At 34.3% G+C, this 57,671-nt stretch carries 64 protein-coding genes, 2 pseudogenes and 1 riboswitch (2 of these 67 cut by a window edge); of the genes and pseudogenes, 54 read left to right on the forward strand and 12 right to left on the reverse strand.

Annotated features, from left to right (window positions below):
- Window positions 1-150, forward strand: partial view of an ABC transporter ATP-binding protein gene (locus BHX94_RS06530; RefSeq protein ID WP_111745402.1) — the end only. 885 nt of this gene lie to the left of the window's left edge; the window shows 150 of its 1,035 coding nt (coding positions 886-1,035); its start codon lies off the left edge, out of view; its stop codon occupies window positions 148-150.
- Window positions 151-566: 416 nt separating this feature from the next.
- Here the strand turns inward: BHX94_RS06530 and BHX94_RS06535 are convergent, their stop codons facing one another.
- Window positions 567-1,019 carry a hypothetical protein gene (locus tag BHX94_RS06535; protein WP_111745403.1) on the reverse strand — a complete coding sequence of 151 codons (453 nt, stop codon included), beginning with the start codon at window positions 1,017-1,019 and terminating at the stop codon, window positions 567-569.
- A gap of 96 nt (window positions 1,020-1,115) precedes the next feature.
- On the opposite strand from BHX94_RS06535, the pseudogene BHX94_RS06540 reads away from it, so the two are divergent.
- Window positions 1,116-1,244: pseudogene (locus BHX94_RS06540) on the forward strand (ribokinase); the annotation flags it as partial.
- 156 nt (window positions 1,245-1,400) lie between these two features.
- Here BHX94_RS06540 and BHX94_RS06545 read toward each other — a convergent pair.
- Window positions 1,401-1,829, reverse strand: coding sequence for a hypothetical protein (locus BHX94_RS06545; protein ID WP_111745404.1), 429 nt, complete (start codon window positions 1,827-1,829; stop codon window positions 1,401-1,403).
- 141 nt (window positions 1,830-1,970) lie between these two features.
- On the opposite strand from BHX94_RS06545, the gene BHX94_RS06550 reads away from it, so the two are divergent.
- Together BHX94_RS06550 and BHX94_RS06555 are read left to right on the forward strand one after the other, a co-directional pair.
- Window positions 1,971-2,867: a carbohydrate kinase family protein gene (locus tag BHX94_RS06550; protein ID WP_199798143.1), complete on the forward strand. Its 897-nt coding sequence runs from the start codon at window positions 1,971-1,973 to the stop codon at window positions 2,865-2,867.
- A gap of 112 nt (window positions 2,868-2,979) precedes the next feature.
- The gene (locus BHX94_RS06555) at window positions 2,980-3,750 is read left to right on the forward strand and encodes a LysM peptidoglycan-binding domain-containing protein (protein WP_111745405.1); all 771 of its coding nucleotides are present in this window, start codon (window positions 2,980-2,982) and stop codon (window positions 3,748-3,750) included.
- A 19-nt stretch (window positions 3,751-3,769) separates the two neighbouring features.
- Here the strand turns inward: BHX94_RS06555 and BHX94_RS06560 are convergent, their stop codons facing one another.
- Entirely contained in the window at window positions 3,770-5,839 is a 2,070-nt protein-coding gene (locus BHX94_RS06560) for a RecQ family ATP-dependent DNA helicase (protein WP_111745406.1), read from the reverse strand.
- Between the two features lie 205 nt (window positions 5,840-6,044).
- On the opposite strand from BHX94_RS06560, the gene BHX94_RS06565 reads away from it, so the two are divergent.
- The 5 genes from BHX94_RS06565 (at window position 6,045) to BHX94_RS06585 (ending at window position 9,889) form a co-directional block, all read left to right on the forward strand.
- Window positions 6,045-6,833, forward strand: coding sequence for a hypothetical protein (locus BHX94_RS06565; RefSeq protein ID WP_111745407.1), 789 nt, complete (start codon window positions 6,045-6,047; stop codon window positions 6,831-6,833).
- A gap of 77 nt (window positions 6,834-6,910) precedes the next feature.
- Window positions 6,911-7,060, forward strand: coding sequence for a hypothetical protein (locus BHX94_RS12825; RefSeq protein ID WP_157742209.1), 150 nt, complete (start codon window positions 6,911-6,913; stop codon window positions 7,058-7,060).
- A gap of 713 nt (window positions 7,061-7,773) precedes the next feature.
- Window positions 7,774-8,568 carry a GNAT family N-acetyltransferase gene (locus BHX94_RS06575; protein ID WP_111745409.1) on the forward strand — a complete coding sequence of 265 codons (795 nt, stop codon included), beginning with the start codon at window positions 7,774-7,776 and terminating at the stop codon, window positions 8,566-8,568.
- Window positions 8,569-8,858: 290 nt separating this feature from the next.
- Entirely contained in the window at window positions 8,859-9,368 is a 510-nt protein-coding gene (locus tag BHX94_RS06580; RefSeq protein ID WP_111745410.1) for a DUF805 domain-containing protein, read from the forward strand.
- A gap of 38 nt (window positions 9,369-9,406) precedes the next feature.
- Window positions 9,407-9,889, forward strand: a complete 483-nt coding sequence (locus BHX94_RS06585; RefSeq protein ID WP_111745411.1) for a DUF805 domain-containing protein — start codon at window positions 9,407-9,409, stop codon at window positions 9,887-9,889.
- Window positions 9,890-9,986: 97 nt separating this feature from the next.
- Here the strand turns inward: BHX94_RS06585 and BHX94_RS12830 are convergent, their stop codons facing one another.
- Window positions 9,987-10,151 carry a hypothetical protein gene (locus BHX94_RS12830; protein ID WP_170120783.1) on the reverse strand — a complete coding sequence of 55 codons (165 nt, stop codon included), beginning with the start codon at window positions 10,149-10,151 and terminating at the stop codon, window positions 9,987-9,989.
- Window positions 10,152-10,201: 50 nt separating this feature from the next.
- Window positions 10,202-10,906: a GntR family transcriptional regulator gene (locus BHX94_RS06590; RefSeq protein ID WP_111745412.1), complete on the reverse strand. Its 705-nt coding sequence runs from the start codon at window positions 10,904-10,906 to the stop codon at window positions 10,202-10,204.
- A gap of 124 nt (window positions 10,907-11,030) precedes the next feature.
- Here BHX94_RS06590 and BHX94_RS06595 point away from each other — a divergent pair, with 124 nt between their 5' ends.
- Both BHX94_RS06595 and BHX94_RS06600 read left to right on the forward strand, forming a co-directional pair.
- Window positions 11,031-12,470 (forward strand): 6-phospho-beta-glucosidase, encoded by a 1,440-nt coding sequence (locus BHX94_RS06595; RefSeq protein WP_111745413.1) that lies wholly within the window; start codon window positions 11,031-11,033, stop codon window positions 12,468-12,470.
- 62 nt (window positions 12,471-12,532) lie between these two features.
- Window positions 12,533-13,348, forward strand: coding sequence for a Cof-type HAD-IIB family hydrolase (locus tag BHX94_RS06600; protein ID WP_111745414.1), 816 nt, complete (start codon window positions 12,533-12,535; stop codon window positions 13,346-13,348).
- 198 nt (window positions 13,349-13,546) lie between these two features.
- Here BHX94_RS06600 and BHX94_RS12685 read toward each other — a convergent pair whose 3' ends face one another.
- Window positions 13,547-13,756 (reverse strand): hypothetical protein, encoded by a 210-nt coding sequence (locus tag BHX94_RS12685; protein WP_146606908.1) that lies wholly within the window; start codon window positions 13,754-13,756, stop codon window positions 13,547-13,549.
- A gap of 288 nt (window positions 13,757-14,044) precedes the next feature.
- On the opposite strand from BHX94_RS12685, the gene BHX94_RS06610 reads away from it, so the two are divergent.
- The gene (locus tag BHX94_RS06610; protein ID WP_111745416.1) at window positions 14,045-14,515 is read left to right on the forward strand and encodes a DUF805 domain-containing protein; all 471 of its coding nucleotides are present in this window, start codon (window positions 14,045-14,047) and stop codon (window positions 14,513-14,515) included.
- Between the two features lie 81 nt (window positions 14,516-14,596).
- Here the strand turns inward: BHX94_RS06610 and BHX94_RS06615 are convergent, their stop codons facing one another.
- Window positions 14,597-15,022: a 6-pyruvoyl trahydropterin synthase family protein gene (locus BHX94_RS06615; RefSeq protein ID WP_111745417.1), complete on the reverse strand. Its 426-nt coding sequence runs from the start codon at window positions 15,020-15,022 to the stop codon at window positions 14,597-14,599.
- Between the two features lie 221 nt (window positions 15,023-15,243).
- Between BHX94_RS06615 and BHX94_RS06620 the strand changes: the two genes are divergently transcribed.
- The 3 genes from BHX94_RS06620 to BHX94_RS06635 all read left to right on the forward strand — a co-directional run bounded on the left by BHX94_RS06620 (window position 15,244) and on the right by BHX94_RS06635 (window position 19,646).
- Complete coding sequence (locus BHX94_RS06620) at window positions 15,244-16,623, forward strand: MFS transporter (RefSeq protein WP_111745418.1); 1,380 nt, start codon at window positions 15,244-15,246, stop codon at window positions 16,621-16,623.
- 181 nt (window positions 16,624-16,804) lie between these two features.
- Window positions 16,805-18,295, forward strand: a complete 1,491-nt coding sequence (gene mqo, locus BHX94_RS06625; RefSeq protein ID WP_111745419.1) for a malate dehydrogenase (quinone) — start codon at window positions 16,805-16,807, stop codon at window positions 18,293-18,295.
- Between the two features lie 391 nt (window positions 18,296-18,686).
- A complete protein-coding gene (locus tag BHX94_RS06635; RefSeq protein WP_111745421.1) occupies window positions 18,687-19,646 on the forward strand; it encodes a bile acid:sodium symporter family protein in 960 nt (319 codons plus the stop codon).
- Here BHX94_RS06635 and BHX94_RS06640 read toward each other — a convergent pair.
- Window positions 19,632-20,096: a GNAT family N-acetyltransferase gene (locus tag BHX94_RS06640; protein ID WP_111745422.1), complete on the reverse strand. Its 465-nt coding sequence runs from the start codon at window positions 20,094-20,096 to the stop codon at window positions 19,632-19,634. The two genes, BHX94_RS06635 and BHX94_RS06640, sit on opposite strands and share 15 nt — an antisense overlap.
- Window positions 20,097-20,262: 166 nt before the next feature.
- Between BHX94_RS06640 and BHX94_RS06645 the strand changes: the two are divergent.
- The 3 genes and pseudogenes from BHX94_RS06645 to BHX94_RS06655 all read left to right on the forward strand — a co-directional run.
- Window positions 20,263-20,703, forward strand: a pseudogene (locus BHX94_RS06645) (zinc-binding dehydrogenase); the annotation flags it as partial.
- Window positions 20,704-20,874: 171 nt separating this feature from the next.
- Window positions 20,875-21,777, forward strand: coding sequence for a nuclease-related domain-containing protein (locus BHX94_RS06650; protein WP_170120784.1), 903 nt, complete (start codon window positions 20,875-20,877; stop codon window positions 21,775-21,777).
- A gap of 412 nt (window positions 21,778-22,189) precedes the next feature.
- Window positions 22,190-22,747, forward strand: coding sequence for a CAP domain-containing protein (locus tag BHX94_RS06655; protein ID WP_111745424.1), 558 nt, complete (start codon window positions 22,190-22,192; stop codon window positions 22,745-22,747).
- 55 nt (window positions 22,748-22,802) lie between these two features.
- On the opposite strand, the gene BHX94_RS06660 is transcribed toward BHX94_RS06655, so the two are convergent.
- Window positions 22,803-24,281, reverse strand: coding sequence for an aldehyde dehydrogenase family protein (locus BHX94_RS06660; protein ID WP_111745425.1), 1,479 nt, complete (start codon window positions 24,279-24,281; stop codon window positions 22,803-22,805).
- A gap of 382 nt (window positions 24,282-24,663) precedes the next feature.
- Between BHX94_RS06660 and BHX94_RS06665 the strand changes: the two genes are divergently transcribed.
- The 12 genes from BHX94_RS06665 (at window position 24,664) to BHX94_RS06720 (ending at window position 31,618) form a co-directional block, all read left to right on the forward strand.
- Window positions 24,664-25,137, forward strand: coding sequence for a C40 family peptidase (locus tag BHX94_RS06665; protein ID WP_111745426.1), 474 nt, complete (start codon window positions 24,664-24,666; stop codon window positions 25,135-25,137).
- A 92-nt stretch (window positions 25,138-25,229) separates the two neighbouring features.
- The gene (locus tag BHX94_RS06670; RefSeq protein ID WP_111745427.1) at window positions 25,230-25,496 is read left to right on the forward strand and encodes a hypothetical protein; all 267 of its coding nucleotides are present in this window, start codon (window positions 25,230-25,232) and stop codon (window positions 25,494-25,496) included.
- Window positions 25,497-25,500: 4 nt separating this feature from the next.
- Window positions 25,501-26,004, forward strand: a complete 504-nt coding sequence (locus tag BHX94_RS06675; protein ID WP_111745428.1) for a GNAT family N-acetyltransferase — start codon at window positions 25,501-25,503, stop codon at window positions 26,002-26,004.
- A 425-nt stretch (window positions 26,005-26,429) separates the two neighbouring features.
- Window positions 26,430-27,137 carry a C40 family peptidase gene (locus BHX94_RS12940; RefSeq protein WP_199798144.1) on the forward strand — a complete coding sequence of 236 codons (708 nt, stop codon included), beginning with the start codon at window positions 26,430-26,432 and terminating at the stop codon, window positions 27,135-27,137.
- A gap of 157 nt (window positions 27,138-27,294) precedes the next feature.
- Window positions 27,295-27,723 (forward strand): hypothetical protein, encoded by a 429-nt coding sequence (locus BHX94_RS06685; RefSeq protein ID WP_111745429.1) that lies wholly within the window; start codon window positions 27,295-27,297, stop codon window positions 27,721-27,723.
- Between the two features lie 20 nt (window positions 27,724-27,743).
- Window positions 27,744-27,953: a helix-turn-helix transcriptional regulator gene (locus BHX94_RS06690; protein WP_379875110.1), complete on the forward strand. Its 210-nt coding sequence runs from the start codon at window positions 27,744-27,746 to the stop codon at window positions 27,951-27,953.
- Window position 27,954: 1 nt separating this feature from the next.
- Window positions 27,955-28,215 carry a hypothetical protein gene (locus tag BHX94_RS06695; protein WP_111745431.1) on the forward strand — a complete coding sequence of 87 codons (261 nt, stop codon included), beginning with the start codon at window positions 27,955-27,957 and terminating at the stop codon, window positions 28,213-28,215.
- Between the two features lie 340 nt (window positions 28,216-28,555).
- On the forward strand, window positions 28,556-29,017 hold the full coding sequence (locus BHX94_RS06700) for a GNAT family N-acetyltransferase (protein WP_096077219.1): 462 nt from the start codon (window positions 28,556-28,558) through the stop codon (window positions 29,015-29,017).
- A 1-nt stretch (window position 29,018) separates the two neighbouring features.
- Window positions 29,019-29,534 carry a methylated-DNA--[protein]-cysteine S-methyltransferase gene (locus tag BHX94_RS06705; RefSeq protein ID WP_111745432.1) on the forward strand — a complete coding sequence of 172 codons (516 nt, stop codon included), beginning with the start codon at window positions 29,019-29,021 and terminating at the stop codon, window positions 29,532-29,534.
- 14 nt (window positions 29,535-29,548) lie between these two features.
- Window positions 29,549-29,890, forward strand: a complete 342-nt coding sequence (locus BHX94_RS06710) for a zinc ribbon domain-containing protein YjdM (protein ID WP_275068268.1) — start codon at window positions 29,549-29,551, stop codon at window positions 29,888-29,890.
- Window positions 29,883-31,025, forward strand: coding sequence for a DUF418 domain-containing protein (locus tag BHX94_RS06715; protein ID WP_096077216.1), 1,143 nt, complete (start codon window positions 29,883-29,885; stop codon window positions 31,023-31,025). Before BHX94_RS06710 ends, BHX94_RS06715 begins: the two co-directional genes overlap by 8 nt.
- Window positions 31,026-31,114: 89 nt before the next feature.
- Complete coding sequence (locus BHX94_RS06720; protein ID WP_096077215.1) at window positions 31,115-31,618, forward strand: hypothetical protein; 504 nt, start codon at window positions 31,115-31,117, stop codon at window positions 31,616-31,618.
- Window positions 31,619-31,895: 277 nt separating this feature from the next.
- On the opposite strand, the gene BHX94_RS06725 is transcribed toward BHX94_RS06720, so the two are convergent.
- Window positions 31,896-32,270, reverse strand: coding sequence for a hypothetical protein (locus tag BHX94_RS06725; RefSeq protein WP_111745434.1), 375 nt, complete (start codon window positions 32,268-32,270; stop codon window positions 31,896-31,898).
- Window positions 32,271-32,498: 228 nt separating this feature from the next.
- Between BHX94_RS06725 and BHX94_RS06730 the strand changes: the two genes are divergently transcribed.
- From BHX94_RS06730 to BHX94_RS06835, 22 genes are all read left to right on the forward strand, one after another.
- Window positions 32,499-33,938 (forward strand): DHA2 family efflux MFS transporter permease subunit, encoded by a 1,440-nt coding sequence (locus tag BHX94_RS06730; RefSeq protein WP_111745435.1) that lies wholly within the window; start codon window positions 32,499-32,501, stop codon window positions 33,936-33,938.
- 83 nt (window positions 33,939-34,021) lie between these two features.
- The gene (locus BHX94_RS06735; RefSeq protein WP_111745436.1) at window positions 34,022-35,122 is read left to right on the forward strand and encodes a YkvI family membrane protein; all 1,101 of its coding nucleotides are present in this window, start codon (window positions 34,022-34,024) and stop codon (window positions 35,120-35,122) included.
- Between the two features lie 134 nt (window positions 35,123-35,256).
- A complete protein-coding gene (locus BHX94_RS06740; protein WP_111745571.1) occupies window positions 35,257-36,240 on the forward strand; it encodes an alpha/beta hydrolase in 984 nt (327 codons plus the stop codon).
- Window positions 36,241-36,306: 66 nt separating this feature from the next.
- Window positions 36,307-37,224, forward strand: coding sequence for an NAD-dependent epimerase/dehydratase family protein (locus tag BHX94_RS06745; RefSeq protein ID WP_111745437.1), 918 nt, complete (start codon window positions 36,307-36,309; stop codon window positions 37,222-37,224).
- Between the two features lie 224 nt (window positions 37,225-37,448).
- Window positions 37,449-38,066, forward strand: a complete 618-nt coding sequence (locus BHX94_RS06750) for a DUF47 domain-containing protein (RefSeq protein ID WP_111745438.1) — start codon at window positions 37,449-37,451, stop codon at window positions 38,064-38,066.
- Window positions 38,067-38,077: 11 nt separating this feature from the next.
- Window positions 38,078-39,088: an inorganic phosphate transporter gene (locus tag BHX94_RS06755; protein ID WP_111745439.1), complete on the forward strand. Its 1,011-nt coding sequence runs from the start codon at window positions 38,078-38,080 to the stop codon at window positions 39,086-39,088.
- A gap of 65 nt (window positions 39,089-39,153) precedes the next feature.
- On the forward strand, window positions 39,154-39,687 hold the full coding sequence (locus BHX94_RS06760) for an alpha/beta hydrolase (RefSeq protein WP_170120785.1): 534 nt from the start codon (window positions 39,154-39,156) through the stop codon (window positions 39,685-39,687).
- A gap of 140 nt (window positions 39,688-39,827) precedes the next feature.
- Complete coding sequence (locus tag BHX94_RS06765) at window positions 39,828-40,517, forward strand: GntR family transcriptional regulator (protein ID WP_111745441.1); 690 nt, start codon at window positions 39,828-39,830, stop codon at window positions 40,515-40,517.
- Window positions 40,518-42,065 (forward strand): gluconokinase, encoded by a 1,548-nt coding sequence (gntK, locus tag BHX94_RS06770; RefSeq protein WP_111745442.1) that lies wholly within the window; start codon window positions 40,518-40,520, stop codon window positions 42,063-42,065.
- Window positions 42,062-43,429 carry a gluconate:H+ symporter gene (locus tag BHX94_RS06775; RefSeq protein WP_111745443.1) on the forward strand — a complete coding sequence of 456 codons (1,368 nt, stop codon included), beginning with the start codon at window positions 42,062-42,064 and terminating at the stop codon, window positions 43,427-43,429. The genes gntK and BHX94_RS06775 overlap by 4 nt, the downstream gene beginning before the upstream one ends.
- 173 nt (window positions 43,430-43,602) lie before the next feature.
- Complete coding sequence (locus tag BHX94_RS06780) at window positions 43,603-44,244, forward strand: Bax inhibitor-1/YccA family protein (protein WP_111745444.1); 642 nt, start codon at window positions 43,603-43,605, stop codon at window positions 44,242-44,244.
- A 113-nt stretch (window positions 44,245-44,357) separates the two neighbouring features.
- The gene (locus BHX94_RS06785; protein ID WP_111745445.1) at window positions 44,358-45,071 is read left to right on the forward strand and encodes a YebC/PmpR family DNA-binding transcriptional regulator; all 714 of its coding nucleotides are present in this window, start codon (window positions 44,358-44,360) and stop codon (window positions 45,069-45,071) included.
- A 66-nt stretch (window positions 45,072-45,137) separates the two neighbouring features.
- Entirely contained in the window at window positions 45,138-45,356 is a 219-nt protein-coding gene (locus tag BHX94_RS06790; protein WP_111745446.1) for a hypothetical protein, read from the forward strand.
- Window positions 45,357-45,409: 53 nt separating this feature from the next.
- Complete coding sequence (locus BHX94_RS06795) at window positions 45,410-45,787, forward strand: GNAT family N-acetyltransferase (RefSeq protein WP_111745447.1); 378 nt, start codon at window positions 45,410-45,412, stop codon at window positions 45,785-45,787.
- Window positions 45,788-45,924: 137 nt separating this feature from the next.
- On the forward strand, window positions 45,925-46,704 hold the full coding sequence (locus tag BHX94_RS06800; protein ID WP_111745448.1) for an SDR family NAD(P)-dependent oxidoreductase: 780 nt from the start codon (window positions 45,925-45,927) through the stop codon (window positions 46,702-46,704).
- A gap of 147 nt (window positions 46,705-46,851) precedes the next feature.
- Window positions 46,852-47,232, forward strand: a complete 381-nt coding sequence (locus BHX94_RS06805; RefSeq protein WP_096077201.1) for a GntR family transcriptional regulator — start codon at window positions 46,852-46,854, stop codon at window positions 47,230-47,232.
- Window positions 47,219-48,121: an ABC transporter ATP-binding protein gene (locus BHX94_RS06810; protein ID WP_111745449.1), complete on the forward strand. Its 903-nt coding sequence runs from the start codon at window positions 47,219-47,221 to the stop codon at window positions 48,119-48,121. The genes BHX94_RS06805 and BHX94_RS06810 overlap by 14 nt, the downstream gene beginning before the upstream one ends.
- Entirely contained in the window at window positions 48,093-50,000 is a 1,908-nt protein-coding gene (locus tag BHX94_RS06815; protein WP_111745450.1) for a hypothetical protein, read from the forward strand. The genes BHX94_RS06810 and BHX94_RS06815 overlap by 29 nt, the downstream gene beginning before the upstream one ends.
- A gap of 50 nt (window positions 50,001-50,050) precedes the next feature.
- A complete protein-coding gene (locus tag BHX94_RS06820) occupies window positions 50,051-51,538 on the forward strand; it encodes a phospholipase D family protein (protein ID WP_111745451.1) in 1,488 nt (495 codons plus the stop codon).
- Between the two features lie 249 nt (window positions 51,539-51,787).
- Window positions 51,788-51,894: riboswitch (SAM riboswitch) on the forward strand.
- A 70-nt stretch (window positions 51,895-51,964) separates the two neighbouring features.
- On the forward strand, window positions 51,965-52,981 hold the full coding sequence (locus BHX94_RS06825) for a methionine ABC transporter ATP-binding protein (RefSeq protein WP_111745572.1): 1,017 nt from the start codon (window positions 51,965-51,967) through the stop codon (window positions 52,979-52,981).
- Window positions 52,971-53,636 carry a methionine ABC transporter permease gene (locus BHX94_RS06830; RefSeq protein ID WP_096077196.1) on the forward strand — a complete coding sequence of 222 codons (666 nt, stop codon included), beginning with the start codon at window positions 52,971-52,973 and terminating at the stop codon, window positions 53,634-53,636. Before BHX94_RS06825 ends, BHX94_RS06830 begins: the two co-directional genes overlap by 11 nt.
- A 17-nt stretch (window positions 53,637-53,653) precedes the next feature.
- The gene (locus tag BHX94_RS06835) at window positions 53,654-54,493 is read left to right on the forward strand and encodes a MetQ/NlpA family ABC transporter substrate-binding protein (RefSeq protein WP_111745452.1); all 840 of its coding nucleotides are present in this window, start codon (window positions 53,654-53,656) and stop codon (window positions 54,491-54,493) included.
- Window positions 54,494-54,627: 134 nt separating this feature from the next.
- Here BHX94_RS06835 and BHX94_RS06840 read toward each other — a convergent pair whose 3' ends face one another.
- Window positions 54,628-56,001: an N-acetylglucosaminidase gene (locus BHX94_RS06840; RefSeq protein ID WP_111745453.1), complete on the reverse strand. Its 1,374-nt coding sequence runs from the start codon at window positions 55,999-56,001 to the stop codon at window positions 54,628-54,630.
- Window positions 56,002-56,076: 75 nt separating this feature from the next.
- Entirely contained in the window at window positions 56,077-56,622 is a 546-nt protein-coding gene (locus BHX94_RS06845; RefSeq protein ID WP_111745454.1) for a TetR/AcrR family transcriptional regulator, read from the reverse strand.
- A gap of 144 nt (window positions 56,623-56,766) precedes the next feature.
- Between BHX94_RS06845 and BHX94_RS06850 the strand changes: the two genes are divergently transcribed.
- Together BHX94_RS06850 and BHX94_RS06855 are read left to right on the forward strand one after the other, a co-directional pair.
- The gene (locus tag BHX94_RS06850) at window positions 56,767-57,417 is read left to right on the forward strand and encodes an HlyD family secretion protein (RefSeq protein WP_111745455.1); all 651 of its coding nucleotides are present in this window, start codon (window positions 56,767-56,769) and stop codon (window positions 57,415-57,417) included.
- Window positions 57,418-57,429: 12 nt separating this feature from the next.
- Window positions 57,430-57,671 carry the start of a DHA2 family efflux MFS transporter permease subunit gene (locus tag BHX94_RS06855; RefSeq protein ID WP_111745456.1) on the forward strand. The gene runs 1,534 nt beyond the window's last position, so the window shows 242 of its 1,776 coding nt (coding positions 1-242); its start codon is at window positions 57,430-57,432; its stop codon lies off the right edge, out of view.

The raw sequence follows: 57,671 nt of genomic DNA on the forward strand, positions 1-57,671 counted from the left end.
ACGATTGTGAACTTTGATATTAGCGGTGAACAATGTATTGCTAAATTTAATGAACAGCTTCCATTGAACATAGGAGATGTCATTAATATTAGTATTAAGCGGGATAAAGTTAAATATTTCGATTCAGAACATGGAAATGTTATCGAATAGCTACCGAACAAAGTTAATTTGTTCGGTTTTTTAATTAAACAATACGTGACGTATTGATAAGGCCACTGAAAATCTCACGATTTTTTAATCTTCAATAAAAAATTATGAAAAAATCCCAATATATATTTAAAAATTTCAAATTTATTTTCTTCTTTTCTATAGCCATGGGTAACAGAAGGATTAAGCTTTGAAACTAAATCAATTTTCTAAGCTCATTATCTTTTGGCACCACAATATCATGTAGTTTACTATATTCACTTAATATCATCTCATCTTATTTTCTCAACAAAGGAATTACCCATCAATTTACGTAAAAAAGAAGGTATGAAATTAATCATACCTTCCTAGAACAGCCATTTAATTTTTAAGCGAAGATTGAGACTTTTTCAGTGGCCTCATTTAAATTGTGCTGTTTTTTATCTTCTTATAATCTCAATGTTCTTTACTTGTAATGGATCAATCCTGACAATCTGTTTTAGGAATGGATGTCTCGCTTCAATATTAATTTCTTTGCTATTCCAATTTGATTCAATACTTTTACCTTTAATGACAGTACCATCTATTAAAGTTATGATACATTTTATATGGTTGTACGTAGTGATGTATTCATGATGATAACTGATATAACCGTGATCGACGGAGATATTATCATAGACTTGTTCGAAATCTTTTTTCATTGCTGCAATTCTAGGGATTTGTTTTATCTCATCTGGATTGAATAAATAACCAAACTCATTGTAGAGTATTTGGTCATATGCATCCATGAGTTCTCGAATAATCTCGCCTGAATCATAATCTATTTCTAAGAGATCTACTTTATATTTTCTTAGTGTTGCTTTGTCTTCTTCCTTTAATATCACCGTATCCATTCAATCACCTCATTTTTGATAGTATAGCAAATAAATTGTATATGGAACGTGTCATTTTTAAAGTATTTCGTTATGATAATTTTAAGAGGTGAGTATATGATATATGTTATCGGAAGTATGTCTGTAGATTTAGTTGTGCAGGCAAACAGGTTACCAAAGAGAGGTGAAACGATCTTAGGAGAATCCTTCTTTATGACTGAAGGAGGAAAAGGTGCGAATCAGGCAGCTGGTCTTTCTGTTGGAGGATTAGGAGCACAAGGTGGCATGCCGTTTAGATATGATATTAAGGATAAATAAAAAAACACCGGTGAAAGTAATCGATTAACTTTCACTGGTGTTTTAAAGTTTACCGTAAAAAGACTTAATTTATGATACATCATTCTATATGATCTTTCCTTCTTTCATTTCACGACGAAACTCATAATAGCGTAGCCATTTGAACAGGACATACAATATAAAGATAATGATTGTCGTGTAATGCATTCCGCTACCTGGAATATTTGGTGGTGAGAAATGCACTACAATATATCCAAGAGATAATATGATTGCCAGGACTGCACTATATGTGAGGCAGTCTTTTAAATACCACTGAGCAACGAGCCAGTCTTTAGCATTATTGGTTTCTAGATATCTTTTAATTTGTGTAATCGTATCTGCATAGCAAATTAATAACATCATCGTAAATGCATAGACTGCAAATAAAGTATATTTCGGATAATATATAAAGAGTAATACAAAAGCTACGATGATAAGAGCAATCATACTCATAATATAAAATTTTTTATTGTGTTTAATATACCACGATATCATGTTACCACCCCTTTTGTTCAATATACTTATTATAAACCACAAATTAGGAAAGTTGAATAAAATGGTATATATTTTCCGGGAAATTTTATGATTAATTGATGGAACTGTTATAAAATGAATTTAATGAAGGTAGGTGTGCTTATGAAGTGTTTAATTATTGGATCAACTGTTGCTGATATTATGATTTATATGGATAAATTACCGACGAGTCAAGGTGATGAACATATTAAAAAGCAGATGATGGCAGTAGGTGGGTGTGCGTTTAACGTTGTTAATGTATTGCATCGGATGGGAGTAGATTATACTTTTATATCGCCAGTAGGAACAGGTATGTATGGTGATTTTGTGAAGAAAGAATTAAATCGTTTAGATATACAAAGTGAAATACATCTGAGTGGTGCGAATGGATGTTGTTATTGTTTCGTTGAAGAAAATGGTGACAGAACATTCTTGTCCCATCATGGCGTGGAGTATTCATTTAATCCGGAATGGGTAACGGATTTAGAGATAACTTCATTTGATTATATTTATGTGTGTGGATTAGAGATTGAAGAAATAGATGGTGATAAGATTATAGATGTATTAAAGCATGTAACTGGTCAAATTATCTTCTGTCCTGGACCACGAGGTAAATTAATTAAACAGAGGAAGATGGAAGCACTCTACGCGTTGTCACCGATTATCCATTTAAATGATCAGGAAATAAAAGAGTTGACTGGGTTAGAAAATTTAGAAGAAGCGGTACAAAAAATGTATGACTGGACGCATAACACAGTTATTGTGACGACTGGTGCAGACGGTGCAATTTACTATGATGGTCAAATGCACAGTGTAACAGGATATAAAGCTACAGTGGTTGATACAATTGGCGCTGGAGATAGTCATACTGGCGGTGTAATAGCAGCATTAAGTACCGGGAAAACGTTACATGAAGCAGTTGATTTTGCGAACCTGGTATCGAGTAAAGTGGTTGGTGTGAATGGCGTGCATTTAGAAGAAGGAATATACGAAGAGCTTCGACAATCTTTGAGAAGATAAAATCAAAAATGTATTGTTATTTTCTGTAAAACAGAGTATCGTTTAGTTATATTGAATTACAATATGAATTTTATTCGTATAACTAATAACTTATTTCTTAAAGGAGATTTTTATGAAAAAATTAATTTGTGCAATAGCTGTGAGTGCATTACTTTTAACTCCAATGAACGTTGCGGATGCAAAGCGTTACAAGACGATAAGAGTGCATACAGTGCAGTCGAATGATACTGTCACTTCAATTGCTAAGAAATATAATATTACGCCTACAAACGTTAAGAAGTGGAATGCATTAGTTCTTGATGCAACGTATCCTGGAGATCACTTGGTTACATCTAATCCGAATAAGACCAAACCTATTTATAAACGCAGTGTGCCAAGCAAAGATGTAATGGTTCAATGGTTCTACGATCGTATGGGTAAGACACGTTATCAATCTTATGCAGGACGATGGGGTAAAGATACTTGGGATTGTTCGAGTGCTGTTTACGCAGCAATGATTGAAGCGGGTTACTTACCAAAGCAGACAGTACTTGGTGATACCACAACGATGTTTGCTCAGGAGAATCGTTTGTTTATACCGATAAAGAAAAAAGATGTGCGTTACGGAGATATATTCGTATTAGGTAGTAAAGTGAATAGTCGCGGTGCATTGGGTCATACGGGTGTAATTCTGAATAAGAATCAGATCATCCACATGGGCTATAAAACTGCATATGACAATGGCATCATGATTACAGGTTATCAAGGATTTGCTGAAAAACCTGGTGTTCCAACGTATTATTATCGTATTAATGAAGATTTTGTTAAAAAGATAAAAGCTAAAGACGTATTTGAAAATAGTTTAGGTAAACCTGTATTTAAATATAAATTGCCCTCAAGATAATCATCTTGAAGGCAGTTTTTTATTCTCCGGCCCCCGTATTCACAAGTGCGAATGGATACACAGCTTTTGCATGAACTAAAAGTTTTGATGCAACGACTGTCATCGTCCAGCGTGTATTAACGGTATCGTCAATGAGTAGTATGTGTTTGTCTTTTAATAAATCTTCGTTTTGAATAGCAATGGTTTCCTCTACATTTCGTTCCTGCACAATTGAGTTATGCATCTCGCTTTGTTTGTTACCCGGCTTTATTTTTACGACTGCATCGATATATTCGATATGGTTAGACTCAGCTACAGCTTGTGCAAGTTTGTTAGTGAGCTTAGGTCGTCTAAGACTTGGAACTGCTACGATAGCATCAATCTGATGTTCTAGTATCATGTCTTTAAGGAATTGACTAATCTGTGTTGTCGTCTGTTCTGAGAACTGATTGATATCACGTTCATACATAAATTTACGACCAACTGGTGAGTATGCATCGGTTGTATACGTCCATCCTGTATTAAATTGTAATGATTCATCAATCTTTTTATTATTCGACCAGCGTTTACGTGGTGAGATTTCTCCGTGCAGTTTATTTTTATACTGGCTTGCGATAGATATCATTGGATGATTTTTATCTATGGTTATGAATTCACGATTTCTGCAATGTGCACAAATACCACACTTTTCCTGTTTGTCTGGTGCATCAAGTTCATCGGCGATATACTTCATATAACAACCGTCGTAATTGATAAATCGCTTTAAATGCTCGAGTTCCTGTAAACGTGTTACGTTTAACTGCTGCTGTAATTGTGCATTCTCTTCAGCATTAAAGTGTTTATCTGGATTAATGACGTATTTTCGCTTATCCATTAATATATATTCATGGACGAATAAGTATTTAAGTACCGACCCAAGCTTTGTGACATTCATATTGAAGTGAGGCAGAATATCGTTTCTGGACATACCTTCAGGATGCTGGCTAATGAGTGTTAATATTTCAGATAGTAATTTTGGGTCTTTATTCGCACCTTCTATAAATGCGTTGATGATAGCTTCATCTTCATCACCATGAAGTAGAATTGCAAGTGCAGGTTTACCATTACGTCCTGCACGTCCAATCTGTTGATAATATGAGATTAAGTTTTGTGGCAGCTGGAAATGAATAACGAATCCGATATTTGATTTATCGTACCCCATACCAAGCTTCACTGTCGCAACAATCACTCTGAAGTCACCGTTATGAAATGCTTCAAGTGTAGTCTCTGTAGTATCTTCTCCGAATGCATTCTGCATGCCTGAATAATAAGGAGCGGCCGAGATACCTTGTTCAATTAAGAACTGTGTAACAGATTCACACTCTTTCTTTGTAAGACAATAGATAATACCTTGTTCTTTGTTCAGAAAAGGATGTTCTGTGAGTGAAGCTGCTAAGAAAGCAAGTCGTTCCGCTTTCGATTGCGCTGGATTCACTTGAATCGAAATATTTGAACGGATTAAATCACCACGGAATACCTGGAGATTTCCGAGTTGCGATTTAATATCTTCAATGACACGATCGTTTGCTGTTGCAGTTGTACCAAGAATTGCGATTGAGTCTGGTAAATCTTTAACGAGGTTCACAATACGCTGATAATCAGGTCTGAAGTCATGCCCCCAGTCTGAAATAGAGTGTGCTTCGTCTACTACAATAAGCTCGATATCATTCACTTGTGATAATGCTTCAATAAATCTTGCATCAGATAATTTCTCGGGAGAAACGATAATGGCATCAACCGCACTGAGACGAGCATAAATATCATCCCATTCATCTTTGTTGTTACTATTGATCGTAACGACATCTAAACCGAGTTTAGCAGCAGCATCAATTTGGTTATGCATTAAAGCAAGTAAAGGACTGATGATAACAGCTGGACCACTACCATTTTCTCGTAATAACTTGGTAGCAATGAAGTATACAATTGATTTCCCCCAGCCCGTCTTTTGAATCACCAGCGTCTTCTGTTTATTTACTACTGCTAATATTGCTTCCAGCTGACCTTCTCGAAAGTTAGCTTCAGCTCCGTATGTTTCATGTAACATCTCTATCGCGCGCTGTTTGAAATCCATTTAGGTGACCTCCGTAGTTAATGATATTTATATTATAACATTTGTGATATTTGATTTTGTTTGTGCAGCCATTGTAGAGATTGAGTATACAGAATTTATGGAAATTAATATTTTAATTTTTATTAATAATAATATAATTTTAAATCGTCTAATTAATATTTATAAGATATAATTACACTAAATAATATATGAATCGAGGACGAAGATGAGAAAATTAGTATCTATTATAGGCGTTACGATAATCATGCTTGCAGGTTGTGGAGAGGAAGAAGTCAAAGAAAAAGGTGCAACAAAGATAGAAAGCAATACAACTTCAAATAGTGATACGTCGAATCAAAAAACATCGAATAGTCAAACGAAAGAAAAATCTGAACAAAAAGAAATCGTTGAACAAACTACTGAAAATAAAGAAACAGTTGAAACGACAACTGAAGGAAAGGCATTAGAACAAAGTAACAACTACTCAAAAAGAGAGTTTACTCAGGAAGAACAACAAGCAATGACCGATGAATTTTACGCATGGGGAGCAGAACGAGCTGAAATTGGTGGGATGGCATTATCTAAAGAATGGTTTAACCATGGTGCAGCAGGTCGTGGTGATTGGTATGCAGAAACTCCTGATGGTGATGTACAAGTTCAAGATAATGGTAATCCAGGTAAAAGCGCATTTATTACTAGTGCTGTCGGTGGCGTAGTTTTTTATTATCGTCAAGATGGACTGACTGGTGCTAAAGAATTAGATGACTATTTTTTACCTGTTGGCTTTAGTCAGGAAGCAAGGGAGGATAAAGATATTCATAAATACTTACTTGCCGACAATGGGAAAGTTTATGAACTGATCTTACCATATGAACATGCATGTTTCTCATGTGGTTTCGGTGAATATGATGATAATGGTAATCGAGGAAATTTCACTCCTGATGCGCGTTTCGAAGTTTCAGGCGATAGTGCTGCACAAGCTAAATGGCAGGAGATTTTAAGGAAATATCAATAGTAGATTTATTAAATATATTAAGCATAAATTAACAGTTAAAGGGTATAGTTAACTATCAAAAAATGGAGGCGATGAAGATGTCAAACGTTGATAAAGATACAACAAGTAACAGACGTGAAGTCATGCCGGAATCAGTTATTGATGGTGAAATGAACGAGAAGGTTAAAGATCAACTTGAATTACAGCCTGGTGAGAAGAAAGTAAGTAAAGAAGATCAAGATAAATAATGTTTAGACGTCCTGACAAGGGCGTTTTCTTTTTATAGTCAATATCATATTTATCTATTTAATGTATAATGACGGAAGTAAAAGAGAGATGAATGTTGAAATGAAACGCGCATTATTCAGTTTAAGTGCGATATTTTTATTATCGATAGCAGCGTTTTTTGTAGTTCATAATAAGCAGAAAGAAATCGATTGTTACGAAGGTTAACCATATTTGCTTTATGAATCACTATTTTGTTTGCGGGATCTATCATTTTAGTTTTATACTCAGCAATTAATTGTCTTACAGATGTAAAGTAATAAAGAATCATAAACGAAAGTAATATGAGATCTTTATATATTCCGATATTAATCATCCATATCATTAAGACGAAATAGAATAATGAGAACATGAGGATTTTAAAAGAAACCTTTTTAGTCATAACGCACCTCTTTTACTTTTTATGTATATTATATCTTGAAATGGTTATAAAAGGAAGCGTGATAGTTTTCAACTTATTGCATTTGTTGTAAATTTAGTACTCACTATATGGTGCAACGTGTGGTGTGCTCAAGATTCTGAACCTGGAACAAACAAATGGGGACCAAATCCGAAAGAAACAGGGCAAGATAGATACTACAATCCTTATCAGCAAAATAATCCGTATCGCAGATGATACGGGTCTTTTTTATTACATTTTAGTATGATAAATATAAAATGATAAGGGGAGAATAACATGGGAGATCAAAATATAAACAAAGAAGTAATTCAACCTAGTTTTGCAAATACGCATAATGACTCTGACGTATTTGAAGAAAGCGAAAGATATGTTCATTACCACACACCGAGCCAGCTCGTTAAATATTATGCTAATTACTTTCAATATAAAGTGATGCCGGATGTTGATATATTTATGACAGACTATGAAACGCAAAAGATATTTCATGAACAACGTGGACAAAAACACGCGCTGTTTATATTTCCGGAGAATGAAGTGCTGAATGATGCGTTGCAGGAGAAAGCAAAGGCTTTAGGATTTACTGTTGAAAAGATGGAACTTTATTTGTTGAAAGAGATGCCTAAAACAAAAGATACAGAGATTGAAGTTGTTCAAGTATTAAACGATGATGATGTCTTCCTGGATTTTCTTCAAGTTTGTCGTGAGGGGGAATTAGAGTATGGTGAGGATTTTGCTAATCTTAAAGAGAGAACGCATCGACGTGATTTATTAAATCCACAAATCCTGCAGTTTGTTGGTTATCAGCACGGATTTCCAGCTGGTAAAGTTGAAGCGATAGAAAGCACGCAGTATGTGGAACTAGATGACTTCTATGTGCTGGATGCGATGCGTAAGCAGGGCGTTGGAACAGCATTACAACAAGCAATATGGCATTATGCAGAACAAGTTGGTAAACAAGTCATCTTAATTGCTGACGGTAACGATTCACCGAGAGAAATGTATCAAAGACAAGGGTACGAGTTAGTGAGTGGACGTTATGAATTGTTAAGAGTGCCGTCAGCGGATAAGTGAACAGTGTTATTGCGTGATTCATGGCCGATAAATTGAATTTATCGGCCATGAATATTACGTGTAAATATAATTATTTTTAGCTAAGAAAATCATAAGAAGGAGTGATGGCAGAATCTTCTTTAATGGAAAGACATTTAAAGAATGACTGACATCTGGTAAATAATAAAGAACATAGCATTGATACTTAATGATTAAAAAGGCACTACAATCTTGGGGGAGTTTTTTTAAGGTAATTTTAAGGTTCACTGCTTCTTTTCAATGCTAGAATAATATAAAAGGAGTGGTTATTTATGGAAAGAGAAATGTCGATGAAAGATGCTGTCATCAGTTTCTGGGTGAACGGATTTAAATTTAACGGACGTTCACGTCGAAGAGAGTATTGGTTATCTGGTTTAGGGCACTTATTAATATTTTTATTAGTGGGTGCGATATTTTTAGTTTTAGATATTATTACGCAGGAAAAATTCAATCTTGATGATATTTATAATTTTATTATAGGCGATCTATTTTACTGGATAGCATTCATTCCGGGTATGGCACTAGGCTGTCGCAGATTACAAGATATTAATGTTAATGGTATTTACTGCATCATTTTTTCAGTATTATCAATACCATTTACCATCCTAGGTTATTACTATTCAGTCGATGAATTATTCTCATTCAATGGACCTATGGTTATATTTATTCTCGTTCTGAACGTGCTTATTTTCATTTTTGCAATTGTATTATTTATTATGGCTTGTATCGAAGGTACACGTGGTCCAAATAAATATGGTGAAGATCCAAAATACATAGACTAATAAGGTCTGGTGAAAAATTGAAATAGAGGAGTGGTAACATGGAGACATATATCAAATTCTGGGAAAATACTTTTAATTTCAAAGGTCGTTCAAACAAAACTGAATTTAATATGGGATTCTGGCCACACATTTTATGTATTATCTTAGTGTTTACGATTGGACCTATGCTTGGATTACCGAAATTAGGATTTAATTTGAAGAAGCCTTTGTTTGAAATGTTATTCGATTTAAACTGGCAGTTATATCATCTTTTGATTGTAGTTGTATTTTTAATTCCGCTCATCTCATTAATGATGCGTAGATGTAATGATTTAAAGATTGAGGGTATTCATGCGATGGTAATTGGATTTTTTCCAGTATGTTATACATTCTATATTTTATTATTTGCGATTATGGGGCAAGGTTTGCCTGGTGATGTGATATGGGTAGAAATAATATTTTATGTTATTTTACTGCTGCCGATTATTTATATAGTCTATATGTTATATGTTTTTTCATTTAAGCAAGGTAGTAAACATTAATGTTATATTTATTGTAAATATGTTGTAAATTATCCTTGAAATTAAGGAGAGTATAGAAGGAGTTAGTATTTAGTAAGAATACGTATAACCATAAAGGTTATACGTGTTTATTTTGCTTCAGTAAGGCGATGATTTCTTCGTTCTGTGCAATAATCTTCTCTGAATTTAGCTTCGTTCTGTAACCATCCATCAGGATAAGGAAAATAATAATCATTGGAATAAGTCCTGCGAGTGCTATCCCGAATGAGCCAATGAAATCCATATGAACACCGCTTTCTACATTTTTATTTAATTATAACATAAAATGTATATTTAGTAGTTTGTAGCCTGTACAAAGAATTTCGAATGTTTATAGTGATACGTAATCTTTGAGAAATCAAATGGCTCACCTGTTGCTAGATAGACAACTTGTTCTAAAAACAGAGCAGGATTACCTTGTTTCAGTTCAAGTTTCTTAGCATCAACGTCATTGAGTTCATCAATATGCATATAAATATCAGCAAAACTAATATTAAACTTTAAAGCATCTGTTAAGTAATTAAAGATGGATCCTTCAGCAATCTCATTGTTCAAATATGGTACAAGTTTAACCGGGAAGTAAGACACTTCAATACATAAAATATCGTTATCAATTCTTCGCAGGCGTTCTACGTAATAAACTTCTTCATTCCCTTCCAGATGAAGATTCATCTTCACTTCGTCATCTGCTTTCATTCTTTTTAATTTCAGAACTTCAGATGTAATATTGAATTCCTTTAAATCTGCAGTAAATCCTCTATTCGTCAGCAAACTGACATATCCTTCACGACGTTGACGTCTCACAAATATCCCGCTTCCACGCTGCTGAAATATTGCACCACGTTTCTCAAGTGTATCGAGCGCTTTCGTGATGGTGCTTTTAGAAACATTATGTTCTTTCATCAACTGATCTAAACTTGGTAATTTTGTACCTTGTTCTAATTTATTGTCATGTATATATTGTTCGATTGAGTTTGCAATAATTTCGTATTTATTCATAATAAATGCCTCGCTTCTTTATTCTATCTTAATTATATCGTTTTTTTAATTGTATGACACTTGCTAAATTGTACCGGTATAATTATAATGTATATATATAATATGAACTAACCTGGAGGCTGTTATGACTAAATTAAATAAAGATTTTTTATGGGGTGGCGCACTTGCTGCACATCAATTTGAAGGTGGCTGGAACAAAGGGGGCAAAGGTCAATCGGTTGTTGACGTATTAACAGCAGGCGCACATGGTGTACCACGTAGAATCACCGATAAAATTGAAGATAATGAATTTTATCCGAATCATGAGGCGATTGATTTCTATTCAAATTATAAACAAGATATTGCGATGTTTGCTGAAATGGGACTTAAAGTATTACGCACTTCAATTGGATGGACGCGTATTTTTCCTAAAGGCGATGAGTTAGAACCGAATGAAGAAGGGCTTCAATTCTATGATGACGTGTTTGATGAATTATTAAAGTATAATATTAAACCTGTCATTACATTAAGTCATTTTGAAATACCTTTACACCTAGCTAAAGAATATGGTGGTTTCAGAAGTCGTGAAGTAGTAGACTTCTTTGCGCGATTTGCGGAAGTTGTGTTTAATCGATACAAAGATAAAGTTGAGTACTGGATGACATTTAACGAAATCAATAACCAGATGGACGTTAATAACCCACTTTTCTTATGGACGAATGCTGGTATTCAAGTACAACCAGGTGAAGATGCTCGTGCAGTAATGTATCAATCAGCACATCACCAATTATTAGCAAGTGCAAAAGCAGTGATTATAGGAAAGAAAATCAACCCTGATTTTAAAATTGGAGCGATGGTATCGCATGTTCCGGTCTATCCATATTCATGTGATCCAAAGGATATTATGGCAGCTGAAATTGCTAACCGTGAAAGATTCTTCTTCCCAGATGTGCATGTAAGAGGTAAGTATCCTGCATATGCATTAAAAGAACTAGAACGATTAGGTGTTTCGCTACCGATTGAACCTGGTGATGAAGAAATCTTAGCACAAGGTACAGTAGACTATTTAGCATTCAGTTATTATATGTCTACAACGGTTAAGCATGATGTTCACAATGATAATACTGGTGATATTGTTAATGGGGGATTATCGAATGGTGTAGAAAACCCACATATTAAGTCATCTGACTGGGGTTGGGCAATTGATCCTGATGGATTACGATATGTATTAAATACACTTTATAACAGATATCAAATACCGCTATTTATTGTAGAAAATGGATTTGGAGCGATTGATACGGTTGAAGCAGATGGATCAATTAATGATGATACACGTATTGAATACTTCCGTTCACATATTGAAGCAGTTAAGGATGCTGTAATAGAAGATGGTGTAGACTTACTTGGATACACACCTTGGGGTATTATTGACGTTGTATCATTTACGACAGGTGAAATGAAAAAACGTTACGGAATGATCTATGTTGATCGTGACAACGAAGGTAACGGCACAATGAAACGTAGTAAGAAGAAATCATTCGACTGGTACAAAAACGTTATCGCAACAAATGGTGAAGAACTATAATTAAAACAATAAGGATTTTGACAATTGTCAAAGTCCTTATTTTCAAATAGGAGTGTGTATTTTTGGCTAATGATATTAAATTAATTGCTTTAGATTGTGATGGAACATTAATAGCTGATGATAGAACGATTACAGAAAGAACGAAAAAAGTGGTGATGAAAGCTCAAGATCAAGGTATAAAAGTAGCACTTGTATCAGGACGCCCGAGAACAGGGTTTAAATTTGAGATAGAACAATTAGCGCTTGATAAACATCATGGCATAATAGGTGCTTACAATGGCGGTATGGTTATAGATATTGAAACGAATGAAGTGAAATATAAACAGTCATTAACGAATCAGGACGCGAAAGATTTTCTGAAGGCAATAGCGCATTTAAACATTATCCACATCGTTGATAACGGTACAGATTTATATGCAAATGACGCAGATAATCAATATGTAATTCATGAATACCGCGAACATGGACTGAATTTTAATCTCACACATGATTTACATGAAACACTTGATTTTGATCCGATGAAGATTTTACTTACAGCAGATTCTTCCCGTATTGATGAAATTGATGAAGAAATATTGGAAATCTGTGGTGATACATTTGGTGCAATCCGTTCAACACCATTTTATTTAGAGATTACTGCTAAAGGTGTAAATAAATCGAGTGCACTCGACCATATTTGCGAAGGATTAAATATTGATAAAGACAATGTCATTGCATTTGGCGATCAATTAAATGATATGGAAATGGTTCAAGATGCAGGCATCGGTGTTGCCATGGGAAATGCTCATCCGGATCTAAAACAGGTTGCTGATATTGTAACGGATGATAATAATAACGATGGTATCGCAAAAGTACTGGAAGAGATACTTGATTTATAGTTTTTGTGATGAAGGGCGTGCGAGAGTACGCCTTTTTTTATTTGATTATTTTTCAGTCTTTTCTGATAATTACTTTTACTTTATTTTAACTAGATGTATAATATTGTTAATAAGGTTGGAAGAGGTGGGTTATATGGGAGAAGCATATAATAGGTTTTGGAATCTTACTTTTGAATATGATGAACGAGACACACGATTTCAATTTTGGTCGTCTATATTAATCCAGTTCATTTTATTAATCGCTTTTACAGGAATATTTGTATTTTTATATACGAATCGGTTCCTTTTATCATTTGTATGGTTACTTTTATATTTAGCTGGATTTACTATGATCGTATGGCCAGTAACAAGTGCTGTAATACGAAGAGTGAATGATGTTGGTACTAATTCGTTTTTGTTTAAGCGCATGAAATTTTTGTATTCTATTTTGGTATTAGTTGGAGCGATAATTTATTTATTAAGAATATTTTTTAACATTCAGCTATTAGGAATGGGTCATTTCAATACATATGCGATGGTTGTATTTTTAAGTTATTTCATATTTTTATTATGGTATTGCACATTACCTTCAAACTTTTACAAATCTAATCATGAATTGAATAACTCATAATATTTTCAGTCTCTTCTGATAATTATATTTACTTTTTTTAAAGAAGTTGTATAATATTGTTAATACAACAAAAAGAGGTGGGTTAAATGTTAGACACATACAAAAGGTTCTGGTCGCTCACATTCAATAATGAAGAAAGGGATAACAGATTTCAGTTCTGGGTATCGTTTTTATTGAATATAGCTTTATTATTTTTGCTGACTTTTTCAATCCGCTGGATAGAGAAAATTGAATATAATATTTTGTTCTTACCAGTAATAATCATATTATTTTTAGTACTCAGTATGCCGATGTTATCTGCAGTCACTCGAAGAATAAATGATGTTGGAAAAGATAATCAATATTATAAATATGCTATGGGAATATGGAAAATTTTTATCGGTATCATGTGTATTATTATTTTGGCAAAGTATATGTTTGAAATTAAATTCAACCTTTTAGAGTCTGAACTTTTTATTAATACTTATTTCGCTATAGTTATAATTGCTTTTGTATGCTACGCCCTTCTTCCAACGAATTATTTTAATAAGAATAACATTAAAAATCGCATAGTTTAGTTTGATGGATAATCATAATAAAATATATTATTGAAAAATCAAAAGTACTGCTGACGCCAGGTGTGGTCAGCAGTACTTTTTTTATTGCATCATATCTTTATTTAATGAGACACTGTGATGCGCTGTTTCGTATAACGTTAAAGTTTGAACTGTAGATGTTTGATCGAGTATATTCTCAAACTGTTCCCATATAAAATAAGCAATATTCTCTACAGTTGTATTCATTTCTGGGAGCGATTCATTGAGGATTGGTGCATTAAGTTGTGGTGCAATTTTTTCATTATAGTCACGTTCTATCTGATAGAAGTCTATAGCGAGGCCATATGTATCAACTGGACTTTTGATGCTGAGATCAAATTTGTAGTTATGATTAAATAGATCTTTGTGTTTGCCTTTTGGAAAGAAGATACGGTTGGTTGTTGTAAATGTGAAGGATAGGTTCAGTAAGATATCTTTTTGATAATAAGAAGTTTGCTGTGGTTGTTGAATATGTTCTAATGGATTCATTTTACGCTCCTTTCAGAGTTTAATACATTGTTATTTTAATCTATTTTCATCGTAAGTTATTACTTTTATTTATTCAAATATATTTTGTAGTAGATGTAGGTTTTATAATATTTCATTATTTTATAAACTAAAATTTCAGAAAAAATGATTAATATTATGCTAAAATAATGATTATTCGGGTATATAAGAATTGGAAAAAGAGAAAAAAGGGAGTCTTTTGCATGGATACACCTTATAAGGGTGGTAGAAAATTAGTTCTAGGTATTGTACTTGGTATATTAACATATTGGTTATTTGCTCAGTCGCTTGTTATTGTTGTACTAGATTTGAAGCATCATTTTAACAGTAGTCTTGACGTCATTAATATCGCGGTCAGTTTAACGGCATTATTTTCAGGAATGCTTGTCGTTGGTGCGGGTGGTTTAGCGGATAAAGTCGGTCGCGTAAAGATGACGCAGATCGGTTTAATATTAAGTATCATCGGTTCATTTACAATGATTGCTACACATATGACTGCTTTTTTATTAATTGGTCGTATCATTCAAGGTATTTCTGCAGCATGTATCATGCCAGCTACGTTATCAATTATTAAAGCATATTACGATGATAAAGATCGCCAACGAGCGCTGAGTTATTGGTCATTTGGTTCTTGGGGTGGTTCTGGTTTATGTTCTTTATTTGGGGGGATGATTGCTAAGAATTTTGGCTGGGAATGGATATTTATCATTTCTATTATATTCTCGAGTCTTTCTATGATCTTAATTCATGGCACACCGGAAACGAAATCTGATGAACCAAACGATATGAAGTTTGATTTAATTGGTTTAATTACGTTGATTGTTCTATTGTTAAGTTTAAATATCGTGATTACGCAGGGTGGTACACTTGGTGTTACGTCTCCAATATTTATCGGACTTATTATATTAAGTATTGTGAGCTTTGTTGCTTTTATTATGGTAGAGAAACGTCAAATCAATCCGTTGATAGATTTTCATATATTTCAGAATAAACCGTATTTAGGTGCTGTTATTTCTAACTTCTTATTAAATGCAGTTGCAGGTACGTTGATTGTAGCGAATACATATATTCAGGAAGGTTTAGGCTTTTCTTCTAGTAAGACTGGTATGCTTTCTATTTTATATGTGGTAACAGTATTGTCGATGATTATCGTTGGTGAAAAGTTACTACAGAGGATGGGTGCTAAAAAACCGATGTTACTTGGTTCTGCGATAGTATGCGTTGGTATCGTGATGATTTCACTCACATTCTTACCGGAAAATTTATATATCATTAGTTGTGTAATTGGATTTGGTTTATTTGGTTTAGGACTTGGCCTTTATGCAACACCATCTACTGATACAGCAGTTGCAACGGCACCTGAAGAAAAAGTAGGAGTCGCATCAGGTATTTATAAGATGGCTTCAGCTTTAGGTGGTGCTTTTGGTATTGCAATTAGTATGGCAATCTACAGTTTCTGTATGAAATTTGGTTTAGCAACGAGTGCGATGATCGGTATTCTGGCAAATGCTTTGATGGCTATCATTTCTTTTGTTGCCATTCAAATTACAGTTCCTAAAGATGATTTAAGAAAGAAGATATAAATTTTGAAGACCTCATTGATTGAGGTCTTTTTTTAGGCTTCAATCGGCTAATATTTGAAGAAATAATAATAAAATAATGAATACGGTTACAATATTTTTGGATTTTCATTATACTAGTATTACAAATGATGAAAAAAGGTCTATAATGGAAATATATTATAGATGTGTTGGGGGATATAAAATGAAAAAAGTATTTAAACAAACTGACGTAATATTAATCGGTGGCGGGATAATGAGCGCGACTTTAGGTGTATTACTTAAAGAACTTGATCCGGCAATTAATATTAAAGTATTTGAAAAACTTTCAGCACCTGGTCTGGAAAGTTCAAACGTATGGAATAACGCAGGAACGGGTCACTCTGCATTATGTGAATTAAACTATACGACTGAAGATAAAGATAAGAATATCAATATCGATAAAGCCGTGAATGTTAATGAGCAGTTTCAATTATCTAAACAGTTCTGGTCTTATTTAGTTAATGAAGGTAAATTAAAGCATCCTCAGGACTTTATTATGCCGGTACCGCATTTAAGTTTTGTAGAAGGTGAAGACGATATTCGTTTCTTAAAGAATCGTTTAGCAGCATTTAAAGATAATCCATTATTCCAAGGTATGGAGTTAACTGAAGATCATGATAAAATACGTGAATGGGCGCCATTAATGATGGAAGGTCGTGACCCGAATGCGCGTATTGCTATCACACGTATGGCAGCAGGAAGTGATGTGAACTTCGGTGCATTAACACAAGATTTATTTGATGTGATGAAATCTTTTAATGGTGCTGTAACGCACTATGAACATACAGTAAAAGATATTAAGCGTGCTGAAGATGGTAGCTGGAATGTTAAAGTGTATGACCAAAATAGTAAACAGACAGAAATTCACAATGCTAAATTTGTCTTTATCGGTGCAGGGGGTTATTCATTACCTTTATTACAAAAGACAAAGATTCCAGAAGCACGTGGTGTTGGTGGATTCCCGGTAAGTGGTCTATTTTTAGTGTGTAAGAACCAGGAAGTTGTTGAACAGCATTTAGCTAAAGTTTATGGTAAAGCTAAAGTTGGTGCCCCACCGATGTCAGTACCTCATTTAGATACGCGTTATATCGATGGTGAACGTGGGTTATTATTTGGACCCTTTGCTGGATTTAGTCCGAAGTTCTTAAAGACTGGTAAATATACTGATCTATTAGCTTCAGTCAACCCAGGTAATGTTACAAACATGTTGTCTGCTGGTGGTAAAGAGATGAAATTAACACAATACTTAATCTCTCAAGTGTTACAAACACATGAACAACGTATGGAAGAGTTACGTGAATTTGTTCCAAATGCTGAATCGAAAGATTGGGAAATCGTTGTTGCAGGTCAACGTGTACAAGTAATCAAGGAAACTGAAGATGGTGGTAAAGGTACATTACAATTTGGTACTGAAGTTATTACTGCTGAAGATGGCAGCGTTGCAGCATTACTTGGTGCATCTCCTGGTGCTTCAACTGCAGTACATGTTATGTTACAAGTAATCGATAAATGCTTTAAAGATAGAATGCCTGAATGGGAACCTCAAATTAAGAAGATGATTCCATCGTATGGCCTGAAGTTAGCAGAGCACAAAGCACTATTTGAAGAAATTAATGCAAACACTGCTAAAACACTAGGTTTAAAAGAGAAATAATAAAGATAAGGCAATGCCAAATTTGGCATTGCCTTATACTAATTTTGATGACTTCAGTCGCACCACCATCTCCTCCGCGAGAGTCACAACCAGTGTCGAAGAAAGATGAATCATTGCAGTCTTTATCAACAGTGCCTGATTGAGTTAAAGTACTAGTAGAACCATCATATATTGTATCATTTGAATGTATTTGTTTTTCATTCATAAACATAATAATTTTTTTAGAGAAATTAACCAGTATTATCATGCCAATTGTGTATATAACAATATAGAGAAGGATTTCGAATGTTATCATTTTAATCACCTCATTTATATATTGTGCTACATTTTTATCATACCCAGGTTTTTATGATAAATGATAGATAATAATTATTATTTTAGGAGAAAATCGTTGATTGATTTAATGAATAAATTTTTACAGAAAAATATTGCATTGCTTACAGTAATAAGTTTATCTTTAGGCGTCATTTTTGATGAATTTGGTCATCACTTTTTAATTTTAGTACCGTATTTGTTCGCATTTATGACGTTTTCAGGCAGTATGAAGATGAAGTTTAGTGATTTGAATATTTTCTACAAAGCACCGAGAGACATATTGTTTTGTATGATTGTTCTGCATTTGATTATGCCGGTGTTAAGCTATCTCATTGCAAATCTAATTTTTGATGATCATTTACTCGTGATTGGTTTTGTAATGTTGATGTGCATACCTACGGGTGTTACGAGCATCATCTGGATAAATGTCGGTCGAGGAGACTTACCATTAGGCTTGGCTGTTGTATTGCTTGATACATTTTTAGCACCAGTGATCATTCCTTTGACGATGCATATTGTTTCGGGCAAATCGGTGAAAATAGACACAGGAGATTTAATTTTTGATCTTATACTGATGATTGTTGTACCTACTATAGTTGCCATTATCATCAATGAAGCGAGTCATGGAAAAATACCTGACAAGATAGGTAATAGATTAAATCCGTTCAGTAAACTTGCATTGTTTGGTATTATCTTTGTCAATGGTGGTGCGATTGCACCGTATATGAAAGATTTCTCGATAGAATTAGTTATTATCATTGCGGTTGTATTCGTTGTTGTAGTGAGCGGTTATGTCATTAGCAGTGTAATGAGTCACTTTATGCAATGTAGTTATGCACGTCATGTAAGTATTACATTTTTATGTGGCATGCGTAATATTTCGACTGGTGTCATTGTAGCGACAACTTACTTTCCACCTAAAGTTGCATTACCAGTTGCTTTTGGCATGCTCTTTCAGCAACTTTTAGCAAGTATCGTGAGTACCCAGCTTGAGAAGAGAAGACCAATCAAAGAAAATCATTTAGATGTTATTTAATGTTTTTCGCATCTTCAGAAATTCATGTAATACACCGTGAGCTGCCATAAGTTCATAGTCGAGTGCTTCGAAACCACATCGTTCGTACACTTTAATCGCACGTTCGTTGAAAGTAGCAACGGCAAGCTCGATTATTGTCGTATCAGGATATGTCGTTTGAATAAATGCGATTGCCTCTCTGACGAAAGTTTCACCATAACCTTTACCTGTATATTCTGGCTTAAGTCCAAGTCCGAGTGTACAGGTATTATTGTTGTGATGCACTTCTATGAGTCCGATGAGTTCTTGCTGATACACACTAAAGAAATGATTTGTGCGAATTGCATCGTTCAGTATTTCAGCTGGATGTTCTTCGGTATTAACGATATTGTAGAAATCATAAGGTGAATCATATTGCCATGTTAATATTTCTTTAGCATCTGTAAGTGTCATTGGTTGAATAGTAAACATATTTTCACTCCTTTTTATCAAAGTAACATATTCAAAATGATTTTAGAAGAAAGTAATAGGTTAAGGTTATTGATTTTTAAATTACATGAGAATAACCTATAAAAGTGATTATATACTTCGCATATTGTTCACTAAATCACAATCAACTATATTTAAATAGTGATATGATGATGATAAATTGGCATTAGTGAAAGAAGTTGGAGCTGATTTAACTTTTAATCCTACAAATGGTGATGCTGGTGAATGGATTCAAAATGAAGTAGGTGGGGCTCATTCAGCAGTTGTTACAGCTGTTTCTAAAGTAGCGTTCAATCAGGCATTAAATAGTGTGCGTGCAGCTGGTAAAGTAGTGTGTGTTGGTTTACCACCAGAAACAATGGATTTAGCAATCGTAAAAACTGTATTAGATGGTATTGAAATCGTTGGCTCTTTAGTAGGAACACGTGAAGATTTACGTGAAGCATTTGAATTCGGTGCAGAAGGTAAAGTTGTACCAATTGTTGAAACACGTTGTCTACATGAAGTGAACGATGTATTTAAAGAAATGCATGACGGAAAAATACAAGGTCGTATGGTTATTGATATGCATAAACAATGTAGCCATTAAAAAATTTGAATGAAATGCTGATTTTAAGAAACTGCAATGAAAGTGCTGCAGTTTCTTTTTTTATTTGTTCCAAAACTCATTTTCTGCATTGAAAGCTCTGCAATTATTGAATTGCTGCAATTTGCACACAATTTCTTTCCTTTATATGATATGTGGAAAGGAGGGCTTAAAATGTTACTCAAGACACATCATCCATCGCGGTATTTATCATATTTATTAGAAGTTGATCAGCGCATATTCTTTAAGAAAAGAGACTACCTGGCATTATCACATTATAGGAAAGGATTAGAAGGTGAAGAAAAGTTTCTTCATCTAATAAGCGATATAGAAAATATTATTATCTTATGGGACATCAGAATAGAAATGCCTGGTGAAATACAATACGACTTTATCGTTATAACAGAAGATACTGTATTTCATTTTGATATTAAGAACTTTAGTGGTCGATATGATTATGAAGATGGCATATTTACAAGTGAGAACGGATATGTGGAAAAGGATCTTATGTCTTCATTAATGAAGGGACATAAGAAATTGAAACAAATCGTTAAGGAGAATGGTTTTCACTTTAATGTAATTAGTAAGATTATATTTATTAATGAGACATTGGACTTAAGGAACTTTCCGGGAAGTAAAGATATAAATTTTCATTTTGATGTACATAAAATAGTGAATCATCTTAAGCGTTATCAGCATATTAATTCAGAGATGCAGCGTTTTGCAAATATATTGGTCGAACAGCATAAAAATGATTCTGAACATGAGGAGATCAATTACTATGATTTTGAACGAATGAAAGTCGGGATAAAATGTAGTAAGTGTGGAAAACTAGGGATGAGTCATAAGTTTAAGAAACAATATTTTATTTGTAGCTGTGGTCATAAAGAGAAGAATAAAGAAGTGATGATAAGAACATTTGATGCCATTGCAGCGATAAAGAAGGGAAGGGCTAAAACGACTGAAATTGCCAAATGGACAGGTTTAAATGAAAGGACGATACGATATTTTTTATCGAAGCACTATCAAAAAGTCGGTGAAGCAAGGTCAACTTGTTATATTGAATATGATTTTTAGGATTTCACCGTTTCATCTTTTCCGATAGTTGGAGAATCCGGAAAAGATCAAGGGTATAAGCATAAAATATAGCCCAACATTTCCGGATACTAAGAGAATCCGGAAAAGATCAAGGGTATAAGCATAAAATATAGCCCAACATTTCCGGATACTAAGAGAATCCGGAAAAGATGAAGTGCATAAGCATTAAATATGATCCAACATTTCCGGATAGTTGGAGAATCCGGAAAAGATGAAAAACTAATTCAATATATTATTCTATATTATTTTTATTATTTAATATTGTATGATATTTTTTTATAAATTAATAAATTATGTTCATTATCATTGTACATTTGTTCTATTTAAAGTGAAATTATTCTCATAAATATTATATGTATTCGGTCATACATATCAAAAGAGGAGATTTATAATGAAAAAATTATTATCAGTTTCACTTACAAGTGCAATACTTTTCTCAGGTGTATCTTACGTTGCTCCAAAATCAGCAGATGCTGCAACTAATTCTGAATTTAATACGAGTAATAAATTAAGTAACTACCGTTTAAATGTTGAGTTATTAAAACTTATCAATAAAGAAAGAAAAGCAAATGGTGTTGCGCCTATTAAATACATCAGCGATAAAAAGATTAAAACTGGTGCGAATAAAAGAGCAGAAGAAGTAACAAAAGTATTCTCACATTATCGTCCAGATGCCACACTTTATAAAACAGCGTTTCCTAAATCTGTTCAACCGATCATTAAAGGTGAGAATGTTATGAAACGTAGCATTAAAAGTACTGAAACAGCTTCTACTGATGAAAAATATTTAGCAAAGTTAATGTTTAATCAATGGTTACAAACTAATGATCATAAAGAAAATATGTTGCGTAAAACATTCAAAAGAAGTTCTATCGCAATGAAAGTGGCATATGACCTTAACAAACAACGTAATTACTATTATGCGGTACTGATCTTTACTACTAAATAAAACGAAAAAATGTCCCGCTACAAATTTGTAGCGGGATATTTTATTTTAAACGCTCTTATTTATAGATACCTTTTGCTGCATCAGAATAATCGATGTATAAGTTTTTAACTTGTTGATAGTGACGTAAAGTTTCTTTATACGTTTCACGACCGATACCTGATTTTTTGTAACCACCAAATGGTGATCCAGCCTGGATTTGGTTGTAAGTGTTAATCCAGATACGTCCTGTATCCATTTGATTAGCTACTTGTAACGCACGGTTAATGTTAGAAGTGAAGATACCACCAGCTAAACCGTAGATTGAATCATTAGCTTTCTCAATTACTTCTTCTTGTGTTTTGAATTTAGAAACAACAACGACCGGTCCAAAGATTTCTTCTTGCACTAAACGAGATTTGTTGTCATCGAATTCAATAATTGTTGGTGGGAAGAAGAATCCTTTATCGCGTCCATTGTCCATTAAGCGTTCTCCACCAGTAACAATGTTTAATCCTTCTTGTTTCGCAATTTCAATGTATTCTTCGATTTTATCGATTTGAGCTTGTCCAGTTTGAGAACCGTAGTGATTGTTTGGATCTAATGGATCACCTACATTGATTTTCTCAAAAGCTTCTTTTAATTTACCAACAAATTCATCATAGATGCCTTCTTGAACATAAAGTCTTGAACCAGCTGAACATACTTCACCTTGGTTAAATAAAATACCTAATTGTGCACCTTCGATTGCTTGTTCGATATTAGCGTCATCAAAGATAATGTTCGCTGATTTACCACCTAACTCTAAAGTTGCTGGTACTAAACGTTCAGCTGCAGCTTTCGCTACACCGTATCCAACTTCAGTAGATCCTGTAAATGAAACTTTTGCAACGTCTTCATGATTGAAGATTGCATCTCCGGATTCTGAACCTTTACCACTTAATACGTTTAATACACCTTTAGGTAATACATCTTTGATTAACTCTGCTAAATGTAATAAAGAAAGTGGAGTAGATGATGAAGGCTGAATAACAACAGTGTTACCAGCAGCTAATGCAGGTGCTAGCTTCCAGGATGCAAGTAACATCGGGAAGTTCCATGCTACTACTGCCCCAACGACACCGATAGGTTCATGACGAATAATACTTAATGTATTTTCAGCTAAGTCTTTACTCGTTCCTTCATCAGCCATGATTACGCCAGCAAAGTAGCGGAAGTGATCCGCAGCCATTGGAATATCAATATTAGCTGATTCACGGATTGCTTTACCTGAGTTTATAGATTCAATCATTGCTAAATCATCTTTATTTTCATAAATAATATCTGCAATCTTATTTAATAAGGCAGCACGTTCTGTATTTGTTGAATATCTCCATGTTTTAAAAGCTTCACCAGCTGCTTTGACAGCTTTATCTACATCACCTGTAGTTGCTTTTGCTATCTTCGCTAATACTTCACCTGTTGCAGGACTCTTAACTTCTAACGTTTCATTGTTTTCTGCATCAACAAATTCTCCGTTAATAAATAAACCATATTGTTCTTTTAATATGTTACTCATGTTTTTTCCTCCTATATTTAACAATTATTTTAATGATAGTGCTTACATAATTATAAACGATAGTATTTAAATATTGCAAAAAATCAGTTTGTATATTGAAATCAATCTAATTAAACATCTTATTTATATTAAATTTTGTAATATTTAAACACAAAAAACGATTTAATTTCAATACACAAATGTCTTTAAAGCTTGTCATATCGATGTTTTACGAATGTTACAACGTCTAAAGCAATTTTGTAACATTGTGTCATAAAACGTATAAGTTTTGTAACAAGTTTATTACAACGTACATTTTGATATTTTTCGGTGTTATGATTATTTCAAGAAGACGAACAGACAATCAAACTTATAAAAGAAAATTCTGGAGGAAATATATATAATGAAAAAATTATTATTAGCAGCAGTTACATCAGCATTAGTATTCACATCTGTACCAACGCATGACGCAGACGCAGCAACTAAAAAGACAACAACTTATAAATATAAAAAAAATAAAAAGCATAAAAAATATAATTCATATAATGTAGCATCAGTAGCACGTTCTATCGCAGCAAACAGAGTATACGTATACGGAGCAAACAATCGTTACGCAGTAGATTGTTCAGCATTTGCACAACAAGTTATGCGTGCTATGGGGAAATCAATCCCTCGTACAACTTATGCACAAATGGCAGCAGGTAAACGTGTTTACAATCCGAGACCTGGTGATTTAGTATACTTCAACGGTGGAAGCCACGTAGGTGTTTATATTGGTAACGGACGTATGGTAGATGCTTTAAACCCAAGAGCTGGTGTTGGTGAGCGTTCAATTAAATACTTTTACGGTACAGTTACTGGATATTACAGATTCTAATAACTTATATACAAAATACATCACGTAATGTGGTGTATTTTTTTTGTTATATAAAATTATTGCATTATAATAGAAGGAAAGGAGATTTAACAATGATTTTAAATTATTTAATGTACATATTAATGTTAGCAATGGGGGGATATTTAATTTATCTCAGTAAACAAATCGCTAATGCAAATGTAAATACGAAATACAAAAAAGAGAATTATAGAAAATTATATTTATATATGGGATATACATTTATAATATTTGCAATCATTTCATGTATTACCCGTATGACAGCACCACAATATGAATTTATTATGCCCTTCTCAATGATTATTATATTAGTTGTACTAAATAAAAAGTATAAGAAGTAATCATATGCATATTAGACAGGCTACTTTACAAGATTTAAAAGAAATCATGTGCACAACAGAACTTGCCTTTGAAAATGAACCGACGAGAGATAATCAGGAACATACATTGGTAGAAGAATTAATGCGATCAGATAGTTATATTACAGAATTAACATTAGTAGCAACAATTGATAATAAGATTGTAGGACATATTTTGTATTCAAAAATAAAAATAGATGGATATGATGGTTTTGCGATGGCACCATTATCTGTGCATCCCGATTATCAAAAACAAGTGATAGGTACCGCGTTAATGCATTATACCTTGTCAATGATCCAATTATCAGTTCCAGTTGTTATATTAGGTCATCCAAGTTATTACACTAAATTTGGATTTGTAAAAACATCAACATATAATATTAAAGCCCCATTTGAAGTGCCTGATGATGTATTTTTGGTACGAGCATCAGATGAAGTTAAAGAAAAAGGGATTCAGGGGACAGTTATTTATTCGGAAGTATTTCAGTAAATATAATAAAACATAATCAATTTTGCACTAAATAATTATGATCTGGAATAGTAAAAAAAGTAATACCACTAAAAAAGTATAAAAGCGCACTGTAACAACTATGTTACAGTGCGCTTTTTTGAATTAAAGTTTCGTAATATTCTTGGATAATGTTTACAAATTCTATATTAAAAAAACTTCTCTCTATACTATAGGTATGGGATTTCTGACAAAATTACTAATATTACAGCGTTTGAAAAAATATATCACTTCGTTAACAAAACATTTACATCACACTTTTTCATGTTTATCCATGTTATAGTTGGACATGTGATTACGACGACTTGAAATTATGTATCGATATCGAGTTCGACAAAATTGCAAGCGAAATAATTAAATTAAATACTATACTAATATATAAACAATTCTTGGAGGAATTAAACATTATGAAAAAAACTTTCTTAACTTTAACGACAGCAGCAACAGTAGCAACATTAGTACCAACAAACTCAGCAGATGCAGCAGCAGAACTAAGAACTGATATCTATACAACATCAACATATTCAGCACCAGTTCAAGCATCAACATATTCAGCACCAGTTCAAGCATCAACATATTCAGCACCAGTTCAAGCATCAACATATTCAGCACCAACAAATACTTACCATGCATCAGTTGCACAAACTTCAACATCAAATAATACTTTTAATACTTATAATACTTATAACACAAATAATACAACTTCAAACATTTCTAATAACGCAGTAACTGAAAGTACACGTGTTGTACAAAAAGCACCAACTTCAGTGGCTGTAAATAATGATGTAGCTTCAGTAGCATTATCAATTGCAGCAGGAAAATCATATGTATATGGGGCAAACTCAGCAACAGCAGTTGACTGTTCATCATTTGCGCAACAAGTATTAGCAGCGATGGGTAAATCAATTCCACGTACAACTTATGCTCAAGCAGCAGCTGGTACACAAGTATCAGCACCGCAACCAGGTGACTTAGTATTCTTTAACAACTACAGTCACGTAGGTGTTTATATCGGTGGCGGACAAATGGTTGATGCGTTAAACCCATCAGCAGGAATCGGCCAACGTTCAGTATCATTCATCTCTGGATCAGTTGATGGATATTACAGATTCTAATTAGAACTTAATATTAATTTCTATTATCTCTCACTTGAATATTAGTGAGGGATATTTTTTTGGGGGGAATTTGTGTAAAGATATCTTTACACTTGATGTTAATTATTGTATATTATCTGTAAAGATATATTTACACTTTTAACAAAGGGGGATTATTATGATTGCCAAAAATTTAACGAGAAAAAAGCAAATTAGAAATTCACTGATAGCTTGTTTAGGAATATTAATGAGTAATTATTATATTAATTATTTTATGTATCCAGAAAAATTGTATGATATAAATGCTTATATGCCAATGTTTATAGGAGCATTAACAGGAACTATTATTGTCTACTTCATATCAAAAAAGAAACACCCGGGAAACTTGAATACTAAAGTTACGGATGAGCGAGATGAAATGTTATCAAAGGAATATAATACATTAGTATTTCCTTTTCTATTTTTATACTTACCATGTATATTTATGTTGTTAGCATTACCATTTAAAATTGAAAGCATATCTTTTTTTCAACTTTCGATTGTATGGTGGATTTTATTAATGATTTACGCAATCGGATATACTATTTTTCATAAAATTAACTCGTAAAATAAGTATTATCTAAGTAGGTGATCACCATCGTTATCAATTATATTAAAGAACATCGGACGTCACGTAATATTTCTCAGGTTCAAATGGCCAAGGATCTAGATATTACACGCCAAACGATTAACGCAATAGAAAACCATAAATATAACCCAAGTTTAGAACTTGCTTTAAAGCTTATGCAGTACTTCGATGTACCAATTGATGCGCTATTTAAACTGGAGGAGGAATAAAATGAAAAAAGGTATCACACTTCGTAAACAGATTCATTATTTTCTTTTGTATCTTGTAATATTGGTACTTACAACGATGTTCATCAACTATTTCAAAAGACCAGATCAATTATATAATATAGAACAATATTGGCCGTCACTTTTAGGAGCTATAATTGGATGGGGTGTCATGTTTTATATTCAGTATAAGAAGAACCCTGGTGGGCTGGACATTAAGATTACTGATGAGAGGGACGAATTAATTGCAAATCAATATAATTAGATAATGCTGTCTATATTATTATTTTATGTACCAAGCGCATTTATTTTATACGCTATTGCAATGGAGATAGAAAAGTTTTCGGTCATGTCATGTTCAATCGTTTTATGCTTGGTATTTTTCGTTTATGGGATAGGTTTTTTATTATATAAGAACGCAAAGTCTTAAATTGGAGAAAATCAAGTCCGATATCTGACTTAAATCGGACAAGACGCACACCATAATCGCATAAATTCAAAAAACAAGTCCGATATGCTCAAATTATCGGACTTTTTCTATTTAACCTTTATTATTTTCCTTCCTTATAATACAATCAAATAAACATATAAAGGGGTTGAGGTGTATGTGGCATTATAAATTTTTCGAAGAGCTTAAATCTTTGGAGATTTACAAGATATATAAACTTAGAGTGGATACTTTTATCGTAGAGCAGCAGTGCTATTATGAAGAAATCGATGAGAAGGATTTAAATTGTGTACATATATATAAAGAAGTAGAAGGTGTGATTGCTGCATACGCGCGTATTATTCCTGAAGCGGATACGGTGCATATTGGTCGTGTTATCGTGCATCCTGATTTCCGTGGTATGGGTCTTGCTAAAGAATTGATGGATCAGGCGTTACAATATATTGATACACATCATCATTATTTAAATTTACACCTGCAAGGTCAGGCACATTTAGAAAGATTTTACGGTAGTTTTGGGTTTAATACAGTATCTGACGTTTATTTTGTAGATTTAATTCCACATGTTGATATGGAGCGTCCTGCTTTTGGTTCGAACTCACCGTTAAAAGGAGCGTAATATGAATATTTATATTAGTCAGTTTGATATTAATGAACGCGGTTTCGTATTAGCATCAAGCGACTTAGGTGTTATCTTCTTTGCAAATGATGATACGACAGAATATGTTGATCATCATATCAAGCGATTTATTTCTGATGCAGAACGTATTACTGGTTACCCTGCTGATGAGAAGAATAGCGAATATATAAGAGATATTGAAAGATATTTTCGCGATAAGTTAAAGACCTTTAACTGGCCGCTTGATTTACACGGTACTGACTTCCAGAAATCAATCTGGGATGCACTTTTAAAAATACCTTTTGGTGAATCAAGAAGTTATAGTGATATTAGTGAAATGATCGATAACCCAAAAGCGATTCGTGCTGTCGGTGGTGCGATCGGTGCAAATCCTGTTATGATTGTAGTACCATGTCATCGTGTAATCGGAAAGCGTGGAAAGCTCACTGGTTTCAGCGGGGGTTTAGATATGAAGATAGAATTATTGGTTATAGAAGGTATACCATATGTTAATTAATAGGAGGAAATATAATGAGTTTACCAAATTGTCCGAAATGTGGTTCAGAATATACATATGAGGATGGCTTAAATTATGTATGCCCAATGTGTGCACATGAATGGTCGATTAATCCTGAAGTTGAAGAGGAAGCGGTTATTAAGGATAGTGTAGGAAATATTTTAAATGACGGTGACAGTGCTACTATTATAAAAGATTTAAAGGTTAAAGGGACTTCATCAGTGATTAAGAAAGGTACAAAAGTTAAGAACATCCGTATTATCGAACCGGAAAATGGTCATGATATCGACGGTAAAGTGGATGGCTTCGGTCAGTTAAACTTAAAAAGTGAAGTTGTGAAAAAGTTAAATGAATAAACGTATCGATAGCATTGATATACTTCGCGGTATGAGTATTATCGGGATATTATTTATGAATATCGTAGGATTCCATATGAATGAAGTTTATACAGATCCTTTAGTGTATTTTAATTCAACACTTGATCAGTGGTTATATAAGTTAAATATTATTTTTATTCATAACTCATTTTATCCGATATTCGCATTTTTATTTGGTTTCGGTTTAGCGATAATGGCTGAGAATATTAAAGGTCGTGGTGGTAACTTTATTCCAGTGTTGTATAGAAGGATGGCTGCATTACTCGTATTTGGACTTTTACATGGTTTCTTCTTATTTTATGGGGATATTTTAAATGTATATGCTGTCATTGGATTCGTTGCAATAGTATTTTTATTGTTTCCAAATAGTATTACGCTCATCGCAGCAATAATATTAATTGTATTGAATATGATGAGAGCATTACCGAGTATGTTTGCGATATTTATGCAGCCGGATTTCTTCGGTAAAGAACTCGTGAGTTTTGAAACTTCGCAAAATGAATGGATAAAAGTGATGTCGAGCGGTAACTTGAGCAAGATTATTCAATATAATAGTGATTTCTTTTATCAGGGGTTTGCAATCATAAATCCTGGTACAACATTGAGTTATTTCTTAACGATTATGCCTTTTATATTGTTAGGAATGTATGTGAAACGTGCGAATCTACTGAAGGAAATTACTGAACATAAAGTTACGATGTTCGTGATTTCGATCGTCTTTGCATTTGTTGGCATTACTTTGAAATATTTAATGATTGCTTATGAGATCAATGCAATGGCTTCTTATGATTTTATTTATTATGGCGGGGTATTGTTATCTATAAGCTATATTATATGGGTCACATTACTATGCGAATATCCAGCAATAAAGAAATTATTTGAGCCATTTCAACGTATGGGTAAAATGAGCTTTACATTATATATTATGCAGAGTTTATTAATGTTCATCGTATTTTATGTATTTAGACAATATGGTCAATTATCAATTGCACACGTATATCTAGTTGCACTTGCAATCGTATTGTTCCAGATGATTTTTACAAATATTTATTTTAAAAAGTTTAAACAGGGCCCTCTCGAATGGATATGGCGCAAGATTACCTATTTGAAATAATGTCATTTTGCAATCAATTTTTAAAATAGGAATTTACTCGTATCTATGTTACAATAACATGGCTATTCAATCATGAGGAGGTGCATCAAATGCACGTAGAATTACAGGAAAAAATAGAATATTACGTGTTAAGTGGAGATTTTGAATCTGCTAAAGCATTGATGCAATCAACTGACTTTATGATGTTTGAAGAAGCATTTATAAGTGCATGTCATGATAGTGAATCTGTGATGTATTATACGTTTATATTAGAATGTATGAAAGATACAGAAACAGTGGAACTACACGATTTAGCTTTCTTGTTATTAGTTTATCCTTTAAGCGAAGTAAACGGCGCATTTAACAGTGCATATTATCATGCAATGCGTTCTGTTGAAATGACCGATAGCAATGAAGTGAAAAGTTTATTACAATTATTATTCTTATACGCAGTTCCAGAGCCTGTAATTACAGATAAAGAAGCATTTGATACAGCGAAACAAATATTAAAGCTTGATCCTAAAAATCAAGTGGCAAGAAATATGTTAAAACAGACTGCTAAGAAGTTAGATAAAGTAGTCGTTGACTTTAATCAAATATCAAAGAAAGCGTAATGACTTAAGTCATTACGTTTTTGCTTTGTCTAACGCCTATTTACGGCGACAATAAAACAACCTCGAGGCATACTTCAACAAACTCATAAACAATCAAAGAGCGATTTTTATGGTTTGTCTCCAGTCTGCTCGAGGCTGAACGTTTTATTTTACGCCTATTTACGGCGACAATAAAACAACCTCAAGGCATACTTCAACAAACTCATAAAAAATCAAAGAGCGATTTTTATGGTTTGTCTCCAGTCTGCTCGAGCCTGAACGTTTTATTTTACGCCTATTATTCTAACCATAATTCAATTGGTACGATAATCGGGAATTGTCCGCGGTCTTCAGATAATTTTGTAATAATTGATGATGCTTTTGCATATAAAGGAATTGCAAACATGCCTTCTTCCTTCTTGATTTCTGCAATAACATCTACTTCACTGCCGTCTTCACTTTGGATTAGGATTGCAGCTTCGATAACGCCGTCAACTTGTGTACCAAAGTGTCCGAACATAAACGTAAGTTTAAATTCATAAAGATTTGGATCTTGATCACTTTGTACATAATCTAATCGGTGCATTGTTGTTGGTTCTGGTGACATATCTTCAAAATCTCTTACATGCGCTTCTTTTAAAAACATGTGTACAACCTGTTTGTTTAATTCCATTTTAATCGCTCCCTTAATATAAGTTATTTTCATTATAATATTATTTTAATGATTCACAAAGTTATTGATTGTATAATGATTATTTAGTTTGTAAAATTTAGTGGTGAGAATGTAATTTTGTACTTATCTGATGTTTTGATATTGATTCATATAATTTAATGTTGTAAGATGTATAGACAAATATATGGTGATTAGTGAGCGAAAGCTCATTATTTTTTTGGAGGAAACATGAAAAAATCAACAATTATAATGATTACTTTTTTAATTGGGGCATTCTTTACGTTCTTAAATGAAACGTTATTGAATATTGCATTAACGGAAATAATGCGTGTATTCAATGTAGATGCACCTACTGTTCAGTGGCTCGCTACTGGATTTATGCTGGTCATGGGTGTACTGATGCCATTATCTGCATCGCTTATACAATGGTTTACAACACGACAGTTGTTTATCGGTTTAATGTCTTTATTTTTAATTGGTACATTGATTGCAGGTTTTGCTGTTAACTTCCCAATGATTCTTGCTGGCCGTATGATACAAGCTGCAGGTACAGGATTACTTATTCCAACGATCATGAACGCTATGCTGAATTTATTTCCACCGCATGAGCGTGGTAAAGTAATGGGGAATTTTGGTCTTGTGATGATGTTCGCACCAGCGATTGGCCCGACTTTATCAGGCGTCATCGTTGATACGTTAGGCTGGCGCTGGTTATTTTTCTCGGTTGTTCCTTTTGTCATCTTCTCAATTGTATTTGCAATGCGTTACCTTGAAAATGTAGGAGAAGTTACGAAACCTAAGATTGATATTTTTTCTGTCGTGTTATCGACTATCGGTGTGGCTGGTATAATCTATGGTTTCAGTTCAGTAAGTACAGCTAAAGGTGGATTTGGTAACCCGATGATTCTTACTTTTATTATTGTCGGAATTATTGCGATGGTATTGTTCGCACTAAGACAACGCAAACTTACGGAACCTTTACTTGATCTTTCTGTATTTAAATATGCCAATTATGCACGTGGAATGTTCATTTTCGTAGTTGTAGTAATGGCTATGTTTGCGTCAGAAATCGTAATGCCGATGTATTTACAAGGACCGATGGCATTTAGTGCAAAAGTTGCAGGAATGATTTTATTACCCGGGGCATTATTAAATGGTGCGATGAGTCCTGTTATGGGACGTATCTTTGATAAACTTGGGCCAAGAAAGATGATTATTCCCGGAATGTTTATTCTGGCACTCGTCATGTTATTCTATTCAACCATTCATCCTGGTATCAGCATTTATGTCTTCATCATGGTCTATATGGTATTGATGTTGAGTATTTCAATGATTATGATGCCGAGTCACACGAATGCGATTAACCAGTTACCGAGAAAATTATATCCACATGGTACGGCTATCGGTAATATGATTCAGCCAATTGCAGGTGCAATGGGTATTTCAATATTCGTAAGTATTATGACGCATGGTCAAAAGAAAGCTTTGGAAGGTATTTCAAACCCTACATTGACCCAAGTTAATGAAGCGTTAACAACGGGTGTGCATCATGCATACTGGTTTGCGATTGCCTTAACAGTTATCGGTTTGATTACTGCTTTATTCATTACAAAATCGGTTGCACCTGAGGGCGAAACGTTCGGCCTTCCAGAAGAATCTCAAAAATAATGTTTTATTAATAGAATAGCAGGGTAAACCAAACATGTCTGTCTTTACAGGCATGTTTTTAAATAGATTAAGGGAGCGTTTTGATGAGTAAAAATAATACAGAAGCAATAAAAATTGGCTTCGCGTATGTAGGTGTTATTGTAGGTGCAGGTTTTTCTACAGGTCAAGAAGTTTTAACATTTTTTACGAACTATGGTATATATAGTTACCTTGCCATATTAATCGCTGGCTTGATGCTCACTTTCTTTGGACGCCAAACTGTAAAGTTAGGTTATGGTCTAGATGCAGAGAATCATGAATCAACGATTCAATACCTATTTGGTAAAAAATTTGGAAAAGTGATTGACTATCTTTTAGTATTTTTCTTATATGGTTTAGCTACAATCATGGTTGCTGGTGCAGGTAGTGCAGCACATGAAAGTTTTGGTCTACCTATATGGTTAGGATCGCTAATTATGGTAATAGCGATTATTATCACTTTATTATTAGATTTTAGTAAAATAATTGGTGCATTAGGTATGGTTACACCTTTTTTAATAATTGTAGTAACAACAATTGCTGTATATTATTTCTTTAAAGGCTCGATATCATTTGGAGAGATTCAAAATCATATTAATACTGATAAACAACCATTTAAACTTTCATTCTTACCAGAAAGTTCATTGTGGTGGTGGTCAGGACTTAATTATGGAGGTCTTGCTTTTGCAAGTGGATTTAGTATACTTGCAGCGATAGGCGGAGACGCTAGTCGTATGAAAGTTGCAGGAAAAGGCGCAACAATTGGTGGGGTTACGTTATTAGTACTTTTATTGATGGTGAACTCAGGACTATTAAGTGAATTAGATAAGATTAATAATTCTGCAATACCAACGTTAATATTAGGTAAAGCAATCCATCCAATTCTTGGAATTGCTTTAAGTATTATTATGTTGATGGTAATATATAATACCATTGCAGGATTAATGTATTCATTTATCGCAAGATTTTCTGAACCATATTCGAAAAAATATAAAATAATGCTATTTAGTTTAATGGGATTATCATATTTATTAAGTTTTGTAGGATTTTCAAAATTAGTACAAACTGCTTATCCATTATTAGGCTATGTGGGTATTATTTTATGTATCGGTATTGCAAAGAAGTACTTTGATCGAAAGAAAAAAGGTAAAAATCATATTGCATAATGATAAAATGGGGATTTCCCCATTTTATTTTTTTATCATTATAATTGGTATGCTATAATAATGACCGGTGAGAAAGGGCGGTTGTATTGAAGAAAAGATATTTAATTTACATAATTTTAATTGCATTGATAACGATGGGAATCAGTGTAATGATGGGATGGCATATCAATGATGATGCGAGATTATCAGAAAATGCTCTACTAAATGAACGAGCGATAGAAGCATCAAATGTAAAGATGGTAAAAAATGTTACTTACAGTGATGTTGCCCCGTTGTCACAGATGGATATCATTATGCCGAAAAATATTAAAAAGGGTGATAAATTACCGCTTATTATGTGGACACATGGTGGTGGATTTATTGCAGGAGATAAACGACATAAAAATCCGTATCTTGCACAGATTGCAGAGAAGGGATTTATTGTTGCGAATATCAATTATGCATTGGCACCAGGAAACCAATATCCAACACCTATTCTGCAGGAATTAGAAGCGGCAAAATTCTTAAAGAAAAATGATCATCATTTACCGATTGATTTTACTCAGATTATTATCGGTGGGGATTCTGCTGGTGCTCAAATTGCAAGTCAGTTTGCAGCGATGCATACGAATAATAAACTGATGCATGATATGCAGCAAAAACCTGTATTTAAAGCCAGTCAACTCAAAGCGGTAGTGTTATTTGGAGGACTTTATAATATGCAGACAGTGCGTGCGACAAAGTTCCCACGTATAGAATTGTTTATGGAGAGCTATACCGGTGAAAAGCATTGGGAGAAGCAATTCAAACCGATTGAACAGCTCAGTACGACAGCAAATATTACGAAGCGATATCCACCGACCTTTTTAACAGTTGGCGATGCTGACCCATTTGATTCTCAGGCGCATGAACTGGTGAAAGTACTAAAAGCAAACGATGTACCATATGCCTATTCATTTTTTGATGGGACGCATGGATTACGCCATCAATACCAGTTTCATATGGAGCTGAAAGAATCTCGACTTACATATCGTAAACTTATGATGTTTCTCGGAAATCATACGAGTCAGTCACCTTATTCATCAAATACTGTAAAAGAGAAGATGCCTGAAATTAAGGTGAAGCAGAACAAAAATTAATAAATCATTTTTATGCAGATAAGAAATTGGGTACAATATAAGAAATAACCGTATGGAGGTCAAAAGATGAAACCACGTTTATTACTAACAGGTGCTACAGGTTATATCGGTAAAAACTTATATGAGTATTTAAAAGATGATTTTGAAATTTATGCAATGAGTAAATATCCTGCTGAAGACAGTAAAGAAGATATTCATTGGGTCACAGGAGATATGTTCTCATTGAATGACTGTATTGATGCACTTGGTCAAGTGGACTTTGGTGTATATTTTTTAGACCCGACAAAGCGCTCTAACAAACTTAATGATGCGACGTTTCAGGATATCAATGCAATCAGTGCCGATAACTTTGCACGTGCAGCAGAAGCGACAAACTTAAAGGCGATTATTTATGTGAGCGGTACAGGTGATGACGAAGAAACAATTAATATCTTAAAAAGCTATAAAACACCAGTTCAAATTACAAAGACGCCAGTTAAACGAAAAGGTATCGTTGCGCAGACCCAAAACTCTAAATCCAACGATGTTCGTAGTATTCAGCGTACATTAATGCCTTCCAGCTGGACGGTTGAACGTGTGAGTAAACATTACTTTGCATGGTTAAGTGACATGGCACTGGACCTTATCGAAGTAAAAGGACATGCTGGACGCTTTGAAATATACGGTGTAAAAAAACATATCTTAACACTAGAAAAAGACGAAGACAAATCTGATGACAATCGCATTGTCTATAATATAACAGGTGGCGTATTATATCATGCACATGTTGATAGCAGGGCACGTATGGAATTCCGACGACTAAAAGGTACGAATACACTGATCATTGCACTACATGATTATGAACCGATATTACCATGGCTTGTCTATATGCTGACAGAGGCACCTATTTATCATTTAACGATGAAAATATTTGATGTGGAGATGCGTATCGAACGTTTCCAGGAAGAAAAGGAAAAAGGTATTGAGAAAAAATATACAAAATAAATACAAAATGGCATCCTGATGTACTATATATCAGGATGCTTATTTTTTATTTTTCAGACAAATTTACAATTCTGAAACACTAAATTTACAATGCTGTAATATAGTAAACGGTTACTATAAATAGTTTACTTTATTTTTACAAAACACTATGCTTTCATTGTTTTTTCCTATAGAATATCGTTGTAGTCATAAAATATGTTTTTTTATTAATGGGAGGATTTAAGATGTTTAACAGAAAGAAAGATAAGTTTGCAGTGCAGTTAGAAGCGATGGCAGAAAATCTGAATCGTGCAGCGATTGCTTTTGGAGAATTGACGTTCCATAACGCATTTGATCTAAAAAAATATGCAGACACTATTAAGGCGTACGAAACAAATGGTGATGAGTTAATGCACCAGATGATTTCAGACTTAAATCAAACATTTATTACACCGATTGAACGTGAAGATATTCTGGCGCTATCTAATGCTATCGATGATGTCATGGACGCTATGGAAGAAACATCTGCAATGTTTGAAATGTACTCAATTGAATACTCAGATGAGTATATGGCTGAATTTGTTCAAAATATTCAAGGGTGCGCAAAAGAAATTAAGACCGCAGTGACGCTCGTTGCTGAGAAGAAGTTATCTCATGTGCGTGTGCACTCTATTAATATTAAAGAGCATGAAACAAACTGTGATGGTATACTAAGACAATCGATTAAACATATCTTATCTGTAGAAACGGATCCGTTAACTGTGATGAAAGTAAAAGATATTTATCAGTCTTTAGAAGATATTGCTGATAAATGCCAGGCAGTAGCGAATATACTCGAATCTATCATTATGAAGAATAGTTAAGGAGCATTTTTATGGAACCGATTATTATTTTTACATTTGCGATTGTATTCTTCGCGTTAGCTTTTGACTTTATCAATGGTTTCCATGATACGGCAAACGCAATAGCAACAGCAGTTTCAACAAAAGCGTTAAAGCCTCGTCATGCAATCTTGATGGCTGCTGTGCTGAACTTTATCGGGGCGATTCTTTTCCATGGTGTAGCGAAGACGGTTACGAAAGATATTGTAGACCCATTTACCTTACAAAATGGTCAAGTTGTCATCCTTGCGGCATTAATCAGTGCGATTACATGGAACTTAATCACATGGTATTTTGGGATTCCGAGTTCGTCATCACATACATTGATTGGCTCAATTGCAGGTGCTGCAATTGCATCAGGTGGTTTTGGAATTCTGGAATATGCCGGGTTTACGAAGATTATCGTCGGTTTACTTATTTCACCATTGCTTGCCTTTATTGTAGGTTATATTATGTATACAATTATTAAGATTGTATTCAAGAACGCAAACTTAACAAAGACCAATAGAAACTTTAGATTCCTGCAGATCTTTACAGCAGCAGCACAAGCTTTTGCCCATGGTTCAAACGATGCACAAAAGGCGATGGGGATTATTACGATGGCATTAATCTCAGCAGGCATGCAGACCGGTAGCACTGAACCACAAACGTGGGTACAGCTTTCATGTGCGGCAGCGATGGGATTAGGTACTGCAGTAGGTGGATGGAAGATTATTAAGACAGTTGGTGGCAATATCATGAAGATACGACCATCGAACGGTGTAGCAGCTGACTTATCATCAGCGTTAATCATCTTTGGTGCAACACACTTTCACTTACCAGTTTCAACGACACACGTTGTTTCATCATCTATTTTAGGGGTTGGATCAAGCCATCGTGTGAAAGGTGTGAAATGGACGACGGCACAACGTATGATTATTACCTGGGTTATTACGATGCCGATTTCAGCCGTAATAGCAGCAGCAGTTTTTTATATCGTTAATTATGTTACACATATCTTTTAATTAAATGAAACATATTCGGGTAAACTAATAATAGTTTATCCGAATTTTTTTGTGGAGGGATGAAGATGCAACACATTGTATTCGTGCATAGTGCCGGTGTACAGTCGGTCACGAGTGGTAGTAATCCACTCATTAGAAAAACTAAAGAAGACATACCAGATTACACCTGGCATGCAAGTGATTATCCGAGAGATGTCGGACAAATTTATGATAACTGGGTAAAAGTATTGATACAGAGTTTAGATGAAGTACCGATTGATGAACCTGTTATATTAATCGGTCATTCATTTGGTGGTACGGTTATCACAAAATATTTAACAGAAAACACAGTACAGCACAACATTGAAAAAGTAATCATGATTGGTTCACCATTCTTCGGTTGTGACGAGAAATTTAGTGACCCACAAAATATCATTACTGATGAATTAAAAGTAGCAGCACCCATATATCATATACAGTCAGAAGACGATGACCGCGTGAATATCAATCATCAGAAGTGCTGGCAAGAAAAGTTCCCGGAAATACAGTTGATTACAGAACAAAGTGGGAAACATGAATTCCACGATGGAATTCAAGCACTGAATCAATTATTAAATTAAAAATTTTTACACGGTTTAATGATTAAACCGTGTATTTTTTATATTTTTTTTGACGATTTTGTAAACGCTTTTAAGTAACCGTTTACAAAAACAAAATTTTAAAGTAATATACTTGTATACAAGTAGACGAGGTGGAAAGAATGCTACCGAAACAGTGGATAGAAAATTTGTCGTCAGGAGAACGTATCGCTTTTCATTTAAGACATAAGATTATTTCTGGTGAGTTAAAAGGTAACGAAAAACTTTCTGAAAATCAATTAGCTACATTATATGAAGTAAGTAGGTCACCTATTCGTGATGCATTAAAGATTCTTGCAAATGATCATCTGATTCGATTAGAACGAATGGGTGCTGTAGTGTGTGCTTTATCGGATAAAGATATTCAGGAATTGTACGATATGCGTATTATGATTGAAGGGTTTGCATTTGAGAAAATTGAGCAGACAACAATAGAAACATTAGTACTCGAACTTGAAAAGAAACTTGAGATGATGCGTGTCGCAGTTAAATTTAATGATGCTGCAGAATTTGCGATGCAGGATATTTTATTTCATCAGACGATGATTGAATCCATTCATCATCAACAACTTGAAAAATTATGGCATGCAATCAAGCCTAATATGTTAATTCTTAATCTGATTGCAATGCAACATCGTATGAATGAAGATAAAGCAGATTTTGAACGAATATTTAATAATCATGAGATGTATATTAAAGCAGTACGCACTCAGGACAGAAAGTTATATAAGAAAGTGCTGCATATTAATTTCGATGATTTAAATGATGAGGTGGATGATTTATTCTACTCTCAAACGAAGGAGGATATTTAAATGTTTATGATCGGTGTTGATATCGGTACGACAAGTACGAAGAGTGTACTTTATAACATGCGTGGAGAAATCATTGCAGTCCACCATAAAGAATATCCATTACTCACGCCTCATAGTGATATTGCTGAGCAAGATGTTCAGCAAATATTTGATGCAGTGATAGAGACGATTGCTCACGTTGTAAAGATAAGTGGAGCAAAAGTTGAGGAAATAGCTTTTGTAAGTTTTTCGAGTGCCATGCATAGTCTGATTTTAATGGATGAATCACATCAACCATTGACGAACAGTATTACCTGGGCGGATAACCGTAGCTATAAATACAGTGAGCTACTCAATCGTGAACATGATGGGTTATCCATTTATCAGCGTACAGGGACACCGATACATCCGATGAGTCCGTTAAGTAAACTGATGTGGTTTAAACATGAAGATGTAGATACATTTCGTGCCGCGAATAAATTTATCGGTATTAAAGGGTATGTGTTCTTCAAATTATTTAATCGTTACGTAGAAGATTATTCGATATTAAGTGCGACAGGATTATTTAATATCAATACATTAGACTATGATGAAAGCGTGCTTGAGCTCCTTGGACTTACGAAAGACAATTTCTCAGAAGCGGTAGATACGACAGAAGTTATTACCGGACTTAATACTGAATATGCCAAACTGATGGGGATTAGCCCTGATACGCCATTTGTCATTGGCGCAAGTGACGGTGTATTAAGTAACTTAGGTGTTGATGCCTTCAAATCTGGAGAAGTTGCTGTAACAATCGGTACGAGTGGGGCTATTCGTACTGTGATTGATGCACCAAAGACAGATGCACATGGCAGATTATTTTGCTATGCGTTAACGAAAGACAAGTGGGTAATTGGCGGACCGGTGAATAATGGTGGCGTCGTGTTGCGCTGGATCCGTGATGAATTTGCATCCAGTGAAGTAGAAACTGCAAAGCGTCTAGGTATAGATAGCTATGAAGTGCTTACAAAGATTGCTGAACGTGTACCCCCAGCGAGTAATGGGTTGATCTTCCATCCATTTTTAGCTGGAGAACGTGCACCATACTGGAATGCCAATGTGCGTGGTTCATTCTTCGGCTTGACGTTATCACATAAAAAAGAGCATATGATAAGAGCAGCTTTAGAAGGTGTCATTTTTAATCTATATACCGTATTTATCGCATTAGGTGTATTGATGGATGGAGAAGTAAAGACGTTGAAAGCGACAGGTGGTTTTGCAAAAAGTGCACTATGGCGACAAATGATGGCGGATATATTTGAACATGAAGTGATTGTACCAGAAAGTGTTGAAAGTTCTTGTTTAGGTGCAGTTACACTTGGACAAGTGGCACTTGGTATTAAACCTGATTTCAGTCATATCAGTGATATGGTAGGCGTAACAAAACCGCACAAACCGATTCACGAGCATGTAGTGATCTACCGTGAAATATTACCGATTTATATGAAGGTAACGAATCAATTGATGGATGTTTATCTAGATATGGCAAACTTCCAGAGAAATCATGAAGGGAATGAAACAGAATGAATTTTATGACAGAACAATGGCCGCTAATCACCGTTTTTATCGCAATATTACTACTGTTATTTCTAATTATGGGACTGAAGTTAAATACCTTTATCTCTTTAATTGTTACAGCATTTACGACAGCATTGTTATTAGGGATGCCGCTAGATAAAGTAGTTGCAACAATTGAAGCGGGTATGGGCGGAACGCTTGGACATATCGCGCTTATCTTTGGGCTTGGTGCGATGCTCGGGAAATTACTCGCTGATGGTGGTGGTGCAACGCGTATTGCGCACACATTGATCGACAAGTTTGGTTTAAAACATATTCAGTGGGCAGTTGTCGTTGCATCATTTATTATCGGTATCGCATTATTCTTCGAAGTTGGATTAGTATTGCTTATTCCAATCGTCTATACAATCGCAAAAGAAACGAAATTACCAGCACTTTATTTAGGTATTCCAATGGCTGCAGCTTTATCAGTAACACACGGATTCTTACCGCCCCATCCAGGGCCGGTTATGATCGCCAAAGAATATGGTGCAAATTTAGGTGAAGTATTATTATATGGCTTTATTATCGGAATTCCGGTTGCTATTATTGCTGGACCAGTCTTCAATAAAATTGCTCAGAAAATTGCACCGACTGCTTATACACGTGAAGGTGATATTTCATCACTCGGTAAAAATGTACATTTTAAAATTGAAGACACTCCAGGATTTTTTATCAGTACGTTAACTGCGTTATTTCCGGTAATCTTAATGTTAATTGCTACAGTAGTGAAATTGATTGTTGAAGCTGGTGGTGTAGCGCCAAATGCATTGATGAAAACAATCTACTTAATTGGTGATGCATCAACTGCAATGTTGATTTCAATTATATTAGCGATATTTACGATGGGATTAAATCGCGGCAGACAGATGAAAGATGTAATGCAGTCTGTTACAGATGCAATCTATCCGATTGGGATGATGATTTTGATCATCGGTGCAGGTGGCGCATTCAAACAAGTATTGATTGATGGCGGCGTAGGTAAACATGTAGAAACTTTATTTACGCATTCAGACTTTTCTCCAATATTATTAGCATGGCTTGTTGCAGCAGTATTACGTATCGCTTTAGGGTCAGCGACAGTTGCTGCAATCTCAACGACAGGTATTGTTATTCCAATCTTAGAATCAAGTGATGTGAATTTAGCGCTCGTTGTACTTGCAACAGGTGCAGGTAGTGTTATTGCCTCTCATGTCAATGATGCAGGATTCTGGATGTTTAAAGAGTACTTTGGATTAACTGTGAAAGAAACAGTGTTAACATGGACCTTACTAGAAACGATTATTTCAGTGAGTGGACTGATCTTTATATTAATATTTAGTATGTTTGTGTAGATAAGACAGCCTTCGGGTTGTCTTTTTTACTTTGAGTACTAATTTAATATATTGATAGGCCATCTTTATAGTATTGAGTTTGACTCTAAAGTCCACAATATTTGTGTAATATGACTAAACAAAGTACAATAATATATACAAAAATAATAATTTTTATAAGAATGAGGGATTTAATGAATAATTATAGTTATCAGGCTCCACAACAAATGTCACATGGCTCTGCAATAAGAAATGCATGGCTATATTTTATGTATTACTGGGTGATTTTTGCGGTTGGAACGTTTGTCGGACAGTTCGTGCCACCAGGTATGCGTATGATAGTTTCAGTCTTAATATTCGCTTTAGTATTAATTTCTTTATTTGTTAAAGCTTCAAGAAAATTTGGCGCTGTCATTTCAAACGTAATGGCATTTGCGCTTGGCGTAGTAAGTTATGCGTCATTTATGTATTATATCGGAACGCTTGGTCCAACTGTATTCTATCAGAACATTGGGTTAGCAATTGGTGCATTCTTAGCATTCGGTGCAATGGGTTACTTCGTCGTTGGTGATGCAACAAACTTAGGACGTCTATTATTCCCGGCGCTTATTGTATTAGTATTAGCAAGTTTTGCAGGAATTTTCATTCAAATTCCGATGTTCCATCTCGTGATTACGATTGCGGGTCTTGCGATTTTCTTACTATATACAATCTATGATTTTAATAGAATGAAACGTGGACAATTTTCACCACGTGAAATGGGCTTTAACTTATTTATTAACTTGTTAAATATCATCATGGATATTTTACGTTTAGCAAGTATTTTAAGAGACTAGCATTATAGAATTTTGGGGAAACACGATTGTTGTGTTTCCTTTTTTTTGTTTTGTGCTAATGAAAATATAAGTGTATAATAATGACATATTAATTTGAAAGAAGCGTGTATATAATGGGGCGTAAGTGGAATAATATTAAAGATAAGAAAGCAGCAAAAGATAAAAATACGAGTCGAATTTATGCAAAATTTGGTCGTGAAATTTATGTTGCCGCAAAATCTGGTGAACCAGATCCAGAATCAAACCAAAATTTAAAATTCGTGCTTGAACGTGCAAAAACATACTCTGTACCAAAACATATCATCGATCGTGCCATTGAAAAAGCTAAAGGTGGCGGTGAAGAGGATTTTGATGAGTTACGCTATGAAGGTTTCGGACCAGGTGGATCAATGTTAATCGTTGATGCTTTAACGAATAACGTAAACCGTACAGCAAGTGATGTGCGTGCAGCTTTTGGTAAGAACGGTGGGAACATGGGTGTTTCTGGTTCAGTAAGTTACATGTTTGAAAACACTGCAGTATTTGGTTTTGATGGTAAGACAGCTGACGAAACATTAGAATTATTGATGGAAGCAGATATCGATATCCGTGACGTGTTAGAAGAAGACGAACATGTAATCGTATACGCTGAACCTGATCAATTTGCAGCTGTACAGAACGCTTTAAAAGAGGCTGGTGTCGAAGAATTCACAGTAGCAGAACTTTCTATGCTTGCACAAAACGAATTACAGTTATCAGATGCTGACTTAGAAGTATTTGAGAAACTAGTCGATGCGATTGAAGATTTAGAAGATGTACAAACAGTACATCACAATGTGGAATTATAACAAAAAATCAGTCAGGATGCGTCCTGACTTATTTTTATGGAAAAATAAAATCAAACAGGTGATAAAATGAGTCAGGAACAGGTGGTATCTGAAAAGAAATTTAGACCAGAAATAGAAGGTCTTCGTGCAGTTGCAGCATTGCTTGTTCGAATCTATCATATATGGTTAGGTAAAGTTTCTGGTGGGGTTGAAGTGTGTTTTGTCTGTGCTTTGTCGAAAATCGTAGTATATTCAGATAAAGGACATATGACACGACGTTTTGTGAAAATATTGCCTTCATATTGAACATGATTTAATGGCATTACTCAAAAATATTAAGTCAAAAGAAGGGGTTAAATATGATTAGACAATTTGAAGTTAATGATATAGATGCCGTTCAGCAGATGAATGCAGCAGAAGGTTGGGATAATCTAGTTGTGCGTCATGAACAGACACTTGCTGCATGGTTAAATAGTGAGAGTTACGTCTTTATTGAAGATGAGCAGGTCGTCGGGTGTGCTAGAGCCATTACGGATGGTCATGTTAGTCTGTATCTTTGTGAGTTGATTACACATCGCAACTATAGAGGTCGTGGTATTGCAAAGGCATTGATTGAACATATTCACCAGTTATACCCGACAACACGCATGGAATTGCTGGCAACAAATGACTCTAAAGGCTATTATGGAAAAAGTTTTAGACCATTTTATGGTTTTAGAAGAACATTTGGAGAATAGTGATAAAAATTGTGCATCTTTTCCGGATACTTGGATTATCCGGAAAAGATGCGCTTTTTATTTTAGTTTCGTAAAAAGGTAATTACTACTATCATCGCATGATTTTTGATATATTTTAGATAAAAGGAGCTGATACAATGAATTTAGGTTTACAAGGAAAAGTCGCAGTTATCACAGGTTCTAGTAAAGGTATCGGAAAAGAAACAGCAACAGTTCTGGCTGAAGAAGGTGCAAACGTCGTTATTGCCAGCCGTCATGAAGATGAACTGATTAAAGTGGTAAAAGAAATTAAAGAGAAAACAGGCAAAGATGTCGCTTATCAAGTATGTGACGTAACAAAAGAAGCTGATTGTAATGCATTTGTTCAAAAGGCAATTGATACTTATGGCAAGCTTGATATATTAATCAATAACGCAGGTAGTGCGTTTGCTAAAAATTTTGAAGAAGTTTCTCTGAATGATTGGCAGGAGGATTTGGATCTTAAACTTTTTGGAGCATTGCATATGTTGCATGCCGCGATTCCAGAGCTTAAGAAAAAAGGCGGTGCGATTGTTAATCTTACAGCTGTAGCAGGTAAGAATCCACCTGCAAACACAACACCAACCTCTGTTACGCGCGCGGCAGGATTGGCATTAACAAAGACACTCAGCAAAGATTTAGCACAATACAATATTCGAGTGAATGCTGTATGTATCGGTTTAATTCGTAGCGGACAAATTGAGAAACGCTGGCAGGAAGAAGCACCGGAATTAACGTGGGAAGAATATGCAAGAGATCCGAAGTTTGGTATTCCATTAGGACGTATTGGCGATACACGTGAAGCAGCGAATGTCATTACATTCTTAGTAAGTGAAGCGGCAAGTTATGTGAGCGGTGTAGCAGTTAATATCGATGGTGGGAAATCACCGAGTTTATAATCTTAACTTCATATATGATTATCTTTGAACACACTAACGTGTGTTCTTTTTTTTTTTTAAAATTTTTACAAATAATGCTTGCAATAATCCGTTCTAGGTGTATTATAATAAGTAGTACAGTTAATACAGTAGAAATGGAGGGGTTATATGATTTCAATTGATAATCGTAGCCGAATCCCAATATATGAACAACTCGTCAATGGATTTAAACTACAGATCATGAATGGTGTATTACAAGCAGATGATCAATTACCTTCTGTTCGTCAATTGGCTCAGGAGCTAACGATTAATCCTAATACCATACAGAAAGCCTATCGTGAATTAGAACGATTAGGCTATACCTATTCAGTACCTGGTAAAGGAAGTTTTGTGAATAAAGTAGAAGACACGATGCAAAAGGAGCGAATTACAATGTTATCTGAATCTCTAGAGAAAATCGTTCAGGAGTTATTGTTCTTAGGCTTAACGAAGGAAGAGATAATAGAAAAGATAGAGTCGATGAGGGGTGATAACGATGATTCAAATTAATGATGTAACGAAAAGATTTGGACATTTCACTGCGGTAAGTGATGCCACGTTAACAATTGAACCAGGGAGTATTCAAGGATTACTTGGAAGTAATGGTGCAGGTAAGACGACATTACTTAAGATGATTGCAGGGATTTACAAAGCTGATAATGGCAGCATTACTTTTAACGAACAAGATATCTTTGAGAATGAAGATTACAAATCTAAGATGATTTTTATATCTGATATACCTTACTTTTTTGGGCATGCAAACTTAGAGGAGATGGCTGATTTTTATCATAAGTTATATCCTGATTTCAGTGTTGAACGCTTTAATCAGTTATCTGAACTGGTTAAGATGAACCCAAAGAAAAAGCTATCTAAACTTTCAAAAGGGATGCAGCGTCAATGCGCATTTATATTAGCCATTGCAGCGCGTCCTGAAGTAATGTTACTGGATGAACCTTTTGACGGACTTGATCCGATTGTTAGACATACGATTAAAAATATTCTCATTCAGGACGTGAGTAATCACGATATGGCATTGTTTGTATCCAGTCATAACTTACGTGAGATGGAAGACTTTTGTGATTCAGTGACGCTGATGCATGAAGGACGTGTACTGATGACACGTGACCTCGATGATTTAAAAGGAAATGTAGCTAAGATTCAGATGGCTTTCAGTTCGTTACCTGATGAATCATTCTATAAAGGGATGAATGTGATTGATAAATCGATAAAAGGTCGTGTTGTGACTTGTATCGTAAAAGACAACCTGGACAGAGTAGAAGAATATATTACAAAAGCAGATCCACTGCTCTATGATATATTACCACTCACATTGGAAGAAATATTTACTTATGAATTAGGAGGGTACGGTTATGCAATCGAAAACATCATTGTGGAATAAATCACTATTCAAAAATTTATCTCGCAACATTATGTTTTTAACTGTGATTAATATCATCTGCACGTTTATTTTAGTGCCGTTCTCCTATTTTATGATGGATGTAGAAGGTACGAATAATATTAGTAAGTATATTATAGGCTCATTAAATACAGCAGGCATTTATTTCTTCGGCACAATGCTCTATGCAGGCTTATGCGGAATTTTCATCACCTATTTTTTAAAGGGACAAGCTGCATCTGATTTTATTCATAGTTTGCCGATTAAACGCCATCGAATTTTAAATACAGTATACGTGACGTACTTTACGCATGTATTCTTCAATTTATTGATAAATGGTATTATCACATTATTATGTGGCATTAAATTTTATGGGATTAATATAGAGAAAGTACTTATATGGATGCTATTAAGCTTATTGATTCATTTGTTTATCTTTAGTCTGACTGTATTATTAAGCTTATTGATAAATAATTATTTAAGTCATATAGTAGGGACAATTGCACTGCTTATTTCCCCGGTAATCATGGGAACGCTAATCTATACGACACATATGGTGTTATTCAAAGGGCTTTCAGAATATCCGGAAATATTTCTAAATGATATAACGATACCATTGAAGTTTATGGAGTATGTGGTGACCGATCGCTACAACTTTATCTATTTAGTTGTGATGTTTATTATTTCAATCGTTATGATAGCACTCTCTTATTATGTATATATGCGACGTCAAAATGAACGTATCAATGAACCTTATGCAAATCAGTTTATCCATTTGATCATTTATTTTATTATGCTGCTTATTGCGACACTACTTGGAGGTTTAATTTTTAGTTCTTTATTTAGTGAGACGAAGATTGTATCGTTAATTATATATATAATCGCGTTTACAGTTGCTTTCATGCTGATGGAAATGATTTCACAGAAATCTGCGCGAATCACATTTGATAAACGACTTTATATCACTTCATTTGGGATTGTAGCATTAGCTTTAATGTTAGTCATCATTTCAGGATATATGCGTGAACAATTTATACCTGATAAAAAAGAAATCTCATCTGTCGCAACAACTTTTGAAGATGCTAATCAAATGTACATGAATCAAAGTTTGCTGAACGATACGAAAGTAAGCAATCAAGCATTTATTGATAGTGTTGTCGATGCACATAAACAATTAAAGAACCCAAAAAAAGGTGTCTATAACAACGATGTAGCAGTCCGTACGATACATATTCAGTATATTATGAATAATGGTCGAGTAGTTGATAGAAATTATGAAGTCTTTGAAAAAGATTATGATAACTACATTAAGCGTGTCAATACAGAAGACAATATGAAAGCGCTAATCACTGCACTTGATCTTAGTAAGCATAAAAAAGATCAAATTTCTATTACCCATGAAGTGAATAATGATTCATTTACGGGTGACAGCATGAATAACAAACAAAAAGAAAAGCTTATAAAAGTTCTGGAAACAAGTATTAAAGAAAGAAGTTTTAATTCAAATCTTGAAGCAGGAAGAACAAAGTATAGCATTACTTTCGATTATGAACATGTTAAATCGAATGGAATGGTTACCGAGTCTGGAAGTTATGACGTTCCGATTTCGATATACGATACGAAGTTAATACAATTTCTAATTGATGAGGAAATCATCTCTGAGCCGAGTGATGTAATAAAAGATGGTAACGTATATGAACTTCCTCGCAAAACATCTTTTGAACATGTCAGAAATATTGAATCAATAAGTGATATTAAAGGTGCTAAAAAAATAGACAGAAAAGATTTTAAACGCATGGTAAACGCACAACAGATTGATTCAAAAGGGCAACGAATCTTCGTTATTGATAGCCTGGAAAAATCATTTATATTTATGAAATAAGCAGGGATTTTCCCTGCTTTTTGTTATAATTTTATATATGGAGGTGTGCTATGCCGAAAAAAACGAAACAAGTAACTAAATCTAAGCCTAGAAATAAACGCAGAAAAAAGAAATTTGGTTTCAAAAAAATTGCGCTCATCTGCTTTGGCGCATATATTGTTTGTGCGATATATGGTGCCAATAAGCCATTACCTGGTGGCGTGTCGAAATGGTTTGATTATAGTAAGACGAATGATGCTGAAGTGTTGATTGATAATACATATGAGAAAGATAAAGTGATGCATTACGATCACGAAATCTTTAATGCTCAATTACAGGCAATTCGCGATGCACAGGACTTTATTATTCTGGATATGTTTTTATTTAATAATGCTTATGATGGTGAAATTGAATTTCCTAAATTAACTGAACAATTAACGGATGCATTAGTTGCTAAAAAGAAGGCTCAACCGAATATTAGAATATATATGTTAACTGACCCGATCAATTCATTCTACGGCAGTTATACACCTGAGCATTATAAAAAGTTGCGCGCTAATGGTATTAACTTATACGAGACGAATTTAGTAGCACTAAGAGACTCTAATCCAGTATATTCAGGTTTCTGGCGCCCAACATTACGTTGGTTTGGTAATAATGAGAATGGATTAATTACCAATATTTTTTCTAAAGATGAACCGAATGTAACGGTTCGTGGATTTGGTAGATTGCTCAATATGAAAGCTAATCACCGTAAAACGTTAGTAACAGAGAAGACTGCAATTATTGCTTCAAGTAACCCACATGATCCGAGTGGTCATCATCAAAATGTTGCATTAAAAGTAAGAGGTCAGATTCAGGAAGATTTAATCAATAGTGAAGTACATGCGATGAATATGAGTGGTGCAGATTTAAGAGTTGATGATTTTAAGATCAATGCACGCGCATTTAATAATGGTATGAATTATACGACAACACTAGTTACTGAAGGGAAGATTAAAGCTGCTCTGTTAGAAGAGATTGGTCGAATGAGTGATGGAGATTCTATTAAGATGGGCATGTTCTATATTGCTGATCGAGATATTGTAAAATCTTTAATTAATGCAAGTAAACGTGGTGTAGATGTGCAGTTAATTCTAGATATAAATAAAGAAGCATTCGGTAAAGAAAAACCGGGCATTCCGAATAAACCGGTTGCACACGAGTTAATTGCAAAGTCAGATGATAACATCAAGATTAAATGGGCAGTGAGTCATGGTGAACAGTATCATGCGAAATTTACATTGCTGAAAGATAACGATAAGCATGAATCGACTTTAATCTTAGGAAGTGCGAATTTAACAAGACGTAATGTCGGTGACTTAAATCTAGAGACGGATGTTATGATTTCTGGACAATCGAACTTACCGGTATTTACTAAGATTGATCAGGATTTTGATGCGAAATGGGATAATACTTATGCGCATGTAACAGATCATTATGATGTAAAGAAGGATCCTTCATTCTTGAAATCAGTAATATATCGTATTCAGGAATTTAGTGGATTATCAAGTTTTTAAAAATGGTATTTGATGGCCGACAAACTGGATTTATCGGCCAAAAATCCACAAAATTATAGGGAAATCGAGACTGATGGCCGACAAACAGTATTTATCGGCCAAGAATCCACAAAATTAGAGGGAAAATGAAAATGATGGCCGACAAACTGGATTTATCGGCCAAAAAAATCCCCATTTCAAACTTTTTTTAAAAAAATGTTGTTGACAGATAATTTGATTCACTGTAACATGTAAAACAAATTAATAATTATTTTATCAAGAGAGACAGAGGGATATGGCCCGATGAAGTCTCAGCAGCGGACTCTAATTTAGAGCACTGTGCTAATTCCATCAAGCTCACGCTTGGCAGATAAATTCGGACGTATAACGTGCATTTAGCTACCAGCTGAGTGCACGTTTTTTATTTTGGGAGGAGAAAAAATGGGAATCATTGAAATTGATCACGTGACTAAAACGTATCAAACAAAGAAAGGTTCGATCAATGCACTAGATGATGTATCGCTTTCAATCGAGAAAGGTCAAATCTATGGCATTGTGGGATATTCAGGTGCTGGGAAATCAACTTTACTCAGGTTAATTAATCGACTTGAAGCGCCATCTTCTGGTCATGTATATGTTGAAGGTAGAGATATCGTTGGATTAAAGGAGAAAGATTTACGTAAACAGCGTCAAAATATTGGCATGATATTTCAGCAGTTTAATTTATTTAAAGCAAAGACAATCAGTGATAATATTCGTTATCCTTTAAAGCTAACGAAACAATATTCTAAAGCTGAAATCGAGCAGCGTGTGGACGAATTACTGGCATTTGTCGGTCTTGCTGATAAGAAAGACGATTACCCAAATCAGTTATCCGGTGGACAGAAGCAGCGTGTAGGTATTGCAAGAGCGTTAGCAACGAATCCTGATATATTACTTTGTGATGAAGCAACAAGTGCACTGGATCCTGAAACGACAGATGAAATATTAAACCTGTTAAAAGATATCAATGAAAAGCTTAATATCACGATAGTGATCATCACCCATGAGATGGAAGTTGTGAAATCAATTTGTGAAGAAGTAGCTGTAATGGAAAAGGGCAGAGTGGTTGAGAGTAACAAGGTATTTGAACTATTTACTACACCTGTTCATCCAACAACAAAGCGTTTTGTGCATAGTGTACTGAATGATGACATCCCTAAAGATATTAATGTTACGAATCGTAAACTATATCGATTTATCTTTAATCATGAACAAATTCTTGAGCCGGTATTGAGTAAGATTGGTAGAGCAAATCATGTTGATTTTAATATTTTGTATGGCGGTATCACCGAGTTAACTGATAGATTATTTGGTAATTTATTAATCGAAGCAGTTGGTGATGTTCAAAATATTCAAAGTGCCTTATCAGAAATAACACAGCACGGCATAGAAGTAAGGGAGGTAGAAGGATTTGAAAACTGATTTAAGTACATTCTGGCCAGTAATATTAGAGCACACGATCAGCACACTCATCATGGTAGCAATAACACTAGTTCTTGCTACGCTGATTGGTTTACCGTTAGGCATACTGCTCTATGCAACTGGCAAAGGTAATATTTTAGAAAATAAGGTGTTAAATACAATTTTGAACGCAATCATCAATACAATTCGACCGATTCCGTTCATTATTTTCCTCGTAGCACTGATTCCGATTACTAGATTTTTAGTAGGTACATCTATCGGGATATGGGCAGCGATATTTCCGATGACGTTAGCTGCATCATTATCTATTGCGCGTGTTGTGGAAAACAATATCGTTTCAGTAGATCGTGGTGTAATTGAAGCAGCGCAGTCTATGGGTTCAAGTAAGTTTGATATTTTATTTAAAGTATTAATTCCGGAAGCAGCAGGAGCCCTCATTTTAGGGTTAACCTTTACTACCGTATCACTCATCGAGTTCTCTGCAGTAGCAGGTCTTGTTGGTGCTGGTGGCATAGGGTATCTCGCTTTTACATATGGCTATCAGCGCTTTGACGTTGTAGTCATGTTTATTACAGTGCTTATATTAATTGTTTTAGTTCAGATCACACAATTTATCGGTAACAAAGTAGCAAGCATATATACAAGTCGTTTATAAAAAAGGAGAATGAAAAGATGAAAAAGTTATTCGTTTTATTTTTAAGTTTAATCGTAGTTCTAGCAGCATGTGGTAGTAAAGAAGATGAAAAGACAGTTAAGATTGGTGTAACTGGCGTGGACTCTAAAGTCTGGGATGTTGTTAAGAAAGAAGCAGAGAAGGATGGCATAAAAATTGAATTTGTTGAATTCCAGGATTACACAGCACCTAACAATGCGCTTGCTGAAGGTGAAATTGATTTAAATGCGTTCCAGCATTTCGCTTTCTTAGATCAGTTTAAAAAAGACCATAAATTAAAATTATCTGTAGTAGGTACAACAGTATTTGCACCACTTGGCGCATATACTAAAAAGATTCAAGACATTAAAGATGTGAAAAAAGGCGATACAATTGCAATTCCTAATGACGTTACTAACCAGGCGCGTGCATTAAAGTTATTAGAACAAGCTGGATTGTTAAAGCTATCTAGTGACTTCGGTCTATTTGGTGGACCAGACAAAATTGAAGAAAACAAACTTGATCTAAAAATCAAACCGATTGATGCGCAGCAAACACCACGTGTATTAGAAGATGTAGCAGTTTCTATCATTAATAATGGTGTAGCAGCGCGTGCTGGACTAAATCCAAAAGATGATCCGATTTATCTGGAAGATGCGGATAATAAAGATGTCGCACCATACATTAATGTTATTGCAGCGAAAACAGAAGATAAAGATAACAAAACATATAAGAAAATCGTTGAATTATATCACTCTGATTTAGCTAAAGATGCTTTAAAGGAAGATACGAAAGACGGTGAAATTGCGAAAAACTTATCACAAGATGAAATCAATAAGATTGAAGAGGGTTTGAAATAGATAGATTGCTCCTCGGCAATTAATGTTCACTTAGTGAGACTCTAGGTGAACAACCCCCTTTAACGCCATACCCATCCCAAATAAACCCCCTTATTCAGCTGGATAAGGGGGTTTGTGATATTATCGTTTAAATATTATTGTTGCTTTGCATAATGTACGAAATTGAATTTCCCACTTGAAATGCCTAACTTTTGATAATAGGCATGCATGTAGTTTGCATTTGCGCGTGCCCATAATATATCAGTAGCATATTGACTGTCTCCTGGTGCAAATGGATTCCAGCGCATAGCATATAGTGTATTTTGATTTTCAGAAACAAATCCTTTTGAAATAAATTTAGCACCGCCGATAATCGCTTCATTTGGTGTATCCCAACCAACGTTTGCTGCATATTTCGCACCATATTTTACTGCATCTTTATCATATGCTCCAACACCATACATATTATAGAAACGTTTGTTCTTATCTTCACCATTAACTTTAACACCTTTAGCTAATGTACTTGTACCTTCAGCTGTTTCTAAAAAGGCATGACTGATTAAATAAATTTCATTAATATTATACTTTAAGCTAGCTTGTCTAAAGGCTTCACCATGTCCTTCTAAAATACCTTTTCCTTGTAATAAAATATTAAGCTGCTCTGCAGTGAGGTTTTGTGGTTCGTTTAGTACAAGAAATTGATACTTTTGTACAGAATCAGTCATAGCTTCTTCTGGATTCATCGCATCTAGTATATCTTTACGATGTGCATTCTTCCATTTGATACCGTTAGAGCTTTGAGGTTTTGGATGTAGTGACATCTGAATTTTTAAAGCATCTTTAATTGAGATTGGTAATTCGATATGGTTGATGCCTTCTCCTACAGGTCTTGGTTGAGCAGTGATATCTACTATTGTTTCATTTGGTTCAGCATCGATTGCTTTTTTATCTTCAGGTTTAACTTGAGGTTTAGCATTCTGCTGGATAGGATTACGCTTCACGGGCTTTCGGCCAACATCATTCGTAATATTAATCCAACCCTTCATACCAGTCGGTAATGTTCCGTATATATATGTTGAAGCGTTAACACGTAAGGTCTTTTCTACATTAATCACTTCATTCTTATTGATTCTATCAATCACTTGTCTTGAACTGCCGTTTGGCACTTCAAATAGTTTTGTAGAAGCGGCTTTAATCGTATATGTTTTCATTTTTGTAGGAACTATTTTCGTTGAATTGATTTTAAGATCGCTTGCTTTCACATAACCGATCGCATTGTTAATATCATCTGTAGTCTGAACGCGATAATATTTCTCACCGTTAATCGTATGTTGATCGTTAATATATAGCGTGTATTGTGCGAAATCACCCGCTACTTTTTTTGACATCGCTGTTTTATTTGTAATGATGATCGCATTTTCGTCTTTAATCTTACCGACTTTAAGACTATCAGCCTTAGCAATGTGAGGCTGTGCAAAAAGTGAAGCAATCGCTAATGCTCCAATTGTAAGTGATTGATATAACTTCATTGTGTGCCTCCATTTATTTAATATCTATATTATTATACTCGATATTTGTCGCGAGTGAAATAAAACACTTTTAATTTAGCGGTTAATTTTGAGAATATTATTATAAATAATCTTACTGATAACTTCAGGAGATTCCGTACAGTCATTTTGCAGCCAGAAGTATAAAATACCAAATTGTCCACCGATTGTATAACTGACGAAATAGTCAGGGTAGTTTAATGAAATTGTATTATTTAATACATTTAAATAATTTTCTCTCCAGCTACTTAATAATTTTTGTGTGAAGTTTTGAGCGGGATGAAGTGTAAGTAAGATTTTAAAGAATTGCTTATTTTCGAATATATACTGAAATGTTTCTTTTAAATATTTTTCGACAGATGGTCGTTTGTCTTCTTCATCTTTTAGATTATTTAGGTTATCAATCATGAATTGTTCAATATTATGGATATGAAAATCAATCATACCGTCTAGCAAAGCATATTTATCTTCAAAATAAGCATAGAATGTTGAACGATTAATATTGCTTTCTTCACAAATCATTTTTATTGTAATATTTCTATATCGATGGTGTTCCATCAATTGAAGAAATGAATTTTCTATTAAAGTTTTTTTATCTGTCATTGTTTCACTCTTTCTATTAGATGATAGCGTTACCAATACTTAATTGTAATCAAAATCCAACAATTAAACAAATATTGTTGGTTGAATGCAAGTTGAATCTGACTATAATAATGGTTATGCTAAAAAAATAAGGAGGAAATTATAATGAGAAAACTTGTATTAATTAATATTTTAACTTTAATCATTCTTGTTGCAGGAGGATTTGCGGCTTTTCATTTTTATAATGAAGCAACAAACTATGTAAAAACAGACAATGCTAAAGTGGATGGTACACAATTAGTAATTGCTAGTCCGACAGCAGGTAAATTAACAGCATTAGACAAAACTGTAGGAGACAAAATTTCTAAAGATGACAAAATCGGTACTGTTGTAGGCATGGGTCAAGACGGAAAGCCATCAAAAACTGATATCACTATGCCTCAGGACGGAACAATCGTTAAAACGCAAGCCACTGAAAATGGGTTTGTAGGAGCAGGTACACCGATTGCTTACGCATATGACTTAAATGATTTATATGTAACAGCAAATATTAAAGAGACACAAATCGATGGTATTAAAGTTGGTCAAGACGTAGATGTTTATGTAGATGGTTACAAAGATACAGATTTAACAGGTCAAGTAAAAGAAATTGGTTTAGCAACAGCATCAAGTTTTTCTATGTTGCCTTCTTCAAATGGTAATGCCAACTATACAAAAGTAACACAAGTAGTCCCTGTAAAAATTGAATTAGATAAAGATAAATCATTAGACATTATTCCAGGAATGAATGTAACTGTACGCATTCATAAAAACTAGGGAGGTTTTTGTATGACCTCAGGATATATTCTATATATATTATTTAGCTTACTTGTGTTTTGGGCTGTAAACAGATTTATGATGCGAAGAACGAAGAAAAAAGCTGATATAAAAACAACGACACCGTTAACAGAAAGCAAGATGGATACACCAAATAATACGGTAAAAAGTTCTACTTATACGGCAAAAACAACAGGTGAAACAGCACATGTTACAAATACGGAATTAGATGTTAATAAACCTGTACATGAGCA

This window comes from Macrococcoides bohemicum (genome assembly GCF_003259675.1).
Taxonomy (GTDB): domain Bacteria; phylum Bacillota; class Bacilli; order Staphylococcales; family Staphylococcaceae; genus Macrococcoides; species Macrococcoides bohemicum.

Coding starts and splice junctions, on each gene's coding strand:
- BHX94_RS06710 (WP_275068268.1), top strand. CDS start 29,549: ATGAGTTTACCAAATTGTCCGAAATGTGGTTCAGAATATACATATGAG.
- BHX94_RS06535 (WP_111745403.1), bottom strand. CDS start 1,019: ATGGATACGGTGATATTAAAGGAAGAAGACAAAGCAACACTAAGAAAA.
- BHX94_RS06560 (WP_111745406.1), bottom strand. CDS start 5,839: ATGGATTTCAAACAGCGCGCGATAGAGATGTTACATGAAACATACGGA.
- BHX94_RS06615 (WP_111745417.1), bottom strand. CDS start 15,022: ATGAATCCATTAGAACATATTCAACAACCACAGCAAACTTCTTATTAT.
- BHX94_RS06765 (WP_111745441.1), top strand. CDS start 39,828: ATGCTACCGAAACAGTGGATAGAAAATTTGTCGTCAGGAGAACGTATC.
- BHX94_RS06590 (WP_111745412.1), bottom strand. CDS start 10,906: ATGAATAAATACGAAATTATTGCAAACTCAATCGAACAATATATACAT.
- BHX94_RS06840 (WP_111745453.1), bottom strand. CDS start 56,001: ATGAAGTTATATCAATCACTTACAATTGGAGCATTAGCGATTGCTTCA.
- BHX94_RS06725 (WP_111745434.1), bottom strand. CDS start 32,270: ATGGAATTAAACAAACAGGTTGTACACATGTTTTTAAAAGAAGCGCAT.
- mqo (WP_111745419.1), top strand. CDS start 16,805: ATGAAAAAAGTATTTAAACAAACTGACGTAATATTAATCGGTGGCGGG.
- BHX94_RS06835 (WP_111745452.1), top strand. CDS start 53,654: ATGAAAAAGTTATTCGTTTTATTTTTAAGTTTAATCGTAGTTCTAGCA.
- BHX94_RS06730 (WP_111745435.1), top strand. CDS start 32,499: ATGAAAAAATCAACAATTATAATGATTACTTTTTTAATTGGGGCATTC.
- BHX94_RS06665 (WP_111745426.1), top strand. CDS start 24,664: ATGAAAAAATTATTATTAGCAGCAGTTACATCAGCATTAGTATTCACA.
- BHX94_RS06800 (WP_111745448.1), top strand. CDS start 45,925: ATGAATTTAGGTTTACAAGGAAAAGTCGCAGTTATCACAGGTTCTAGT.
- BHX94_RS06735 (WP_111745436.1), top strand. CDS start 34,022: ATGAGTAAAAATAATACAGAAGCAATAAAAATTGGCTTCGCGTATGTA.
- BHX94_RS06580 (WP_111745410.1), top strand. CDS start 8,859: ATGGAAAGAGAAATGTCGATGAAAGATGCTGTCATCAGTTTCTGGGTG.
- BHX94_RS06805 (WP_096077201.1), top strand. CDS start 46,852: ATGATTTCAATTGATAATCGTAGCCGAATCCCAATATATGAACAACTC.
- BHX94_RS06685 (WP_111745429.1), top strand. CDS start 27,295: ATGATTGCCAAAAATTTAACGAGAAAAAAGCAAATTAGAAATTCACTG.
- BHX94_RS12685 (WP_146606908.1), bottom strand. CDS start 13,756: ATGCGCTTAAACAAAAACGAATTAGTACCAACATCATTCACTCTTCGT.
- BHX94_RS06845 (WP_111745454.1), bottom strand. CDS start 56,622: ATGACAGATAAAAAAACTTTAATAGAAAATTCATTTCTTCAATTGATG.
- BHX94_RS06750 (WP_111745438.1), top strand. CDS start 37,449: ATGTTTAACAGAAAGAAAGATAAGTTTGCAGTGCAGTTAGAAGCGATG.
- BHX94_RS06775 (WP_111745443.1), top strand. CDS start 42,062: ATGAATTTTATGACAGAACAATGGCCGCTAATCACCGTTTTTATCGCA.
- BHX94_RS06675 (WP_111745428.1), top strand. CDS start 25,501: ATGCATATTAGACAGGCTACTTTACAAGATTTAAAAGAAATCATGTGC.
- BHX94_RS06780 (WP_111745444.1), top strand. CDS start 43,603: ATGAATAATTATAGTTATCAGGCTCCACAACAAATGTCACATGGCTCT.
- BHX94_RS12830 (WP_170120783.1), bottom strand. CDS start 10,151: ATGGATTTCATTGGCTCATTCGGGATAGCACTCGCAGGACTTATTCCA.
- BHX94_RS06565 (WP_111745407.1), top strand. CDS start 6,045: ATGAGAAAATTAGTATCTATTATAGGCGTTACGATAATCATGCTTGCA.
- BHX94_RS06850 (WP_111745455.1), top strand. CDS start 56,767: ATGAGAAAACTTGTATTAATTAATATTTTAACTTTAATCATTCTTGTT.
- BHX94_RS12940 (WP_199798144.1), top strand. CDS start 26,430: ATGAAAAAAACTTTCTTAACTTTAACGACAGCAGCAACAGTAGCAACA.
- BHX94_RS06745 (WP_111745437.1), top strand. CDS start 36,307: ATGAAACCACGTTTATTACTAACAGGTGCTACAGGTTATATCGGTAAA.
- BHX94_RS06815 (WP_111745450.1), top strand. CDS start 48,093: ATGCAATCGAAAACATCATTGTGGAATAAATCACTATTCAAAAATTTA.
- BHX94_RS06640 (WP_111745422.1), bottom strand. CDS start 20,096: ATGTTTACTATTCAACCAATGACACTTACAGATGCTAAAGAAATATTA.
- BHX94_RS06700 (WP_096077219.1), top strand. CDS start 28,556: ATGTGGCATTATAAATTTTTCGAAGAGCTTAAATCTTTGGAGATTTAC.
- BHX94_RS06795 (WP_111745447.1), top strand. CDS start 45,410: ATGATTAGACAATTTGAAGTTAATGATATAGATGCCGTTCAGCAGATG.
- BHX94_RS06650 (WP_170120784.1), top strand. CDS start 20,875: ATGTTACTCAAGACACATCATCCATCGCGGTATTTATCATATTTATTA.
- BHX94_RS06610 (WP_111745416.1), top strand. CDS start 14,045: ATGTTAGACACATACAAAAGGTTCTGGTCGCTCACATTCAATAATGAA.
- BHX94_RS06720 (WP_096077215.1), top strand. CDS start 31,115: ATGCACGTAGAATTACAGGAAAAAATAGAATATTACGTGTTAAGTGGA.
- BHX94_RS06595 (WP_111745413.1), top strand. CDS start 11,031: ATGACTAAATTAAATAAAGATTTTTTATGGGGTGGCGCACTTGCTGCA.
- BHX94_RS06755 (WP_111745439.1), top strand. CDS start 38,078: ATGGAACCGATTATTATTTTTACATTTGCGATTGTATTCTTCGCGTTA.
- BHX94_RS12825 (WP_157742209.1), top strand. CDS start 6,911: ATGTCAAACGTTGATAAAGATACAACAAGTAACAGACGTGAAGTCATG.
- BHX94_RS06660 (WP_111745425.1), bottom strand. CDS start 24,281: ATGAGTAACATATTAAAAGAACAATATGGTTTATTTATTAACGGAGAA.
- BHX94_RS06785 (WP_111745445.1), top strand. CDS start 44,358: ATGGGGCGTAAGTGGAATAATATTAAAGATAAGAAAGCAGCAAAAGAT.
- BHX94_RS06550 (WP_199798143.1), top strand. CDS start 1,971: ATGAAGTGTTTAATTATTGGATCAACTGTTGCTGATATTATGATTTAT.
- BHX94_RS06820 (WP_111745451.1), top strand. CDS start 50,051: ATGCCGAAAAAAACGAAACAAGTAACTAAATCTAAGCCTAGAAATAAA.
- BHX94_RS06705 (WP_111745432.1), top strand. CDS start 29,019: ATGAATATTTATATTAGTCAGTTTGATATTAATGAACGCGGTTTCGTA.
- BHX94_RS06620 (WP_111745418.1), top strand. CDS start 15,244: ATGGATACACCTTATAAGGGTGGTAGAAAATTAGTTCTAGGTATTGTA.
- BHX94_RS06545 (WP_111745404.1), bottom strand. CDS start 1,829: ATGATATCGTGGTATATTAAACACAATAAAAAATTTTATATTATGAGT.
- BHX94_RS06760 (WP_170120785.1), top strand. CDS start 39,154: ATGCAACACATTGTATTCGTGCATAGTGCCGGTGTACAGTCGGTCACG.
- BHX94_RS06740 (WP_111745571.1), top strand. CDS start 35,257: ATGGGAATCAGTGTAATGATGGGATGGCATATCAATGATGATGCGAGA.
- BHX94_RS06575 (WP_111745409.1), top strand. CDS start 7,774: ATGGGAGATCAAAATATAAACAAAGAAGTAATTCAACCTAGTTTTGCA.
- BHX94_RS06810 (WP_111745449.1), top strand. CDS start 47,219: ATGATTCAAATTAATGATGTAACGAAAAGATTTGGACATTTCACTGCG.
- BHX94_RS06695 (WP_111745431.1), top strand. CDS start 27,955: ATGAAAAAAGGTATCACACTTCGTAAACAGATTCATTATTTTCTTTTG.
- BHX94_RS06670 (WP_111745427.1), top strand. CDS start 25,230: ATGATTTTAAATTATTTAATGTACATATTAATGTTAGCAATGGGGGGA.
- BHX94_RS06790 (WP_111745446.1), top strand. CDS start 45,138: ATGAGTCAGGAACAGGTGGTATCTGAAAAGAAATTTAGACCAGAAATA.
- BHX94_RS06555 (WP_111745405.1), top strand. CDS start 2,980: ATGAAAAAATTAATTTGTGCAATAGCTGTGAGTGCATTACTTTTAACT.
- gntK (WP_111745442.1), top strand. CDS start 40,518: ATGTTTATGATCGGTGTTGATATCGGTACGACAAGTACGAAGAGTGTA.
- BHX94_RS06715 (WP_096077216.1), top strand. CDS start 29,883: ATGAATAAACGTATCGATAGCATTGATATACTTCGCGGTATGAGTATT.
- BHX94_RS06655 (WP_111745424.1), top strand. CDS start 22,190: ATGAAAAAATTATTATCAGTTTCACTTACAAGTGCAATACTTTTCTCA.
- BHX94_RS06585 (WP_111745411.1), top strand. CDS start 9,407: ATGGAGACATATATCAAATTCTGGGAAAATACTTTTAATTTCAAAGGT.